This is a genomic window from Cyclobacterium sp. L-R (assembly GCF_056859355.1).
The window spans coordinates 1-57,671 of the sequence record NZ_JBSXOH010000033.1 but is presented as its reverse complement, the minus strand read 5'-3'; the positions used below and the strand labels follow the sequence as shown (position 1 = coordinate 57,671).

Annotated in this window: 43 protein-coding genes (1 of these 43 running past the window's edge); 9 read left to right on the top strand and 34 right to left on the bottom strand. The window is 38.4% G+C overall.

Translation table 11 applies throughout. From position 1 onward, the window contains the following. A protein-coding gene (locus tag AC13EX_RS02750; protein ID WP_482891448.1) for a mercuric reductase crosses the window boundary here: on the top strand, window positions 1-1,325 show its 3' portion. Its footprint begins 58 nt before the window's first position; the window shows 1,325 of its 1,383 coding nt (coding positions 59-1,383); its start codon lies beyond the left edge, outside the window; the stop codon is at window positions 1,323-1,325. A gap of 104 nt (window positions 1,326-1,429) precedes the next feature. On the opposite strand, the gene AC13EX_RS02745 is transcribed toward AC13EX_RS02750, so the two are convergent. The 8 genes from AC13EX_RS02745 to AC13EX_RS02710 form a co-directional block, all read right to left on the bottom strand. Next, window positions 1,430-1,828 carry a group III truncated hemoglobin gene (locus tag AC13EX_RS02745; RefSeq protein ID WP_482891447.1) on the bottom strand — a complete coding sequence of 133 codons (399 nt, stop codon included), beginning with the start codon at window positions 1,826-1,828 and terminating at the stop codon, window positions 1,430-1,432. A gap of 6 nt (window positions 1,829-1,834) precedes the next feature. Further along, entirely contained in the window at window positions 1,835-2,182 is a 348-nt protein-coding gene (locus tag AC13EX_RS02740) for a cupin domain-containing protein (protein ID WP_482891446.1), read from the bottom strand. Window positions 2,183-2,704: 522 nt separating this feature from the next. Further along, window positions 2,705-4,171: a glycine--tRNA ligase gene (locus AC13EX_RS02735; RefSeq protein WP_482891445.1), complete on the bottom strand. Its 1,467-nt coding sequence runs from the start codon at window positions 4,169-4,171 to the stop codon at window positions 2,705-2,707. 41 nt (window positions 4,172-4,212) lie between these two features. Then, complete coding sequence (locus tag AC13EX_RS02730) at window positions 4,213-7,050, bottom strand: PVC-type heme-binding CxxCH protein (protein ID WP_482891444.1); 2,838 nt, start codon at window positions 7,048-7,050, stop codon at window positions 4,213-4,215. 3 nt (window positions 7,051-7,053) lie between these two features. Further along, window positions 7,054-7,911: a sugar phosphate isomerase/epimerase family protein gene (locus AC13EX_RS02725; RefSeq protein WP_482891443.1), complete on the bottom strand. Its 858-nt coding sequence runs from the start codon at window positions 7,909-7,911 to the stop codon at window positions 7,054-7,056. A gap of 1 nt (window position 7,912) precedes the next feature. Continuing rightward, on the bottom strand, window positions 7,913-9,625 hold the full coding sequence (locus AC13EX_RS02720) for a PQQ-dependent sugar dehydrogenase (protein WP_482891442.1): 1,713 nt from the start codon (window positions 9,623-9,625) through the stop codon (window positions 7,913-7,915). Window positions 9,626-9,946: 321 nt separating this feature from the next. Next, window positions 9,947-11,527 (bottom strand): RagB/SusD family nutrient uptake outer membrane protein, encoded by a 1,581-nt coding sequence (locus AC13EX_RS02715; protein ID WP_482891441.1) that lies wholly within the window; start codon window positions 11,525-11,527, stop codon window positions 9,947-9,949. A gap of 18 nt (window positions 11,528-11,545) precedes the next feature. Continuing rightward, on the bottom strand, window positions 11,546-14,614 hold the full coding sequence (locus AC13EX_RS02710) for a SusC/RagA family TonB-linked outer membrane protein (RefSeq protein WP_482891440.1): 3,069 nt from the start codon (window positions 14,612-14,614) through the stop codon (window positions 11,546-11,548). A gap of 249 nt (window positions 14,615-14,863) precedes the next feature. Between AC13EX_RS02710 and AC13EX_RS02705 the strand changes: the two genes are divergently transcribed. Next, a complete protein-coding gene (locus tag AC13EX_RS02705) occupies window positions 14,864-17,284 on the top strand; it encodes a TonB-dependent receptor (protein ID WP_048641057.1) in 2,421 nt (806 codons plus the stop codon). A gap of 132 nt (window positions 17,285-17,416) precedes the next feature. On the opposite strand, the gene AC13EX_RS02700 is transcribed toward AC13EX_RS02705, so the two are convergent. Both AC13EX_RS02700 and AC13EX_RS02695 read right to left on the bottom strand, forming a co-directional pair. Beyond that, window positions 17,417-18,019, bottom strand: a complete 603-nt coding sequence (locus AC13EX_RS02700; protein WP_482891439.1) for a DNA-3-methyladenine glycosylase I — start codon at window positions 18,017-18,019, stop codon at window positions 17,417-17,419. Window positions 18,020-18,151: 132 nt separating this feature from the next. Next, window positions 18,152-18,820 (bottom strand): Tll0287-like domain-containing protein, encoded by a 669-nt coding sequence (locus AC13EX_RS02695; RefSeq protein ID WP_482891438.1) that lies wholly within the window; start codon window positions 18,818-18,820, stop codon window positions 18,152-18,154. A 633-nt stretch (window positions 18,821-19,453) separates the two neighbouring features. Between AC13EX_RS02695 and prfA the strand changes: the two genes are divergently transcribed. After that, the gene (gene prfA / locus AC13EX_RS02690) at window positions 19,454-20,530 is read left to right on the top strand and encodes a peptide chain release factor 1 (RefSeq protein WP_048641060.1); all 1,077 of its coding nucleotides are present in this window, start codon (window positions 19,454-19,456) and stop codon (window positions 20,528-20,530) included. A gap of 381 nt (window positions 20,531-20,911) precedes the next feature. On the opposite strand, the gene AC13EX_RS02685 is transcribed toward prfA, so the two are convergent. The 3 genes from AC13EX_RS02685 to mfd all read right to left on the bottom strand — a co-directional run bounded on the left by AC13EX_RS02685 (window position 20,912) and on the right by mfd (window position 28,765). Then, a complete protein-coding gene (locus tag AC13EX_RS02685) occupies window positions 20,912-23,722 on the bottom strand; it encodes a YCF48-related protein (protein WP_482891437.1) in 2,811 nt (936 codons plus the stop codon). A gap of 190 nt (window positions 23,723-23,912) precedes the next feature. Continuing rightward, window positions 23,913-25,157: a gliding motility lipoprotein GldJ gene (gldJ, locus tag AC13EX_RS02680; RefSeq protein ID WP_048641062.1), complete on the bottom strand. Its 1,245-nt coding sequence runs from the start codon at window positions 25,155-25,157 to the stop codon at window positions 23,913-23,915. Window positions 25,158-25,420: 263 nt separating this feature from the next. Further along, window positions 25,421-28,765 (bottom strand): transcription-repair coupling factor, encoded by a 3,345-nt coding sequence (gene mfd, locus AC13EX_RS02675; protein WP_482891436.1) that lies wholly within the window; start codon window positions 28,763-28,765, stop codon window positions 25,421-25,423. A 241-nt stretch (window positions 28,766-29,006) separates the two neighbouring features. Between mfd and AC13EX_RS02670 the strand changes: the two genes are divergently transcribed. From AC13EX_RS02670 to AC13EX_RS02655, 4 genes are all read left to right on the top strand, one after another. Further along, the gene (locus tag AC13EX_RS02670) at window positions 29,007-29,627 is read left to right on the top strand and encodes a cytochrome c oxidase subunit 3 (RefSeq protein WP_482891435.1); all 621 of its coding nucleotides are present in this window, start codon (window positions 29,007-29,009) and stop codon (window positions 29,625-29,627) included. A 260-nt stretch (window positions 29,628-29,887) separates the two neighbouring features. Next, window positions 29,888-30,877, top strand: a complete 990-nt coding sequence (gene hflK / locus AC13EX_RS02665; protein ID WP_048641066.1) for an FtsH protease activity modulator HflK — start codon at window positions 29,888-29,890, stop codon at window positions 30,875-30,877. Between the two features lie 37 nt (window positions 30,878-30,914). Beyond that, on the top strand, window positions 30,915-31,853 hold the full coding sequence (gene hflC / locus AC13EX_RS02660; protein ID WP_048641067.1) for a protease modulator HflC: 939 nt from the start codon (window positions 30,915-30,917) through the stop codon (window positions 31,851-31,853). Window positions 31,854-31,877: 24 nt separating this feature from the next. Continuing rightward, window positions 31,878-32,324 (top strand): SRPBCC family protein, encoded by a 447-nt coding sequence (locus AC13EX_RS02655; protein WP_482891434.1) that lies wholly within the window; start codon window positions 31,878-31,880, stop codon window positions 32,322-32,324. A 33-nt stretch (window positions 32,325-32,357) separates the two neighbouring features. On the opposite strand, the gene AC13EX_RS02650 is transcribed toward AC13EX_RS02655, so the two are convergent. Beyond that, window positions 32,358-32,828, bottom strand: a complete 471-nt coding sequence (locus AC13EX_RS02650) for a Fur family transcriptional regulator (RefSeq protein ID WP_048641069.1) — start codon at window positions 32,826-32,828, stop codon at window positions 32,358-32,360. 432 nt (window positions 32,829-33,260) lie between these two features. On the opposite strand from AC13EX_RS02650, the gene AC13EX_RS02645 reads away from it, so the two are divergent. Further along, the gene (locus AC13EX_RS02645) at window positions 33,261-34,520 is read left to right on the top strand and encodes a pepsin/retropepsin-like aspartic protease family protein (RefSeq protein WP_482891433.1); all 1,260 of its coding nucleotides are present in this window, start codon (window positions 33,261-33,263) and stop codon (window positions 34,518-34,520) included. A 141-nt stretch (window positions 34,521-34,661) separates the two neighbouring features. Then, entirely contained in the window at window positions 34,662-37,637 is a 2,976-nt protein-coding gene (locus tag AC13EX_RS02640) for an ATP-binding protein (RefSeq protein ID WP_482891432.1), read from the top strand. Between the two features lie 27 nt (window positions 37,638-37,664). Here the strand turns inward: AC13EX_RS02640 and nagB are convergent, their stop codons facing one another. The 20 genes from nagB to AC13EX_RS02540 all read right to left on the bottom strand — a co-directional run. Next, window positions 37,665-38,393 (bottom strand): glucosamine-6-phosphate deaminase, encoded by a 729-nt coding sequence (gene nagB, locus AC13EX_RS02635; RefSeq protein WP_482891431.1) that lies wholly within the window; start codon window positions 38,391-38,393, stop codon window positions 37,665-37,667. A 97-nt stretch (window positions 38,394-38,490) separates the two neighbouring features. Then, window positions 38,491-39,093, bottom strand: coding sequence for a trimeric intracellular cation channel family protein (locus tag AC13EX_RS02630; protein ID WP_048644378.1), 603 nt, complete (start codon window positions 39,091-39,093; stop codon window positions 38,491-38,493). A gap of 11 nt (window positions 39,094-39,104) precedes the next feature. After that, window positions 39,105-39,728 (bottom strand): class I SAM-dependent methyltransferase, encoded by a 624-nt coding sequence (locus AC13EX_RS02625; protein ID WP_482891430.1) that lies wholly within the window; start codon window positions 39,726-39,728, stop codon window positions 39,105-39,107. A gap of 62 nt (window positions 39,729-39,790) precedes the next feature. After that, window positions 39,791-40,927: a BamA/TamA family outer membrane protein gene (locus AC13EX_RS02620; RefSeq protein WP_482891429.1), complete on the bottom strand. Its 1,137-nt coding sequence runs from the start codon at window positions 40,925-40,927 to the stop codon at window positions 39,791-39,793. 199 nt (window positions 40,928-41,126) lie between these two features. Beyond that, window positions 41,127-43,529, bottom strand: coding sequence for a TonB-dependent receptor (locus AC13EX_RS02615; protein ID WP_482891428.1), 2,403 nt, complete (start codon window positions 43,527-43,529; stop codon window positions 41,127-41,129). Window positions 43,530-43,592: 63 nt separating this feature from the next. After that, window positions 43,593-44,303, bottom strand: a complete 711-nt coding sequence (locus tag AC13EX_RS02610) for a fatty acid desaturase (protein ID WP_048641074.1) — start codon at window positions 44,301-44,303, stop codon at window positions 43,593-43,595. A gap of 34 nt (window positions 44,304-44,337) precedes the next feature. Further along, window positions 44,338-45,183: a 4-hydroxy-3-methylbut-2-enyl diphosphate reductase gene (locus tag AC13EX_RS02605; RefSeq protein WP_339716004.1), complete on the bottom strand. Its 846-nt coding sequence runs from the start codon at window positions 45,181-45,183 to the stop codon at window positions 44,338-44,340. A 179-nt stretch (window positions 45,184-45,362) separates the two neighbouring features. Beyond that, window positions 45,363-46,208: a phytoene/squalene synthase family protein gene (locus AC13EX_RS02600; protein ID WP_048641076.1), complete on the bottom strand. Its 846-nt coding sequence runs from the start codon at window positions 46,206-46,208 to the stop codon at window positions 45,363-45,365. Window positions 46,209-46,233: 25 nt separating this feature from the next. Then, window positions 46,234-47,715 carry a phytoene desaturase family protein gene (locus AC13EX_RS02595; protein ID WP_339716010.1) on the bottom strand — a complete coding sequence of 494 codons (1,482 nt, stop codon included), beginning with the start codon at window positions 47,713-47,715 and terminating at the stop codon, window positions 46,234-46,236. A gap of 3 nt (window positions 47,716-47,718) precedes the next feature. Next, a complete protein-coding gene (locus tag AC13EX_RS02590) occupies window positions 47,719-48,231 on the bottom strand; it encodes an RNA polymerase sigma factor (RefSeq protein WP_048641078.1) in 513 nt (170 codons plus the stop codon). A gap of 225 nt (window positions 48,232-48,456) precedes the next feature. Continuing rightward, window positions 48,457-49,527 carry a dipeptidase gene (locus AC13EX_RS02585; protein ID WP_339716013.1) on the bottom strand — a complete coding sequence of 357 codons (1,071 nt, stop codon included), beginning with the start codon at window positions 49,525-49,527 and terminating at the stop codon, window positions 48,457-48,459. A 36-nt stretch (window positions 49,528-49,563) separates the two neighbouring features. After that, window positions 49,564-50,676: a D-TA family PLP-dependent enzyme gene (locus tag AC13EX_RS02580; RefSeq protein ID WP_482891427.1), complete on the bottom strand. Its 1,113-nt coding sequence runs from the start codon at window positions 50,674-50,676 to the stop codon at window positions 49,564-49,566. A gap of 7 nt (window positions 50,677-50,683) precedes the next feature. Beyond that, a complete protein-coding gene (locus AC13EX_RS02575; protein WP_482891426.1) occupies window positions 50,684-51,148 on the bottom strand; it encodes a RidA family protein in 465 nt (154 codons plus the stop codon). Window positions 51,149-51,169: 21 nt separating this feature from the next. Further along, a complete protein-coding gene (locus tag AC13EX_RS02570; protein ID WP_482891425.1) occupies window positions 51,170-52,489 on the bottom strand; it encodes a gluconate:H+ symporter in 1,320 nt (439 codons plus the stop codon). A 236-nt stretch (window positions 52,490-52,725) separates the two neighbouring features. Then, on the bottom strand, window positions 52,726-52,983 hold the full coding sequence (locus tag AC13EX_RS02565) for a hypothetical protein (RefSeq protein ID WP_482891424.1): 258 nt from the start codon (window positions 52,981-52,983) through the stop codon (window positions 52,726-52,728). Window positions 52,984-53,362: 379 nt separating this feature from the next. Continuing rightward, window positions 53,363-53,737 (bottom strand): hypothetical protein, encoded by a 375-nt coding sequence (locus tag AC13EX_RS02560; RefSeq protein WP_482891423.1) that lies wholly within the window; start codon window positions 53,735-53,737, stop codon window positions 53,363-53,365. A gap of 4 nt (window positions 53,738-53,741) precedes the next feature. Further along, window positions 53,742-54,929, bottom strand: coding sequence for an MFS transporter (locus tag AC13EX_RS02555; RefSeq protein ID WP_482891422.1), 1,188 nt, complete (start codon window positions 54,927-54,929; stop codon window positions 53,742-53,744). A gap of 46 nt (window positions 54,930-54,975) precedes the next feature. Continuing rightward, window positions 54,976-56,316 (bottom strand): sulfatase-like hydrolase/transferase, encoded by a 1,341-nt coding sequence (locus tag AC13EX_RS02550; protein WP_482891421.1) that lies wholly within the window; start codon window positions 56,314-56,316, stop codon window positions 54,976-54,978. A gap of 197 nt (window positions 56,317-56,513) precedes the next feature. After that, window positions 56,514-57,086: a DUF6515 family protein gene (locus tag AC13EX_RS02545; protein WP_482891420.1), complete on the bottom strand. Its 573-nt coding sequence runs from the start codon at window positions 57,084-57,086 to the stop codon at window positions 56,514-56,516. A 332-nt stretch (window positions 57,087-57,418) separates the two neighbouring features. Next, on the bottom strand, window positions 57,419-57,671 hold a 253-nt coding region (locus tag AC13EX_RS02540), incomplete at its 5' end, for a hypothetical protein (RefSeq protein WP_482891419.1).

Below are 57,671 nucleotides of genomic sequence, written 5' to 3'. Positions count from 1 at the left end.
AAAAAATAAACGCTATAGGCTTGTCGGTAGCGCTCATTGAAAAAAGGGTGGTTGGCGGCACATGTATAAATGACGGTTGTTCCCCTACCAAAACAATGGTGGCCTCCGCAAGAGTGGCCCATTTGGTGGGTAGAGCTGAAGATTTCGGTGTAAATGTAAATAGTTTCTCAATTGATCAAAAGGCAATCAAAGCCCGCAAAGACCATATTGTAATTACCTTTAGGGGAGGGGCTGAGAAAAGCCTTAAAAAAGCAGGAAACATAGACATCATCTTAGGCAAAGCAACTCTTCTTTCATCCAACAAAGTACGCATAGCACGTGAAGGGGCGGAGGTCCTTGAAATTTCAGGAGAAAAAATCTTTTTCAACACGGGATCTTCTCCTTTTGTCCCAGAGATTGATGGTTTGAAAGAAACCCCCTACCTGACCAGTACAAGCATTATGGAGCTTGAGGAAACCCCAGAACACCTGGTTATCCTTGGAGGCGGATATATTGGGCTTGAATTTGGGCAGATGTTCAATAGATTTGGCAGTAAGGTCAGCATTATTGACAAAGCCCCAAGGCTGGTACCCAAGGAAGACAAGGACGTTTGTGAGGAAGTTTCAAAGATCTTTGCTAAAGATGAAATTAACACCTATTTGGATACCTCGGTCACAAGAATAAATTTCGAAAACGATCAATTTAAAGTTTATCTGGAAAGTAAATCAGGACCAAAAACTATTGAAGGCAGTCATTTACTGGTAGCTACCGGAAGGAAACCCAATAGCGAGGGCTTAGGACTAGAGGATATCGGTGTTAAACTTACTGAAAAGGGTCACATTGCAGTGAATGAGACCTTTGAAACCAGCATTTCAAATATCTATGCCCTTGGAGATGTAGCCGGTTCACCACCATTTACCCATATGGCATATAATGATGCGCACATTGCCTTTAGAAGTATCTATGAAGGAGATAAAGAAATTTCTTCAAAGGACAGGCTACTTCCCTACTGTGTATTTATTGATCCTCAATTGGCAAGGATTGGACTTAATGAGCAAGAAGCCAAAGAAAAAGACATTCCATATAAGGTAGGTAAATTTTTCATGAAGCATGCCGGTAGAGCCCTGGAAACTGATGAAACCAATGGTTTTTTCAAGGTGCTTGTAGACCCTAAAAGCAAGCAAATCCTGGGTGCTACGATTTTAAGCCTGGATGGAGGCGAAGTCATGGCGGTGCTTCAAATGGCCATGGTGGGAAAGGTTACTTATGATCAAATACAAAACCTACCAATAGCGCATCCTACGCTGGCTGAAAGTTTAAATAATTTGATGATGCAAATTGAGTAAATTTGAATTTACAACTATAATGGTTTTAATGCCAGTTTCGGAAGCAAATTGATTAAAATACCAGATTGTGATAGTAGGTTTGTTCGCTATCTTGGAATCCACCCCTATTTGGCACCTACCGGCCTTCTGTTCCACATGGCCATAAACTGGAAATGGGCCATCCTTCTGGCGGATTCTTTGGCTTTATTTGCCAATTCCCCCTCATATAATTCATCTATAGTTTCAAACCAAAGTTGTAACCAAATCCCAAAATGTTTTTGCTCTACGGTATGATTTAGATTCTTGTCTACATTAATATGTTTGAGTGTAGGGTTTCCTTTAAACTTAGCAATGCCAAAAAGATTCGTTTCCCAGAAATCAGTAAGCTTTTCCAGGTGTTCCGGCCACCTTTCTTCCTCAATATGTCCATTGAAAATGGGGCCTAGCAGTTCGTTATTTCTGATTTTTGCATAGAATGCGTTTACCAGAACATTGATGTCTTTGCGGTTTTCAATTGATTTCATCAGGCTTTATTTATTTGATTCCTTAACTACATTTTCTACACGTTCTACCTGATCCGATTTTGAAAGACTCAAGCGAACCACACTGTCCTTTATGGCAGTAAGGTCATGTGGAATATTTCCTTCTAGGGCCAAAATACCTCCACTTTTAAAATTGTGATTTTCTCCTTCAGCCCCAAAGTCAATCTCTCCCTCCAAGACCTGAACCACTATCGGGAACTTGGTCTTATGCTCTTTCATTACCTGGCCTTCCTTCAGTAGAATGCGTATTTCTTTGGAGAATGGAGATTCCAAAATTACTTTGGTACTGATTTTATCTCCAAATTGTAAATCTTCATTAAATGATGCAACTTCCATATTGTCTGTATTTTTAATTTAAACTCAACTTATTTATCAATACTTTTTTAAGGTACTCAAACTCATCTAAATAATAAAGGATATTTTTATCTTTTATTATTATACAAGTATTACAAGATCCATTTAAAATTCGTTCATTTTTATGAATTTATCCCGAAATATGCAATAGCATTCTATTACGCGCTGAAATCGCTTTAAAATCAGCCACTTCGTTGCTGTATTCAATTTCACCATAGCGGTGCTATGCTGAAATCTCCAAACAGTCTGATTTTCTTTCGATTGCAACACTCATTACGAATCCTATTACATAATCCGGGTTTATTTTTTGCCGGCGGCTGGGCGGAGCCGAAGCCATAGGGTAACGTGTACATCATACCTACTCCTTCGGCTTCGCTCAGGAATCGGTTATATGTCTGGCGTTATGAAAACGGGTATTCAATTAAAACAGCCAATCCGATTGAAACAATTAATAAAAAAACCGGCTCATGGGCCGGTCTTTTTTATTCGCATGTATATTGAAATTTATATTTTCTCGAATACATTTCTAAAACTACATGCCGCAGCAAGCCTGCCATGCAAATCAGCAATTGGCACACGCTCTTGTTCAGTGGTATCTCTGTGACGGATGGTTACTGTATCGTCTTCCAAAGTCTGATGATCTACAGCTATACAGAATGGAGTACCTATCAAGTCCTGCCTTGTATAACGTTTACCTATTGACCCGGCTTCTTCGTAGATGATATTGAAATCATATTTCAATTGATCAAAAATCGCTTTGCCTTTATCAGGCAGGCCATCTTTCTTGGTCAATGGCAAAATGGCCGCTTTCACGGGAGCCAAGGCAGGATGCAAGGCCAAATAAGACCTGGACTTTCCTTCCACTTCTTGCGTCGTAAAGGCATTGCAAAGGGTCATCAAAAACAATCTATCTGCTCCAATAGAAGTTTCGACTACATATGGAATGTAATTCTGATTGATCTCTGGATCAAAGTACTGTTGTTTCTTTTTGCTGAACTCCTGATGCGCTTTCAGATCAAAGTCTGTTCGGGAGTGAATCCCTTCCACTTCTTTGAAACCAAAAGGAAATTGGTACTCTATATCCAAAGCAGCATTGGCATAATGTGCCAGCTTCTCATGGTCATGTCTTCTTAGTTTTTCTTCAGGTATACCCAAAGCCTTGTGCCAGCTCATTCGTGTATCTGCCCAATGCTTGTACCATTCCAATTCAGTACCAGGTCTAACAAAGAATTGCATCTCCATTTGCTCAAATTCCCGCATTCTGAAAATAAACTGTCTGGCAACAATTTCATTTCTGAAGGCCTTACCTATTTGTGCTATACCAAAAGGAATTTTCATTCTGGCTGTTTTCTGCACATTCAAGAAATTCACAAAAATCCCTTGAGCCGTTTCTGGTCTAAGGTAAATGGTATTAGAATCCTCTGATACAGAACCTACTTGAGTAGAAAACATAAGGTTAAACTGCCTTATTTCGGTCCAGTTTGTGGTTCCACTCACCGGGCATTTGATATCTTCCTCAATTAATAATTCGCGAAGAGCTGAAAAATCTTCTGCCTCCAACAAACGTCCCATGGTAGCCAAAAGACTATTGGCTTTCTCTTGGTTGCCTTCGTTTTCATAACCAGCAGCCTTTTCTTCTATCAATACATCCGCCCGATAGCGCTTTTTACTGTCTTTATTGTCCACCATTGGATCATTGAAACTATCCACATGGCCGGAAGCTTTCCAGGTAGTCGGATGCATAAATATAGACGCATCCAATCCAACGATATTGCCGTTTAGACGGGTCATGGATTCCCACCATAATCGCTTAAGGTTGTTCTTTAACTCTACTCCATAAGGCCCGTAATCATATACTGCCTGAAGCCCATCATAAATTTCAGATGAAGGGTAAACAAACCCATACTCTTTGGCATGGGCAATGATATCTTTTAGCAGACCACTTTCCTGCTTTTGTTCTGATTTTGCCATAGGCGCAAAATTAAGCAAAAACCTATACTCTACAAGGTTTTTCAGTTACTGGTATTGCTTTGTATCAGGAAAGCAGCAATATCTGCGATATCTTGCGCCTTAAGATCCATTTCCTTAGGCCCCGGCATCAGACTTATGGGTAGCTGTTTTCTGTTCAGCACTTCTTCTGCAGGTAAAACATGTCGTTTTCCTTGAAAATCCAGCACCGTAACCACCGGTCCTGCAGCTTGCAATAAACCTAAAAGTACCGCTCCATTTTTTAGTGCAATTAAATATGCTTCTGAACCAAAGCCTATGGCCGCATCCGGTTGAACGATGGCATTGACCAAGGTTGGGTAATCCATTTTTTGCCCGATTTGACTCAGGTCCGGCCCAATTTCATTTCCTGACCCCGCTATTTTATGACAAGAAGCGCAATTCTGAACAGCCTTCACTTGTCCTGCTACAGGGTCTTTGTCAAGAGATAGAATCTCATCTTCATCAATTGCTTTTTCGCTACCAAAATAATGCCTCAATAACTTAAGCACCGAGGGCCTTTTTTCATCCTTATTAACAGCTGAAAAATCTAAATTATAATTTTTAAATGCACCCTCTGCCCCCATTAAGGCCAAATGAAGTCTACCCGAAGGGTTTTCCGCCAATCGATTAAAAGCAAGCTGCTTTTTCTCTAAGTTGGTTAAGCTGTCTTTTAGTTGCGCTTTTAATGCCAGTAAATTGGGTTGGGCATCAGGTAAAACAATTGGAGCATCCCAATCTTGCAAAAAAGAGCTCCACTCATTGTACTTTCTGAATTGAAGCCACCATTGGGCTTTTTCCTGAAGAGCCCCTTCCTTTTCAGCGGCTTTCTTTACAGCCTCCACTGCTTCTTTTTCAAAGATAAAAGCCAAAGTTTCCAAAGCCAGGTCTCTTTCATCTGTGGTAAGTGCCTCATTTTCCAATCTGGCCTTTAAAGCAGGAATGGCTGCTTTGGGATGCCACTCCCATATTAAAGAGGCAATTTGAGGAGACCATTTTGCCGGATCTATTGCAGCGATATTGTCCCGGTAATAGGTTTCAGCATTGTCTTTCATTCCTATGCCCAATGCATTTCTGTACCAGGGATTTGTCCCATCGTATGCTTTGATTAACTCTTTATAGATTTCTGAAGTTTTCCCCCAATCTTCCTCCCTTAGCAATAAGGCCAGTTCCCTTCTAATCAATGGCGAACCATTCTTAGAAAGCTTCAAAGCTTCAACAAGCAAGCGCTCTGGGGCATTGGCTGACAAAGCCCTAGCTGTGGTCAAAACGATTTCCTGATTTGCGTCTTTTAGCAATGGCAAAATTGAATGGATTCCTTGCGCTCCCATACCTGCAAGCGTCCAAATCGCTCTGGCCCTAAAAAAGGGATTGTCCTCATTTTTAACCATACTTTCTAGCTCAGGCAAAACAGCAGCACCTTGTTCTCTCAACTTTTGCATGGCAAAGGCACGCACATGAACCGCCGGACTTTTTAGTGCAGTCAATTGACCTGCTGTGTTAGAGAAATCAATCTTTGGGAGAGAAAGCTTTTTGTCCTTTGGAACAATGCGGTAAATCTTACCTTCTCCCACGGTGTCTCTCATTTGATGGCCTCCGACAATTGGATCATACCAATCTGCGATGAACAATGAACCATCAGTACCTACTGTAACATCGCTTGGCCTGAACCATTTTCGGGTATCTTCCTCCACCTGGTGCCAGATATAGCCAGTATTGTCCTGATCAACTGAGGAAACAAAGGCTTGTCTATCTTGGAGGGGATAACCGGCACCTATTACTTCTGGAGCATAGCCAAATACAATATTTCTTCCGGCATCAGCACTTAATAAAAGCCCTCTGAATTGCTCCCCAAGCTCATCTCCCTCAATGCGAACCATTCCAGTAGGTGAACCTGCCCCATACACATCCCCAACAGGCAAAACCCCAGGATCATGTTGGTGCCAGTGGGCTTCGGCTATGGTTTGCCCAGGCCTTCTGTCTGCCTGCCATGTTCGATCTCCTTTTGCACTAAAATAACCGGCATCACTGCCCTCCATCAACCAGGTGGTCCTGCAAGAGGCAGTTTGATCATCATTGTCACTTTGCCACATATTGCCATAGGAGTCCACCGCAACTTCAAATGCATTTCTGAAATTGTGTGACACTACTTCCATACCGGTTCCATCAGGATTGATTTTGATTACCAAGCCACCATTGTAAATTTTTCCATCATCACTGATTTGTGCGGGAATATTTTCTGTACTGTAAGGAGTGTATTCATTGTAGACGCTGCCTGAGCGAAGCGTCCATCCATCTTTCCCTTCCACTTTATGTGGCCCTGCATTTCCTGTAATAAAGTACCACTTCCCATCCGGGCCAAGCTGTCCTGCATGTAAGCCATGGTCATGGTCTTTTCCCCCAAATCCTGTCAAAAAAACCTCTTTACTATCAGGAATATCATCACCATCTTCGTCTGTATAGATGATTATATTTGGTGAACAGGAAACCACTACCTGATTGCCCAGCACTGCAATCCCCAAAGGGCTTCTCAGCAAGGTATCCTGAACAAAAACCTTTGAAGCATCTGCTTTGCCATCGCCATTGGTATCCTCAAGGATCATTACGCGATCACCTTTATCCTGCACCTTATGACCATCAGCATTGCGGAAATCCCTGTAGTTAACACCTTCGGTAACCCATACCCTACCTTTGGCATCCACATCCATATTGGTGGGATTAAAAAATAGGGGACTTTCAGCCCATACACTTACCTCTAAGCCTTCTGGAACAAACAACAATGGTTGGGCTTCCTGTTGGTTGTCAGTATTGCAAGATAACAGTCCCAGGAATAAAACGCTGCAACAGATCGGCCACTTTACCATTTTTTAGGATTTCATGAGTTGTGAAACAAAATTTAGATTTTTTCTATAGGCTGGCAACACTTCCATACCCTTTGGAATGGCGCCCTCCATTATGCACCAACCTTTATAGCCAATTTTATCCAGACTCACTTTTACTTTTTCAAAATTCACCTTTCCTTGCCCAAGCAACTGACCATTTTCTTTAAAGTGAATTTCGCAGATATTTTCAGCTCCTAGGAGGGCTATTTCTTTAAAAATATCATAGCCCATTTCTGTTGCATTGGCCAGATCATAATAGACCTTTACATGGGTAGAGCCTACTGCTGCTAAAATTTCGAGGTGCTCTTCTGCTGATAACCATGATTCAATACCTAAAACCACATTGGCTTTTTCCGCCTTCGGGGCTACTTTCTTTAATCTACGGATTACTTCTTTTTTCCCTGAAGGATCATTTCTTAGGTCTCCAGCAGAGAAAAAGGCCAGCAAAACATTTTTGCATCCCAAGGCTTTGGCTACATCAATACTATCCGAAACCCAAACTTCAGTTTCAGGGGCAGATTTATAGGGCACTCGATTGAGCTCCCCTATTGCCAAGCCCGCAATTTTTACCTTGTTATTTTTAGCCGACTGAAGATAAGTTTGTTGCATCTCCTTTTGCCTGAGATGCATGTTATTAGACACATTACCCAAACTTACCTGAACACCATCAAGCCCTATTTCTCTCGCCAATTCAAATGCTGTAGGATCTGATGCTTTGCCAATGGACCAATCACAAGCGCCAATTCGAACTTTAGGTTTTCTGTCATCCATCCCCCAAAGTGGAGCCAAGGCAACCATGCTACTTAATGTCAGGATTGTTTTCCGTCGGCTAATCCTTTTCATCTTATTCTTTTATGCTGGCCATTTTATAAACTTTTCCATCCGCTTTGGTAAATAGGTACATTTCTCCACTGGCGTCTTTTCCAAATCTAAGGTCTACCCTTCTACTTCCAGCCAATTTTGCAAGAGGTATAGATACTCCTTCATATTCAACTGTCCATTCATAAATAGTTGCCTGTTTGCCTACTTCAAGATCCGCTATATTTACATAAAATAGTCGCCCTCTTGTTATGTCTCCAAAAAGATATTTACCATTCAAGCCTGGCACTTCTGTTCCTGTATATTCATATCCACCTGAAATGGCATTGCCTTCATCGTGATCATACATGGCCACCGGATAAGAAAACCCAAAGGATTTTTCATTTTCAGGCAAAGGGAAAACCATGTTGGAATCGTCTTCTGGTTTTAATTCGAAGGTTCCTTCTCTTACCGGCCAACCATAATCATCACCTGGTCGAAGCATATAAAGGGATTCTATTTGACCTTGACCAATATTGGAGACCAATATTTCACCACTCTTAGTCCAGGTAATTCTATGTGGATTTCTGAAACCGTGTGCATAGATCTCAGGCATCCAACCTTTGTCATTACCTACAAATGGATTGTCTTCAGGGATTCCATATTTTCCATTACTGCTATTATTACCTTTAGGATCAATGCGATAAACTGCTCCCCAAGGCTGAGTGGCCCCATAAGAAATCCAGGCATGTCCCCTTCCTTCCGATCCTCCATCACCTATTCCTATATAGAGTAAGTTATAATCTTTATCCCCTTTTTTTGCAAGTGGATTGAAAGTAATTTCTTGCATGCCATGGATAGCAGAGGCCATATCTATCCTAAACAGTTCTCTGTGTTTAGAAGTATTTAGCGGTACCCCTAGTGGATCATTGGTTTCCCACTCCGTAACCACCCACTGCATATCACTTTTAATACTGTCACCAAAGGCAAAATCAGCAGGGACTGTATGGGGTTTTTCTGTATGGCTGGTATAGAACAAACCATTCTCACCAAAATCTGGATGAAAGGCAAAACTACCAAAACCAGTGGCCAAGCCAGGTTGATTTATAAAGTCAGGCATTTCCTTAGCCATATCAAGGTATACCTTGGTTTTTGCTCCTTCCATAAGGTATAATTTACCACGTAAATCCAACATGTACATGTCTTTGGTTACCGGGTGGTAGTCCATTTTAGCTATACGGGTAAGGGGTTTCTTTTCTGCAGAAGCGGGAATCGTGCTGATCAATTCCAGATTGACGACCAAATCAGACATAGGGATTTTTTCAGGTATTGGGTTCCAAATGGAATCCAATACCGCTTCCTTATTCTCCGCGGGGGCTTCATGCTGGTGCATGTAGGCAATGATATTGTCCAATTCCTTTTCTTCTAAATGACTAAAAGAAGGCATATAGGTTTTGTACCTATCGAAAATTTTCTTGGCTCTTTCATCCCCCTTATCAATCATTTCCGTGGGGTTTTGAATAAAAGAGCGCATCCATCCTAGGGGTTGTTCTCTGGTAATCCCTCCCAACTGGGGGCCAATTCCGTTTTTATTAAAGGCGTGACAACTGCTACAATTTGCTTGGAACAATTTTTCTCCAACTTCTAAGCTGGCCTGATCCATAGGTATTATTTCCTCCAATGGTTTGTCTTTAGAGTTACATGACCAAACTAAGGCGGAAAGGAACAGGAGAAAAATTAGGTTTCTAAATGGGTTCATAGATTAAAGGTACTGTCAAATGCAATTCAATCAATTAAAATATGGAGCCAATCTACTTTATTATCGTTATATAAAAAAAGCCTTATTTACTAATGCGTAAAAAAATACGTTTAATTGGTGAATTGAGAAGATATAATCGTAGAGATACCGAATAGGCTAAAGGTTCATTTTATTATTCGTCCTTTCATAGAAATATGCAAATCTAAACAGATTCCTTTCAAAGGACCCTCAATTAAATCGGTAATTATCTATTTGAGATGCAACAATAAACAAAAAAGGGGCTTGTTTTTCAACAGCCCCTTTTTTGTTATTGATGGATAATTACCATCCTTTGTTTTGTTCGATACCAGATGAGCTTACCACACGAGTTGGTATTGGCCAAACGCCCATGGTGCTCGCATCAAAATTTCTGGCAGGCCAGATTTCACCTATGGTATAAGGAGAATCTGGATTAGCTCTATCGCTATGAAGGCGACCGTGAAGAGGTTGGCTATAGGCTGCCTCAGCATCTCCCCATCTCACCAAGTCAAAGTGTCTATTGGCAAATTCACCTGCCAATTCTACCCTACGCTCATGTTTCAAATCTTCCATAGTCGCATTGGTTTTAGGAGCTAAACCAGCCCTTTCCCGTATGCGGTTCAATGGCTCATCTCCATTTTGCCCTTGCATAATCAAAGCTTCAGCCTTCAGCAATAAAAGCTCAGAATACCTTAATAAAGGAACATTCAGAATGGTTGTTGGATCATTCCCATTGGAATTGATATAAGTACCTATGGGATTTTCAAACTGGTATTCATACAGGTATTTGTTGAATTGCAATCCTGAAAGAGAGTTTTCCGATTGGTATTTTCTTTCCTCTCCGAAAAATTTGAAATCATCACCAAATTTTAAGATTGTAACCTCTCTTCTGAAGTCACCCTCTTCAAATTCTTCATACAATTCATTAGTAGGCATGTAATAGCCCCATCCATTGTATTTTCCCCAGCCTTTATTTTCAAGAGAAACACCTGGCAGCTTACTTCCACCATTCACACCAGACACTACAGTCCAGATATATTCCGGCCCCCAGTTGTTTAGGTGACTATGTAACATTCTGAAATCTTCGGATGGAGTATTGGTGGTATAAATACCCCTATTGGAGCCAGAATTGGTAACTGCATCCACATAGGTTACTACTTCAGCATACCTTGAAGCATCATATTCTGCCCAGTATAAATTTGTCTTCGCAATATAGGCTAGTGCAGCATCCTTGTGTGCGCGTCCCATATCTTCGGGACTATAGGTTGTAAACAAAGGCAATAAGTCTGCGGCCTTCTTGAGGTCTTCTACGATCTGCGCATAGTTTTCTTCTACGCTAGCAGGTCGAGAATAACTTCCTGGCTCATCAAACATGTTCTCTTCTGTAATTATTGGAATACCTCCACTTACATCATCCCCATAAGTATGGGCCAACCAGAAATAATGGAAAGCACGCATAAAATAAGCTTCTCCAAGAATTCGGTTTTTCAGGTCGGTTGCCAGATCCATGTCCGGAACATTTAGAATAATGTCATTGGCTCGACGGATAATTTTGTAACTCTGCGGATACATCCAATAAGCGTAGCCTTCATCACCAGTCATGTTGAAGTTTTTGATATTGTCGGCAGTAGAATTAATCCTACCTGTCACCATATCGTCTGAAGCATTGATATACCAGAAAAACCCTCTGGAAAACATGTCTTCATCTTTCATGTAAAAGTAAAGGCTATTGGCCGCGGTTATTGCATCCTGTTCGTTCTGGAAGAAGTTTTCGTAAGAAGTACTTCCGAGTGGCTCAAGATTAGTAAACTCATCTGAGCAGCCTGTCATCACCCCTAAACTAAGGACGATCAATATCGATATCTTATATAATGTATTTTTCATTTTTTTCACAGTTAGGTATTAAAGCGTAAGAGAAAGTCCTGCTGTAAAAGTTTTAGGCAGAGGATAACGACCCACATCCATTCCTTTACCACCAACTTCCGGGTCCATACCAGAATATTTAGTGATTGTAAATAAATTTTCAGTAGAAATATAAACCCTAAGGCTACTATTTTCCCCTACATTTTTTAGAATTTGCTGAGGAAATGTATACCCTACTGTAAGGTTTTTCAATCTCATATAAGATGCCTCTTCTAAATACCAGCTTGAAGCTGTACCAAAGTTTCTATTGTCATCTTTAGTTGATATTCTCGGAATATCAGTATCGGTATTTTCAGTAGTCCAGGCATCTAAAACTCTATTGTCTAAGTTATAACCAGACTGAGAAGCGTTCAAGGCAGTGTATTTGTAGCCGTTAAATACTTTTACACCTGCAACCCCCTGCAAAATCATGCTTAAATCGAAACCTTTGTAATCAACGCTTAAATTGAATCCATAGGTAAAGTCAGGAAGGTAACTTTCCATAAACACCTTGTCCTCATCAGTGATTTTACCATCATTGTTTACATCAGTAAATTTGAAATCTCCCGGCTTTGCATTGGGTTGTATCAGCGTTCCATCCTTAACATGAGCGTCAATCTCACTTTGTGATTGGAAAATTCCTTCATAAGGAACTAAGAAAGTAGAATACAAAGATTGACCTACTTCAGACCTATAAGGATAAAGCGTACTTCTGACTTCATCGCTATGTGCTATGAAATTTATATTGCTCTTATTGTATCCATCAAGGTTCATTAACTCATTATTGATAATACTAAAATTACCTCTTGCGCCAATGTTGAACTCTCCGGCCTGGGTAAAGTAGCCCGCAGAAAACTCAAGACCTGTATTTCGCACTTCTCCACCATTCACATCTGCAGCGGTAGTTCCCTGGTGCAAATCTTCCAATCCTGGTAGTATCATCCCTTTGGTCGTTTTCACAAAATAATCCAAAGTCAGGTCAATTTTATTATCAAATAAACCAGCATCCAGTCCGATATTGGTAGATTCCGAAATTTCCCATTTAAGGTCTGGATTGGATTGTCTGTTGGCATAAACCGCCCTATAATCAAGGGAAGCTTCTTGTCCAAGAATAACCGTTTGCGTACCTAAAGGAACATCAAAAGAATAATAGCCTACAGAGTTAATGTTTCCAATTTGGCCCCAGGAAGCTCTCAACTTCAATATATTTACAGCTTCGTTATTGAAGAAATCTTCTCCTGAAATTTTCCATGCGCCAGAAACAGCAGGGAATACGCTTGATTGATTCTGGATTGCCAGACGAGAAGTCTCATCACGTCTTACACTACCTGCTATAAAGTATTTGTCATCGTAATTGTACATAACCCTACCGATAGCTGAAGTCAATGCATCCTCATAAACACCAGTAGTAGGGGTCATGAATTCTTCAGCATTGCTCATGTATTGATTAAAAGGTTCCTCACTGCTGAATCCTCTACCTTCTTGAAAATAAGATTCACTTTTGGTAAACTGCGAGGAGTAGACAGCCGTTACATTTAGATCATGTAAACCAAACCTTCTTTGAAAAGACACCTGGTTGTCCCATATCCACCTTTGGGTATTTGAACTGCCTTGGTAAAGATAATTTTGCAGATTAGTTCTTCCTAGTTCTGGAATCCTAGGGCTAAACTGCTTGTTATTGGACATATTGATATTGTAGCTAAAGGTACTTCTGAAAGACAGACCGGGAATAATCTCATAATTTAAATACGTATTGGAATTTAAATTAGTGGTCGGGTTATTGGTAGTAGGCCTCAAAAGAAGTCCCATTGGGTTGTACACATCACCATAAGTACCTGCAAATTGAGACAGTTCGTAAGGTACTACACCATGGAAAACTCCATTTTCATCATAAACAGGGGCTGCGGAAGGCATGTACAAAGCACTTATTATACTGCCTGAATAAGAACTACTGGAATTGGTGCCTACTGAAGTCGATCTGGTAAAATAAATGTTTTCACCTATGGTCACCTTATCAGACAAGTGAAAATCTGTTTTCAGTCTAAATGCATAGCGCTCAAATCCAGTCCCTTGCAAGAGTCCTTCTTTATTCAAATAGCCAAAAGAACCCATATAATTGGCTGATTCACTGGCACCGCTGACGTTCACATTGGCACTGTAAACTGCCGCTGTTCTAAAAATTTCTTCCATCCAATTGGTTCGAGTAGTTTGTCCCCATGGATTTTGACTTCCATCATGAGCTGCCTGACGGGCCGCACCAGCATTGTCTGCAGCCAAATTATACACATCGGCTTGTTGCTTTGCATTTAGTGGAGTAGGTAAATTACTTGCTTTCTGCGTACCGGAATACACATCAAAAGTAACTACAGGTTTCCCAAATGCACCTTCTTTGGTTTTGATAACGATTACCCCAGAAGCAGCCTGAGCACCATAAATGGCAGCAGCAGAAGCATCCTTCAGGATGGAAACAGATTCTATATCGTTAGGATTAATAGGAGGACCATAATATGGCATTCCATCCACAACGGTTAAGGGTCTTTCATCAGAAAGAGACCCTATTCCACGAATAACGACCAAACCTTCTTGTGAAGGGTCGCCACCTTGCTGTAATACTGTGACACCAGCCACACTACCTTGTAAGAAATCATTCAGATTCGTAACAGGCCTACTATTGATCTTGTCCAGACCAGCTACAGAAGATACTGAGGAGGTTAGGTTTTCTCTTCTAGAAGTACCGTAACCAATCATCACTACTTCGTCCATGTTAAAGACAGATTCCTCCAGGTATACATTAAGCTCAGTATTTCCATTGTAAGGTAAGGTTTGGGACTGCATTCCTATAAAAGAAACAGTAACAGTTCCTGAACTTTCGCTTAAACTAAGCGAAAATTTACCGTCAATATCGGTAATGGTTCCTTGGTTGGTATTGCCTGCGGGGACAATGGACGCCCCTGGTACGGGCTCCTGATTAGGGTTGCTATAAACCGTTCCTTTTACAACGGTCTGGGCTTGAGCACTAAAAATGGCCAGGCACCATAGCGCGGTTAATAAATAATAGATTTTTTTCATAGGGTTATTTTTACTGATTAATAAAGAAATGCAATATTAAGTAAAAGTATGGGCTGTGAATAATTATAGAATTATTAAAATGTTATTTCCTTAGCAAAGTTGGAAGTTAATCACAAATTTAAAACCTCTCTACGAGTACCTTAATCCTTGACTAGATCAAAAATTCTTTGGACATTCATATAAAAAAGCAAACTTCCTTCAAGGCGATTTTTTATATTTGCCCCTATTTTATTTACCAAAATTTCCTCCATGAAATACATCAGCCTACTATTATTGTTTTTTTTAGCTTCCCAGCCACTTTACCCCCAATCGTCCACCTTTGGGGAAATTCACGGAAAAGTCGTTGACAAGGAAGGTAAGGCCGCTCTAGGTTTTGCTACAATCAGTGTTTTTTCTTTAGAATCAGAGGACAAGAAGTTAATCAATGGTGGAATTACCTCAGAAGATGGTTCCTTTTCGATTGATCTTCCTCAAGGAAAATTCAATGTTTTGGTGGAATTCATGGGCTATGAAGCTTTAGAAATAAATGACATTGTCATCAATAGGGAAAACCGTAAGCTTGACCTTGGATCAGTAGGATTATCTGCAGATACAGAAAGCTTGGATGAAGTGGTTGTCCAAGGTGAAAAGACTCTGATGGAGTTGTCCTTGGACAAACGAATATTTAATGTTGGAAAAGACCTATCTAACGCAGGACGATCGGCGAATGATATTCTGATGAACCTACCTTCTATATCTGTGGATCCTGAAGGAGGAGTAAGATTGAGAGGATCTAGTAATGTACGAATCCTTGTTGATGGAAAACCTTCAGGGCTTGTAAGTTTTAAGGGAAGTAGTGGACTCCAACAACTTCCTGCAAGCATGATCGAGTCAGTGGAAGTCATTACCAATCCATCTGCACGCTATGAAGCCGAAGGAATGGCTGGAGTAATCAATATTGTATTGAAAAAAGACAATAATCAAGGTTTCAATGCCTCCTTTGAAGGAACTGTTGGGAACCCCGATAACTTTGGACTTGCGGCTAATCTCAATTACAGACAAAAGAACATCAACTGGTTTATCAATTACGGAGTAGCTTATAGAAGCCCCCCAAGAGAGGGTACCATAAGCCAGGAAGTGGATAATGGAGACACTACATTTTACTCTCACCAAACTACCTCCGGTACCGTCAGTGGACTTAATAACAATATCCGCGCAGGCTTGGATTACTATTTCAACGAAAACAGCATACTGACAGGGTCCTATTTATGGAGGAGGAGTGACTCAAGAAGACTTACTAATATAAGGTACAATGATTATAATTATAAAGGAGGTCCTTTACAAAGCTATACCCTACGTACCCAAGATGAAGATGAGAAAGAGCCAAATTCAGAATTTAACCTGACTTACAAAAGAAGTTTTGAGCAAAGTGGTCATGTATTGACTGGTTCAGTTACCTATCTAGACTATTGGGAAAATTCTGACCAAGTTTACACACAGGATGGCTACACTCCTGCCGGAGCCCCTATTTCCGGAGCCTCCTTTTACCAAACTTCTCTAAATGATGAATTTGACAGACAGTGGCTATTCCAACTAGATTATACCAAACCAATTGGTAAAGAAGGGAATTTCGAATCTGGATTCAGGAGTAGTTTTCGAAACATGGAAAATGATTTTATTGTAAGCCAAAGACAAGAATCTGGAGAATTTGAAGCACTTCCGGGATTGGATGACATTTTTCTTTACGATGAAAACATCCATGCGGCATATGCCATTTTGGGTAACAAGCACGAGAAGTTTACCTACCAAGGAGGACTACGCGCAGAGTACACGGATGTTACTACCACATTGGTAACTTCAAATGAAATCAACCCTAGAGATTATGCCAACCTTTTTCCTTCCGCCCACTTTACCTATAACCTAAGCCAAGATGACGCTTTTCAGGTAAGTTACAGTCGTAGGATTAGAAGGCCTGTTTATAATGATCTCAGCCCTTTCATGACGTTCTCAGATGCCAGAAACTTCTTTAGCGGTAATCCTGACCTTAACCCGGAATATACCGATGCATTTGAACTTGGGCATATTAAATACATGGATAAGGGCTCCATATTTTCAACCGTTTACTATAGGGATACCAAAGATAAAATCGAAAGAATCAGAAGTGTAGATGAAGAAGGAAACTCAACTACTATACCTGAAAATCTAATCGGAGAACAATCCATGGGCTTTGAATTCACAACTGATTATATCCCTGTGGAATGGTGGAAATTAGACGCCAATTTCAACTTTTTCTATGCGAAGATAGATGGCAGCAATGTCTTGGATACCTACACTGCAGAAACCTATTCTTGGTTTACCAGACTTACTAGCCGATTTACTTTTGCTAATGGATTAGACATTCAGGTTAGGGGGAATTATGAAGGCCGAAGAAAGGTGGCTCAAGGAGTTCAAAAAGCCATTTCTTACATGGACATTTCTGCAAGTAAAGACATAATGAAGGGTAGAGGTACATTGATTCTCAATGTTCTTGATGTCTTTAACTCCAGGAGAAACAGGTACATATTTGAAGGGCCAGGCTTTACTACCATAGGTGATGTCTTCCCTAGGAAAAGGCAAATCAACCTGACATTAAATTATAGAATCAAACAGTCCAAATCCCAAAGCAAATCAACCTTAATGGGTTCCGAATAAAGGGTATTACCAAAGGGCAATTCACTAAGTTATTGCCCTTTGGTAAAATTTCATAGAAGATTAATTACTAAAATCTCAAGCAAGCTACACTTCCTGACGCTATACTCAATGGTACTGAGTCAGGAAAAAAATTCATTTGGCCATTCGTTTCACTTCCTGATGCCGATAGCATTGCACCAAATGGTCATTGATAATTCCCGTGGCTTGCATATGGGCATAAATAGTTGTGCTTCCTAAAAATTTAAACCCATACCTTTTAAGTTCCTTGGCTATTTTATTAGACAGTTCAGTAGTGGAGGGAACTTCCTCCATATTATTCCATGCATTTTGCACCGGTTTACCATCTACAAAATCCAACATAAACCCTGTAAAAGTTCCATATTTAGATTGAACCTCCATAAACCTTCTGGCATTGTTTACAGCTGCTTCAATTTTCAATCTATTCCTGACAATACTTGGATCTTTGGTCAATTCAGTAATTTTATCTTCGGAAAATTTCGCCACTTTTTGATAATCAAAACTTTCAAAGGCTTTAGCATATCCAGCCCGTTTTTTCAGAATAGTCGCCCAACTCAGCCCTGCCTGGGCACTTTCCAAAATCAGAAACTCAAAATGGGTTCGGTCACTGTATACAGGCACCCCCCATTCCTCATCATGATACCTTATATAATCTTCAAATCCAAGACACCAAGGGCAACGGAATTTTTGAGTTTGGTCATGTTTATAATCGTTCATAACACTTCAGGTTTTTTTATAGGCTACAATACTTAATGGATAAAATATTAAATCAACCTGATTTATCAATTCAATAAATCAGATTGCTCCCAAAAAACAATGTGGCCTCCGACTCATTTACCTAAACCATCATTAAATGTCTTTCACTACTTCTTTTTTCGGCATTTCAATACTCCACATCCCTCTTAAATCACCAACTTTAAAATCAATAGCTTTGTCCTCGGGATACAAACTATTGATTTTTTCTAGTGTTGATTCATTGATTTCTTTCCCTGATTCACCATGACAGTTTAGACAAAGCCCATTAGGAATAGTGATGGCTTTGGTATATAATAAAGTTTGCCCATCGTCCAATTTCTGGATATTGGCATGATTGTCAACATTATTATTGACATTATACGCATAAGCATCGAGCAATTCTAATTCCTTTTCATTGGGACTATTTTGTGGATTCCGGTTCTTGACAGATACCCTTCTAATATTGACCTTGTATTTATCGGCTACTTTTTTTGTAATCTTCAAGGCTTCTGTATTGCAAAAACCAACAGCCTCTTCTGCTCCATTTTCTTCAATTGCTTTTTGTAAAACCCCCATAAGTTCCTTTTGAGCGGCCATACTTATCTCATCACCCCATTCCATGGCATGCTCTGTAATTTCAGCTTCTCCCAATTTTTTAACTTCATTGGCTTTATTAACCTCTTCCACGAGATCCCTATCAATTTTCTTTCCGTCATTACAACTTCCAAAACCAATAGCCAATAAGAGACCGAACGAAAACAATCTGTATTTTACTTTCATCATCAATCCAATTTTGTTTTACTATTAAATATAAGGACTATTCCATTAAAAAGATTCAAAAAAACCAAAAACGAACAGCCACTGATGCAAAAGAATAGAGCAGCAGACATAAATAATTTATTTTAGGTTATTCACAATAGTGATCCTATAAAAAACTTGGTTCTTTTCTGATTCAGAAGGGTGGAAAATGAGATTCTAAATTTATATAAAGTAGTCCCAATTTGCACTTAATTTAACCCGGATTATGTAACAGGATTTCTCCGCCCTGACAAGGTCAGGGGTGATGCCTGTCCCGTGTTTACGGGAAGTGTTGCAATCGCAAGAAAATCAGGCTGTTTGGAGATTTTAGCATAGCACCGCTATGGTTAAATCTCCAAACAGCAACGAAGTGGCTGATTTTGAAGCGATTTCAGCATGTAATAGATTGTCTATTGCATATTTCGGGTTTAAGCACAAGGAGTAAAGAAATAAAGGAAACTGCCCCTCATCAGCTTTCAAACAGAACAACTTACCTCTTAAAAAGAAACACTCCTATCAATCTAAAAGGTCTTTTTCAAGAGTCAAGCGTATAAAATAATTCTGTGTCGGGTATTCATCAACAATATTGCTTAATTTTGCCCCTCAAATAGAACAACCATGCTGGACAAACTGGAAGCAATTAAAGATAGATTTGAGGAGGTTTCACAACTAATCATCCAACCGGATGTAATGAGTGACATGGGAAACTACACCAAACTATCAAAGGAATACAAGGATCTGGAAAAAGTCGTTGCGGCCTACGATAGCTATCGCCTCACGCTTGATAATATTGAAAGCACTAAGTCAATATTAGAAAAAGAAAAAGATCCAGAGTTCCGAGAAATGGCCAAGATGGAATGGGAGGAATTGAAAAACCAGAAGGATGAGATGGAGGAAGATCTCCGGAAGATGTTAATTCCGAAAGACCCGAACGACTCTAAGGATTGTATTCTTGAAATCCGTAGTGGAACAGGTGGAGATGAGGCAGCCATCTTTGCGGGTGACCTTTTTAGGATGTACGAAAGGTTTTGTGAAAAACAAAACTGGAATCTTACTGTACTTGACTTGACGTTTGGAACCTCTGGAGGTTATAAAGAAATCATTAGCTCTGTTTCTGGAGCAGATGTATATGGCATGTTAAAATATGAGTCAGGTGTTCATCGTGTGCAGCGGGTTCCGGCCACAGAAACACAGGGAAGGGTACACACCTCCGCCGCAACGGTTGCCGTTTTGCCTGAAATGGAGGACGTGGACGTAGAAATAGACATGAACGAAGTAAGAAAAGACACCTATTGCTCCTCAGGACCAGGGGGACAATCTGTCAACACCACTTACTCCGCAGTTAGGTTAACCCACGAGCCTTCGGGAATAGTTGTTACCTGCCAAGATCAAAAATCACAAATAAAAAACTTTGAAAAGGCACTTAAGGTATTAAGATCAAGGATATATGAAATAGAATTGGCCAAGCACAATGAGGCAGTAGGTGCCCAAAGAAGGTCAATGGTGGGTAGTGGAGACCGTTCGGATAAGATAAGGACTTACAATTATCCTCAAAGTAGGGTTACCGATCATAGGATTAACAAAACAGTATATAACCTTCCAGAAGTCATGGAAGGCAGTATAGAAGACTTCATTAGTGCCCTTCGTTTTGCGGAAAATGCAGAGAAAATGAAAGGTGGAGGAATGGAAGATTAATCCGAAAATAGCCAATACAAACGATTGTATAATTTCATCTAATAAATTAAGGATAGGAGAATGAGAATCAATTCTCCTCCTATTTTACTTAACTTAGAAGCATAGCCTTCAACCCTTATAGGAAAAGGCAAATTTTAACCCGGATTTTGTAATAGGATTTCTCCGTCCTGACAATAGTCAGGGGTGAAGCCTGTCCGGTGTTTACGGGAAGTGTTGCAATCGCAAGAAAATCAGGCTGTTTGGAGATTTCAGCACGTAATAGATTGTCTATTGCATATTTAGGGTTTAAGCAGATTGCTATTTTTTTCACTTCAACTAAGCACGCAAATTCACTACTAATGAAGGTATAAGACAAGCATTTTTCAAGTCCTATACCTCCACTTAAAGCACCAATATTTTCCGTTTAAACTCCCTGGTTCTTGTTCTAATAATTAACACGTGAAGTCCTTTAGGTAAGTTATTGATAAAATACACAAATTGACCTTCGTTGGTTGGCACCTCTTTGATTTTTAGGCCCATCGCATTATAAACCCCTATATAATTTACCCCTGCTATACCTTTTATAGCAACATGTATATCTCCTCCAAATGAAGGGCTAGGAAATATTTCTATATTTTCATCTTCCGCCTCTTCGGCTACTGAGGTAATAAGGTTAACGTTTACAGAAAGCACCCGACTAGGCCCTTGATTACAAGCGTTTATAGGCGTCACTTCAACTACATGGTCACCAGGAGTAGTCCAATCTACACGAATTGAAGGTGTACCCTGTCCACTAATGATTTCACCACCACTACCAATTGACCATTGATAATTGATATCCTGTTCACCTGTTATTTCATAATCAGCCTCCTGAAATCCTACCCTTACATTGCCCGATATTACTGAAGGTTGATCCGGTATGGTAATTACCCGGATGTCTTTCTGAGTTGTTGGACCTTGACCACAAGGGTTAATACTAGATACAGTAAGCCTTTGCTCATTTAAATTCGTCCATTCAATGGTTATGACAGATGTTCCTTGGCCTTCTCTAACCACACCTCCTGTAGCTTCCCAAAAGTACTCTGTACCTGGAATGGAATCTACCATGTATTCTTCCAAGGTATTCACACATACCACACCTTCACCTTGGATGGTGGTTGTTTGTTTTGGTTCTTCCGAAACGATTACTTCCAAGGCGGTAGTTTCTCCATTCCCACAACTATTCTTACCTCTCACCATTACTGCATTCCTACCGGGAGTATCCCATCTAACCACAACTCTGGAACTACCTTGCCCTTGAATAACACTCCCCCCATCTACGCGCCAATCATACTCTTCACCATCTAATCCTAAGTCCTGAATTGAATAAATCTGTTGACTGAGACAAATATTATCTTCACCAAAAATAGTTGGAATCACATCAGGAACCTGACAGGTATATTGATAAAAAATTCCATTTTCTCCTACCACATACCCAACATTCAAATCCCCAAAGCTAATACCCGTAAAATTCTGAAAGGTGCCTGTTTCTAATTTCTCCCAAGAATCTCCCCCATCAAAAGTTCGGATAATCAATCCATTTTCACCTGTGATAAAACCTACGGACTCATCAAGAAAGGCTATATCAGATAAAGGCGTATTAAACCCTGTTTGTAAAGGCTCCCAATTGAGTCCTTTGTCCCTTGTTTTGAATACAGCACTGGAAGTACTTACTGCAATTGCTGTCACCTCATCTAATATTGCTATAGCTTTTAAATCAGCATTGCTTCCGATATTTACCTTTTCCCAATCAAAACCTCCATTAGAAGAAATTAAGACCAACCCCTTTTCACCAATTATAACTCCATCATTTTCATTGAAAAAAAACACGTCTTTTAAGTTGTAATTAGCCATACCTGAACTCACTGTCTGCCAATTTACCCCCTGATTTTCAGTAATTGTAATTAACCCTTGATCCCCAACCGCAATCCCTTTATTGAAATCAAAAAAGTAAAGTCCATTTACATTTTTATTCGTACCTGGATTTAAGGTAGTCCAGTTAGCGCCCGAATTTCTAGTCGAAATGATATTCCCATTATCCCCAGAGATAAATCCTATATTAGCGGAATTAAAAAACAAAGAATTAAATGGTAAGGAAATAGGCCGAGACCTATCGGTAAATCTATTTCCCCCATCGGAAGTTAATAAAATCAAACCATCATCTCCAACAACATACCCCTTCATATCTGTTGTAAAGGCTACCCCTCTAAAATCACTAGCGGTGCCAGATAATCTTATGGACCAGCTCGACCCCGTATTATTGGAAGATATCACAACACCGCTAGAAGCTACTCCCAATACATTGTTTGTGTTTGGCCTTATTGATAGGCTCTCTATGTCTTGATCTGAACGAGGATTTACTTCTATAAAAGTAAGCCCTGCATTGGTCGTTCTTAATATTGTTCCTCCATCTCCACTAATCACTCCTATAAGAGGGTAGGAAGGATTAAAAACCACATCTGTTAGATCAGTATCAATACCACTATTAATAAATTGCCAGTTTAGGGCACCATCTTCTGTCTTAATAATGGCCCCCTGATCACCTACAGCATAACCAATAGTATCATTAATAAAATACAGTGAATTCAAAGAAACATCGAATCCTGAATCATACTTTTCCCAGGACTCGCCAGTATTTAAAGTTTTGAAAATTTCGGCATTTGAGCTAACTGCATAACCAAGCTCTGGGTCTACAAAAAATAATTTATTGATAATGGCTTCTGTAGGTAGGTTGGAAACAGTCCATGATTGTCCCGCATTAACTGACCGAAGGACAAGACCATTTTCCCCACTAATCATCAGTCTATTCTCGTCGACATGTAATACTTTATTCAGCTTCAAATCGGCTGGATAGCTGGGGGAGGTCCAACTTATCCCACCATTTATAGTTTTAAAAATTTGACCATTTTCGCTTAACAATATACCATTTTGCTCATCAAAAAATGAGAGATCCATCACATCTAGTCGCATTGGGAGTTTCAGCTCAACCCAGCTAAGCCCCCCATCTATGGACTTGAGCAGAATGTTTTCTCCACCTATGAAGCCAACATTTGTGTTTACCCATTTTATTGATTTGTAATCATTACCCCAATCTCCAACCCTTCTCCAACTTTGTGCAAATCCAATCTGGATAAGCAATAGGCCAAAAAAACATAAAAGTAAACCCCGCTTCATATAAATGCCTAAGTTTAAATAAATTATCCTTACAAAAATAATATATAATTCAGTATATAACAGGAAAAAGAAATTTAATACGCCCGCACCATCTGAAAGGCTTTTTTCATACTACAAAATTGAAATAATAGGACATAAAAAAAAGGGTGCATCCACCCTTTCTTCTTAATCCATAAATTCTTTAACCTAATCATCTATCTTTTCCACCCACTGCAATCATGGCACATCTGAAACCAATGTGATTAGAAGCTGAGTCTTGGTGCATAAATCTCCTGGTCCCAGGTGCCAACCAATAAGCTACATCTCTCCAAGAACCACCTTTATAAACTCTGTAATTGTCATCAATCAAAGTAGTTTGATAAGTGTCTTGCTCATCATTGGTTCCATCTTTTCTAATAGGGTTAAGGTCATCAAAATCCTGAAATGAAAGTGGTCGATAAACATCTTGAACCCATTCGTTCATGTTACCTGCCATATTGTATAGTCCAAAATCATTTGGAGGAAAATCATAAACATTGGTAGGGATAATTTCTCCATCATTGGATACACTACCTGATAATCCAGCATAATCACCTCTTCCTCTTTTGAAGTTGGCGAGAAAATCTCCTTGTCTTGATTTTCTTTTTATGTTGTATGGATTTCTTGGTCCTCTACCATCCCAAGGATAGATTCGCCCATTTTCCTGATTTTCATCCATATACTGGGTTCCAATCATTCCTTTAGCAGCAAATTCCCATTCAGCTTCATTAGGAAGCCTGTAATTAGGAAAAACAACGCCTCGCTCTATTAGCTGATCTAAGGTAAGTGGATCGGATTGTTCTTCGTCATCCTTTTTCTTCTTACCTCCAAAATTTTTCTCCCTCTCCAACTCATTTACGTATAGGGTTCTCCAATGACTATAAGCATTGGCCTGAGTCCAACTAACACCTGCTACTGGATAAAAATTAAATCCAGGGTACCTAAAGTAATAAGTAGAATAAACATCATTGTAAGACATGGCATTGGCCCATACCTTTTCGTTTGGCTCAAGTTTCTGGAGCGAATCAGTACTGACACTGTCAGCAATATTGAAAAGAAACTCTTTATAATCCACATTGGTAACCTCCGTTTCATCCATGTAAAAAGAAGCGATGGTAACTGTTCGTTCTACATTGTCACGAAAACCCATGACATCTTGTTCCTGAGATCCCAAGACTGCCCTTCCTCCTTGGATAAAAACAAGCCTCGGCCCTATCACTTCTCTAGGAAGCCTAAAGACCTGAAATGCTGAATCTTCTTCATCAAAACTATATTTTGCTCCTGTTGATGCACTTATGCCTCCGGGATTGCTGGCAGTTCTTCTGGAAGTTTGATTTCCACAAGAAGACACCAAAAGCCCCAGTAATGCCACTGCAGCAAAAAAACTAAATTGAAAATTTTTATTCTCAAATTTCATGCGACAAGTTTTATGTTTTGCCTTATTAAAACGCTAATATATGACCAATAATATATTATACCAATATTCTCTTTCTTTCAAAACACCAGACAAAAACCATTTTTTATCCAATTCTTGTGAAATACTACAAAAATAATTGTACCACCTATATAATTCCCCACACGAAAAAATATCTGATTTGTGAAAAAAGGCACCAAACAAAACTAATATTTTTACGCTAAGGTCCTCTTTATTAAACAAATCCCATTTTAAAACCACCCTCTCTATTTTACAAATAACATATCAGAAAGCCAATTTTTAGCCTTTTGAATATTATCGACCCCTTTGATTATAAGAATTAAACGATCTTTGGTTTCTTTTATTTTACAATTTCTGTTCTTCGATTGAATAAACTTAATAATATTCATAAAGATTGGAGAGCTAAAATAAGCATCTTTATCCGAAGAAACGAAGTAACACTTCATTTGTTCATTTTTCAGGGCAAGTTTTTCAAACCCAAGTTTCTCAGCCATCCATCTTAACTCTACCGTCTCAAATAAAGCCTGTACTCTTTCCGGAATGGTACCAAATCTGTCCTTTATCTCCTCTCTAAATTCATTAAGCGCCTTTTCTTCTTTTATATCATCCAATTTAGAATACAAACTTAACCGCTCAGAAATATTACTCACATAACTCTCTGGGATAAGTAACTCCATATCTGTCTCAATCACACAGTCCTGCACCAATGGAGCAACAGTTTGTTTTAGGTCATTTTCAAATAGTGCGGCAAATTCTGTCTGCTTGAGCTCCTGAACCGCATCATCAAGAATTTTGTGATACATTTCAAATCCCAAATCAGAAATAAACCCACTTTGTTCAGCTCCTAAAAGGTTTCCTGCTCCACGGATATCCAAATCTCTCATTGCCACTTTAAATCCATCTCCAAGATCAGAAAATTCTTCCATCGCCTGAAGCCTTTTTCTGGTTTCTACGGTTAACGTTGAAGTGGGCGGAGTGAGCAGGTAACAGAAAGCTTTTTTGTTGCTTCTCCCTACTCTACCTCTCATCTGGTGCAAGTCACTCATACCAAACATGTGTGCCCTATTGATGATAATCGTATTGGCATTTGGTATATCCAGCCCTGACTCAATAATATTAGTAGAGACCAATACATCGTAAGCTCCATCGATAAAGTCCACCATGATTTTTTCCAACTTTTTTCCGTCCATCTGCCCATGAGCTCCTACCACCTTGGCATCTGGCACCAACTTCAATATCAAATTGGCAATTGAGTCAATTTCCATAACTCGGTTATGGACAAAAAAGACCTGACCACCACGGCGAAGTTCATTGGATATCGCATCTCTAATGATTTCTTCTCTAAAGGTATATATTTCTGTAGTCACAGGCTGTCGGTTTGGCGGTGGAGTAGCGATTACCGACAAGTCTCTAGCCCCCATTAATGAAAAATGAAGGGTTCGGGGAATAGGAGTAGCTGTCAATGTAAGCACGTCTACATTTACCCTAAGTTGCTTCAATTGATCCTTCACCTTTACCCCAAACTTCTGTTCCTCATCAATGACCAATAAGCCAAGATCTTTAAACTTCATTGCCTTGTTCACTATCTTATGGGTCCCGATAAGAATGTCTATTTCTCCATTGCCTACTTTTTCAACGATCTCTTTTACTTCTTTGGCGGTTCTAAACCGGTTAATAAAATCTATGGAAACGGGAAAATTCTCCAGACGTTCTTTAAATGTCTGGTAATGCTGCATGGCTAAAATTGTAGTCGGCACCAATACTGCTACTTGCTTCCTGTCATTTACGGCCTTGAATACTGCTCTTACGGCTACCTCGGTTTTACCAAACCCAACATCCCCACAAACTAGCCTATCCATAGGGTAAGGCTTCTCCATGTCATCTTTTACATCCGATGTGGCCGAAGCTTGATCAGGAGTATCTTCGTATATAAAAGAACTTTCCAGTTCTACTTGTAATACACTATCTGTAGAAAATTGATGTCCCGAAGCTGTCTTTCGTTGAGAATAAAGTTTAATTAAATCCTTTGCAATATCCTTGACTTTATTTTTAACCCGTTTCTTTTTGTTCTCCCACTCCTGAGTACCCAATTTGGACATTATAGGCATGGTACCTTCCTGACTGCTATACTTAGAGATTTTATGTAAAGAGTGAATATTGACATAAAGCAGGTCATCATCTCTAAAGACTAAACGGATGGCTTCTTGCATTTTCCCTGTGACCTCTACCTTTTCCAAACCTGCAAACCGCCCTATTCCATAGTCAACATGGACAATATAATCTCCAGGATGAAGATTTTTTATTTCTTTTAGTGTAAGTGCCTTAGACTTGGAAGTGGTTTTTGTGGACTTGTATCTGTAGAACCTTTCGAAAATTTGATGGTCCGTATAGCAAGCCAACTTCAATGAGTCATCCACAAAACCTTCCTTAAGATTAATTGGTAATGTCTGAACCTTCAAAGTGGGATCCAACTCATGAAAAATATTAACCAGACGACCTATTTGCTTCTCACTTTCCGAACAAATAATATTGGTAATCCCTTTGGCTCTGTTTTCATTAAGGTTTTGGACTAAGAGGTCAAATTGTTTGTTGAAAGATGGCTGAGGATGTCCCTGAAATTGGAATTCTGGCACGTCTTTCCATTCAAAGACATGTCCAAAAGCCAGTAAGGTAAAAGATGACAATTGGGCCTCAAACGCACTCGTATCCAAAAACAGCTTCTCTGGTGGCATAAGTAAAGCACCACTTTCTCCTATCTTATCGTAATACTGACAAGCTTTTTCAAATAGCCCCTGTATTACATTTGTAGAGTTTTTATAATTTTTAATCCAAAAACAGGTTCCTTCAGGAAAAAAGTCCATAATTGGCTGCCGACTTTCCTGTTCCATCTTCGTTTGGATATTCGGCAGAATACTAATCTCCTCAACACTGCCAGTGGACAACTGTGTTTCTGGATCAAAGGTCCTTATGCTGTCTATTTCTTTACCGAAAAGTTCCAGACGAAAAGGCATATCATTGGCATAAGAGTAAATGTCAATGATTCCACCTCTAACGGCAAATTGCCCTGCCTCGTATACAAAATCAGATTTCTCAAAGCCGTAGGTACTTAATAGCTCCTCTATAAATGAAAGGTCCACTTTCTCACCTACCTTAACAGCAAAGGTGTTTTCTTTTAAGCTCTTTTTATTAATAACCTTTTCATAAATGGCCTCAGGAGAAGTGATAAGTACCTTTCCCTCAGACATTGAGCCCGACAGCTTGTTGAGAATCTCTGCCCGCATCAATACATTGGCATTCTCAACTTCATCATAATGATATGGCCTTTTATAACTAGCTGGAAAAAGATAGGCGGCTTCTCCAGTAAAGGTTTGCCAATCACTCGCTAAATAGGCTGCCTCTTCGCTATCATTGCCTAACACAACATGAAAGCCACCTCTTACTTTCGATATAGCATGAACGATTAGCATGTCCATACTCCCTGAAAGCCCTTTAACATTCATTCTTGAATGCTCACCAGAACCAATGCTTAATCCAAGATTTCTTACAAATGGATCATCTGTATAAAGTGATAAAAACGACTGCTTGTCCAACTACTATTCTAATTTAGTGTAGAACCCTAGATAGGCTGATTCTTTTCTTTGCTAGGCTTTCGCCTGCGCTCTGAAAAACCAAACTCGGGTTGAAAATAAGTGTTTGCAATTTATTAAATAACATTGAAAACCCTCAGAGGAATTAGGATATATAAACCAATATTGTGCCATAAGAAGTAATAATGTTCAATTTTTCACAGCCAAAAACAACATTATTAGCCTTTCAATTGTTACTTACTAGATGAATGTGCAAAAAGTAAGACAAAGACAGCATTGGTTTAAAAAAATTGAACAAATGCACCCCTACCAAACCCTAATTTATTTGGCAATGTTTAGTAGTGGTCTTGTCTTTTTTTTCTTAACCACCGCATTTGTCTTTTCCCAATCAGCAAACAGCACTTTCGCTCAAAATACAATCCCTAAATCGTTTATAGTAAGCAGCTTAATATTATTTGGGAGTGCTTTCATTTCAGAAAAAATTCTACCTGCATATTTATCTCATAATTTAAAGAAAACAAAATCCACTCTTCTTCTAACTTTAATTCTTGGACTGTCCTTTGCGTTTTTGCAATTTTTAGGATGGAATGAACTAGCAAAATCTGGGGTGGATTTTTCAGGCCTACCCTCTGGAAGTTTTTTATATTTATTAAGCGGCATTCATTTGGTTCACCTCCTGGGAGCAATGATATACGCCATAGTACTCTTGTTACTAATTCACAAAAGCCAAAAGGACGAGGTAAAAGCATTGGTATTACTAACGAATCCTTATCAACGGATGAAGCTTGAATTATTCATCGTTTACTGGAAATTCATGGACATAGTATGGTTGATCTTGTTTGGTCTTTTTCTTTGGGTGATATGAGCATGTAATGTATCCCTGCCCAAATTAATCCTCAAGCAAAAACCAAGAAACAGAACAACTTACACTAGGTAGAATCAATTCAAAATCAGAGGTTTTCTTTCTATTACACTTATTTAACATCCTGCATTTGTACTGTGCTTACACACCATTATTGCCTTATTCCGAATAAATTTCCATATTGATAATATAAGGGAGAAAATGAAAACTGTTACCAAAGGTATTTCTATCAATTAATTGTAAATTGCAAAAAATGTAATCTTATGTCAGAAAATCAATTTGAAATTAATATCGATCCGGACTGGATAAAAAAATACTTATCCAAAATCATTATCGGATTGGTAGTCATTGTCATGGTATTTTCAGCCGTTAAAACAGTAGGCCCAGAGGAGGAAGGAGTTATCATTCAACTTGGAGAGTACAACCGTACGGTTTCTCCTGGATTGAGTTTCATCATACCTTTTGTAGAAACCATGTATAAAATACCGGTTCAAAGGCAGTTAAAGCAGGAATTTGGTTTCCGCTCTACCTCCACTTCTACAAGTGGACAATCTCAATATGCAAAGTCTGGCTATGTGGACGAAAGCATGATGCTGACTGGCGACTTGAACTTGACAGATGTGGAATGGGTAGTACAGTATAGAATTGTCGATTCCTACAAATACCTGTTTAAGGTAAGAAATGCTGAAAAAACGTTAAACGACATGTCGGAGTCTGCCATGAGAAAAGTGGTGGGAGACAGAACTGTTAATGAGGTATTGACAGTGGGTAGACAAGAAATAGCTACAAGTGTAGAATTGTTGCTTCAGGAGATGTGTGACGAGTATGAAAATGGAATCCGAGTAGACCAGGTAGTATTGCAAGATGTAAATCCTCCAGAACCGGTAAAACCAAGTTTCAATGCAGTCAACGAAGCACAGCAAGAAAGAGAAACACTAATAAATCAGGCTGAAGCTGACTATAACCGAATTATTCCAAGAGCGCGGGGAGAAGCTGAAGAAACCATACAGCTTGCAGAGGCTTATGCTCTCAACAGGGTAAATGGTGCAAGAGGAGAAGCAGAAAGATTCACCTCCATATTTGAGGCTTATATAAAATCACCTGAAGTTACCAAACAACGAATTTATCTGGAAACACTTGAGAAAGTCTTACCAAAAATTGGAAATAAAATCATCACTGATGAACGGGGAAGCAACGTCCTGCCATTGTTGAACATCAATAAGCCAAATGTTTCAACAACTCCCAACCCTTAAGTTTAAGTACGGACATTAATATTAACCTCATCAAAGCATGAAAAAAAGTAATCTATTTTACATCATACTGATAGTTATAGGAGCTATACTATCTGCTCAAAGTATATTTATACTTGACGAAACCCAGCAAGCCATAGTAACCCAATTTGGGAAACCGATTGGTGAACCAAGGACGAGTCCAGGAGTTAATTTTGTAGTACCGTTTATTCAAAAAGTGCAGTTTTTTGACAAACGTTATCTTGAATGGGATGGAGACAAAAACCAGGTCCCAACAAAAGATAAAAAATATATTTTCGTAGATACCTATGCAAGATGGGAGATCACCAATCCGCTTCAATTCTTCATCCGACTGAGAGATGAGAGATCTGCTCAGTCACGGCTAGACGACATCCTTGATGGAGAGACTAGAAATGCAATCGCCAACCACAACCTACTTGACATTGTCCGGTCTACCAACAGAGAACCTGAAATAACCGAGGAATTTATGGAGGAGCTTGAAATACTTGAAGAAATAGAAGTAGGAAGAGACAAAATAGAAGATATTATCTTACAAAAAGCCAATGAAAGAACTTCTGATCTTGGAGTGAGAATACTTGATTTCCGTTTTAAAAGAATGAACTATGTGGATGAAGTACGGGACAGAGTTTATGACAGGATGATAAGTGAGAGAAATAGAATTGCAGACCAGTTCAGATCTGAAGGACAAGGTGGTGCTAGAAAGATACTTGGTGACAAGGAACGTGATTTGGCACAGATTCAATCAGAAGCCACGAGACAGGCAGAAGAAATACGTGGTAGGGCCGATGCTGAAGCTACAGAGATCTATGCCTCAGCCTATAATAGAAACAGACAATCCATAGATTTATATAAATTCCTTCGTTCTATGGAAGCACTTGAAAACTCTCTAGATGGAAACACCAATTTGGTAATATCCTCTGACAGTGACCTTTTCAAGTACTTGAAAAAAATGCAATAATCCAATTGCAAATCTAAAGGAAACATGAAGTTTAGGTTAACGACCAATGTAAATCAAAACTATTTAAAAGTCAAAAGTGGGTTTAATGCTGATTTATTCAAGGCATTGAACCCGCCTTTCCCTCCTGTCAAATTACTGCGTTTTGATGGCTCTTCAAAAGGAGATCTTGTAAGTCTAGAACTGAATTTTATATTTTTTAAGCAGGTGTGGACAAGTGAGATTACTGCCGACCATTTGGATAGGAATGAATACTTTTTCGTCGATGAAGGGCTTAAACTACCCTTTTTCCTAAAAAAATGGCATCACAAGCATCGAATTATCTCAGATGGAAATGATCAGGCTAAAATAATAGACGAAATCAGTTTTTCCAGCCCAATACGCCTACTTGACTATTTATTGTATCCATTGCTATATCTTCAATTCTCAATGAGAAAGCCTATATATAAAAAGGTTTTTTCCAAGGAGAATTAAAACAGCAACTCTATAAAAGATATTGAACTGAGTTTAATGCACTTCTAAATTTTCACAATCACGGATTTGACAATCTCCGTAAAGTACAAGTGAATGGCTGGTGATATGTGAAGAAAACACATTGCCCATTTCTTCCTTAATCAAATTAATTCTTTGATCTGAAAATTCTAAAATTTTTCTGCATTGGTTGCACACATAGTGATCATGGTGCTTATAGGTAAGCGCTTGTTCATACAAGGCGACTTTGTCCTTAAACTGATGTTTTACGGCCAAACCACACTCTACTAAAAGGTCAAGTGTATTGTAAATAGTAGCCCTGCTTATTGAATAACCGTTGTTTCTCATTCTTAGAAACAAACCTTCTACATCTATATGCTCATCTTGAGGTAAAGAATACAATTCATCTATTACAGAAAATCTTTCTGGGGTTTTACGGCTTCCTTGCCTTACCAGGTAATTTTCAAATATCTTTTTTGCTTTCTCTATTATCGACTTATCGGCCATGATTTTTAATTGTAAAGAATAAAGATGAGCTATTTTTTAGATTTTTCAAACCCTAAAACTTTCCAATAAGCCGTTCTACACTTATTTTCAACGGTTCTAAATAGGCTTTCTGTTCGTTTAAACTCCAGGAGCACCACAAAGAAGCACTAAAAGGTCTACTATTTATGTGGAAACGGCCTTTTTATAATCTATACTACAAAATGTAAACCTCTTCCTTCTTTCAGAGTTATACTAAATATACATTTCCTATTTAAGGTTTTCTCATTGATTTGTTGGCAGTAAATAAAATATGATAGAAAGCGCTCATTTTTAATATTTTCCATTGCTTTATCAGAAAACGACTTTGCCATTTCGTCGTGGCTGTTAACTAAGGAGACAAATATTTCTAACTACTGAAATTTATTTTCTATATTAAAGAAACAATTAAGAATCATGTATTTTAAGACAAAGTGGCAATTTTTCCTTTTGGCTTTGATTCTACTGGTTTTTTCAGTAGAGGGTCAAGTGCCTGGTTTTTATTTGAAAAGAGACCAAAAGAAAGTAGTTCTACCCTTTATTGATTCTAATAGTCTAATACTACTTCCTGTCTCCATCAATGGTGGACCTCCTGTTAATTTTCTATTTGATACCGGAGTAAAATCCAATATATTTTTCAGCAAATCCATAGCCGATGAATTGGAAATGGTTTACACCCGAAAGCTTAATTTGGTGGGTGCAGATGGCAAAACGGTCCTAAGTGCATCTGTATCTCCAAACAATCATTTTGACCTGGGCCCAATTGAAGGGATATTTCAAGCCATACTTGTTTTGGATGAAGATTTTCTTGAATTGGAAAAGGTGATAGGAGTACCTGTGTATGGGGTAATAGGACATGAATTCTTCAAAAACAACCCTATCAAAGTTGATTATGACAATGGACTCATCACCTTCTACAATCGTAAATCCCTCAAATGGAAACCTTTTTGGTTTAGAGAAATCCCCATTGAGTTACAAGGAAACAAGCCCTATATTAATACCACTATAAAGCAGATAGACGGCCCTGATTTGGAGGCCAAATTGCTCATCGACACAGGTGCCAACCACGGGTTATTACTCAATCAAGAAACCAGTGATGAGATTAAATTACCAGAGGTAAATATTGAGAGCAGTTTAGGAAGGTCCCTAGGGGGAGACTTAGAAGGACATGTTGCAAGAGTGAAAAAGTTAAGCATAGAAGGCTTGAATTTTCGAAATGTAATCACCTCCTATCCAGAAAAGAACGAGTATTCAGAAGTATTGATTAATACTGGAAGAATGGGTAGCTTAGGTTCAGAACTACTTAATCACATGAAACTCATTATAGATTACCCTCGCGAAAGAATTTTGTATAAAAAAGGGGCAAAATTTAAAACTCCTTTCAAGTATGACATGAGCGGACTGACAGTTAGAGTGGTCTCTCTGGAAGAAAAAAGATATTATGTTCATCAGGTAAGGGAAGACTCTCCGGGTTTCCGTCATGGAGTAAGGAGCATGGATGAAATTATATCCATAAATAAGATTCCAGCAATGTTTTGGGAACTTTCCGACATTACAGAATTACTCAGATCGGAAGTAGGCAAAGTAATATCCTTGGAGCTTCTTCGAATGGATCCTGAAGACAAAGAAAAAACGAACATTCATAAAGTGACTTTTCTATTAGAGAAACTATTGTAGCTAAATACAAAATATAAGTAAAATAATGAATTTAGCATAGTAAATATTGACTCTGATACTTTTTTTGTATTAACATCAGATTTTTTTTTTAAATTTATTGAATTCTTTATATAGTTTTTGGTTTTGCTCCCCAACCACCAGATGATTGAAAATATTTTCAAAACACTTTTACTAACTTTTAATAAGTCTAACAACGGCGCCTTTGAAATTCTTTATCAATCTTATAATTTTTTATCCTGGAATAAACAAAGGATTAGGCAATTAGACAATGAAGAAATAAATGCCTTATTCCCGACCCTTCAAGGCTCCCTTTTTCAAACAATAATTGAACATTTTGAAAAAGGAAAAAAACTAGAACTCCCTCTCGCTTTTGATCATCAATCCTTCTTGTGGTTAAAATTTGAAGGTTGTCTTCTGCCACAAGAAAACAACAGTGTGCTTGTCAATACCATGATCAGTCAAAACCAGTCCAGTATTGCCTACTCGTGGTTGATCAATTCAAAAGACCAATCCATCCTTACCGAAGCAAAATCCAGCGTCAATTACTTTCCTTCAAACCTTAGAGAGCTTCATAGTTATTTAAAGGATAGAATTGCTCATTTTCCAGAAATATCAATCGAAAAATTGATCAATGAAAACCTTGAATTAAGATTCAAATCACTGACTTTAAAGAGCAGAAACCTTTCTCCAGATTATAAACTGTTTGAATTAGAGGAATATCAGGACAGGGAATCTCTTTATTTTACGGACCTAAAGGTTTCTGCTTTAAACAATAAAAAGGACCATGAGGTTATTTATTTTAAGTACTTAAGAAACAGTCAAGAAATATTATGGTCAGGCCCTTTAAGCGATCTATTGGGCTATGAAGATGGTAATTTAAGAAGTTTCGAATTCAAAAATTGGCTTAAATTAATTCATCCTGATGATCAAAAATCACTGGAGGATTTCATTTCAAAAGAGCAATATGAAAATAGTGAATCCTCTTTTACCTATAGAGTTAAAAATAAAAAAGGCCATTTTCAGTACCTTACAAATAAGGTCAGAAATTTTCATAATCCCAACACGAATGAGGAGGGGCTCACAGGAACATTAATCAATGCGCTCCATCATCAAAATGAAGGAAGACCGTTAAATGGTCATGATAGAGAGGCACATAACCTTTCTGAAAATAATTTTATTCAAAAAATCTTGACAGAGATTTCAGCTATTTCCACTTTTTTTAAAGGGAAAAGCCTATTTGAAGAGATCAACCACCTAATATTTAGAAAATTAGGCTTCTGCTATAGCATTATAGGCAATCTAAATTCCAATAATAATGAAATGGAAATATTGTCCATTTGTGGTTTGGGAGAAAAACTTAATGACAAGGACAAAAAATGGCAGAACTTCCTAAATGAAATACTCCTCCCTTTGGATCCAAATAATAATTTCTTGTTGGTTAATCATAATGAAACATTTGAGACCACTTCATTACTAACAGAGTTGTCCCTTTGTTCACTGCTTAGATTGTCATTATTCGACACTGAGATGAATAAAATTGGTGTACTTTGTTTACTTCATGACCAACCCCTCAAGAATAAAGCCTATTATGACGAGCTGTTTAATATTCTAAGGGACTGGATAAGCAAAGAGCTTCACAGGTTTAGATTTGAGAATGTGCTTCAGGAGACCAATTTCATGCATGATGCTATTCTCAACGGTACAGCCTATGCCATCTTCGCCGTAAATCATCAGTTTGAGCTCATTTTAATCAATAACAAAACCCTTCCTGTCTTCAATGTGAAAAGTAAGGAGGAACTGATGAATACCATGCTAATTAAAGGGAATGTCCAGGCAACTTTACTTGAGGTCATTTCTGATTTTTTAAAAACAAATTCAAAAACTGCTTACTATCATTTACCCATAAGTAAAGACAATTACAAAGAGCTAAAGATCTCATTTACCAAAATCCAATATGGGAATGACAACAAGGAGTCTTATGTTCTTTTTGTAGATGATATTACGGACAGAACGCTTTCTGAAAAAAAATTAATCGAATCAGAACAGTTATTTAGGAGTATAGCCGAAAACTTTCCCCGTGGTTCAGTAGATGTATTGGACAAATCATTTAACTATTTGTTTACGGATGGGGAGGAATATCAATTGTCAGGAACAGACCCAAAATCATTGATTGGCACCAATCTACTAAGTAAGCTTACAGGAGAAAATCTGCAAATCACAAGGCTTAGCCTTAAAAAAGTTCTAAAAGGACAAAGGGTAAGTTACGAAACAGAGTCAAATCAAAAGAAATTTCTTCAAAGTGGTGTACCACTGATGAACAATTCAAAGGAGGTTGACAGGATACTTCTGGTAAAGCAAAACATCAGCGAAGCTAAAAAGCTGGAATCAGATAAAGAAAAGTTAATAAAAGACCTGAAATCACACAATGAAGAGTTATTAAGATTTGCCTATATCGTTTCTCATAATCTCCGAGCGCCTATTGTAAACATAGCCTTGCTTATAGACCTATACAACGAGAATAACCCAGCAGACCCTGGCAATAAAGAGGTTTGGGAGAACCTTAAAATCTCCACCAACTTACTTGACACTACCCTACAAGACCTTATTGAGGTTGTTTCTATAAAAAAGCAGAAAATCCCTAAAGTAGAGCAAATTGACTTTAAGCTATTGCTCAATAATGTAGAAAAAAGCCTTTTCAATCAACTGAAAGAATCAGGAATTAAAATAATAAAGGATTTTTCGAAATTAGATGAGATAAATTATGTGTATGCTCATCTGGAAAGCTTTTTCATGAATTTCATGACCAATTCAGTCAAATACAAGCATCCGGATCGTAGTCCTGTAGTTAAAATAAATACTTATACGGAAAAAAATTATTGTGTGATCAGGTTTGAAGACAATGGTATTGGTCTAGACCTATCAAGGTATGGAGACCGTATTTTTGGACTATACCAAAGGTTCCACAACCATGTTGAGGGCAAAGGTCTAGGTTTGTATCTAATTCGCGAACAAATCAGGGCCCATGATGGCAAAATTGAAATAGAAAGTGAAGTAGGAAAAGGAACCGTATTCAAAGTTTACCTGAGAAATCTAATCATACACCCTTCCCAGAACTAATTCGCGGTTCCTACTCCTGAATAATATCTATGCCTTGAGCAAAGCCGCAGCTTCCTCATCAAGAAATAAAGTAACATCTTGATGCTTTTGAAGAATGGAAGCAGGCATAGATTCTGTCACAGGCCCATTTACCATGTCTCGAATTGCTGCTGCTTTTTTACTTCCATAGGCAATCAGTATCACTCTTTTTACATCCATAATGGTATGAATCCCCATGGTTACCGCTTTTTTGGGCACACTTGCTGCACTCTCGAAAAAACGCGCATTTCCATCTATGGTTTCTTGAAGCAATTCAGTGATATGTGTTCTTGTATCAAAGGAAGTTCCTGGCTCATTAAACCCTATATGCCCATTGGTACCTATTCCTAACAGTTGCAAATCAATCCCTCCTGCTTTGGCAATTTTAGCTTCATAGGTTTCACAAACTTCCTTAAGATCTCCTGTCCCATCAGGCACATTGGTCTGGCTTAAGGGAATGTTAAGCCCATTGAACAAGGAGATATTCATAAAATACCTATAACTCTGAGTATGGGTCCCCTCTAGGCCTACATATTCATCCAGATTAAAAGTAACCACACCTGAGTAGTCAGTTCCATTTTTCTGGTGATCTACCATCATATTGTTATAAGTTTCCAGAGGAGAGCTACCAGTAGCCAATCCCAAGACAACTTTTGGGTTTGCTTTAACAGCGTCAATAAGCGTTTGAGCAACGGCATGGTGTAAACTTTCCTCGTCTTGAAAAATCTGTATTTGCATAATTCAATAATAATTAAATTTCAATAATAAATGAGATACTCAGATAACGATTAAATGACCATCAATGGTAAAAGGAAATAAAAGCCAAAATTAAGTATTATTTGAGAATGGGTAAATTGAGTTTGAATTTAACTGCTACTAAGCGGATGATTATTATCAGCATTATGGATACCAAAAGATTGGTATTTCTTACAACACCAAAAGAATCTAGGGTAAGGTACAATACAGCCCCTGCCAAACAAGCTGAAGCATAAACTTCTTTCCTAAAGAGAATGGGTATTTCATTGGTCAAAGTATCTCTAATTACACCACCCATCACCGCACTAAACATGCCCATAATGGCCGCTACTTCTGGTCTAAAGCCTAAATTCAAACATTTTTCTACCCCTAAAATTGTAAAAAATGCTATCCCCAATGTATCGAATAAAAACAAAGTCTTGCGAAGCTTGGCCATGTGGGAGAAAAACACAAAGGTTGTTATCAAACCAGCAAAAATGGCATACAGGAAAGTAACATTCTCAATCCATACCAAGGGATAAGCCCCTATCAAAATATCTCTTAAACTACCTCCACCTATGGCGGTAATAAAGCCCATAAACCCTACGCCAAATAAATCCTGGTCTTTATTTTGAATAGCTAAGGCACCAGAAATAGCAAAAAAGTAGGTCCCCACCAACTCCAATGCATATTGCATATCTATTATTTCCATTGTCAATTACCCCCTTTTTGAAATACGAATACCCCCATGGCTCTTTTATTATGTACTACTACTGATTTTGCCGGTTCCAATAGTGACAACTGGTGTTCTTGTATGACTTTCTTGATTAAGGATTCGGTCAAAATAAACCTTTCTGTTCCATCAGGAAGTTTTTGCATTGAATGTGATGTTTTGTCCACTAAATCGAAGGCTCCTCCTGCGTCTGTACACATTCGCAACCAACAGACACCTCCATCTTTCAAAACCCTCATATGCTCTTTAAATAGCGTGAGAAAATGATCCTCACTATTAGCAAAATGTAATACAGCGCTACTTAAAACCACATCAAATGCTTCTGTATGAAATGGTATATCTTCCAATTCAGCTACCTGAAAACGAAGCGGGTCAAAATGAGGATCCAATGTTCTGCCAGATATTCTTGCCATACTAATGGCTGAAGGATTACTATCTACTCCTACAATTCTATAACCCTTTTGAATGAAATAATGGGTATTCCTTCCTTCTCCACAGCCAGCATCTAAAATCATCATCTCCTTAGAGAATCTACCCTTTAATAATTGATCAAGTAAGTAAAGGTCTATATTGCCCAGCAATTTATTTAATTCATTAACCTCCATATTTCATCTCTTTAAAGATTCTGTGAGAATATCCGCTTAGAATGAGCCATCTCTTGGCTGCATCAAATAACTTCATTTAAACCAAAATAAAAAGCAGATTGATCTCCAAAAGCCAAATCTATCCTAAGATTCAATCCCTCGGAATTTAGTTTGTACCTAAATCCTAAACCTCCAGCATACCTAAAGTCTCGAAGGTGAAATCCTGACAAATTTTTTGCAACTTGACCACTGCTTCCAAACAATACCATATTTAATTTCTTATATACAGGAAACCTCCATTCTGCTTGATAAACCATGGCATGTTTATCCCTATACCTGCCCTCAAAATATCCCCGCATCCGGTCACTTCCTCCTACCATTGAAAGGTGGTGAAAGGGTGCTGCACCTCGTATAAAACTAAACCAAGCCTGCCCCGCAATCACCTGATTGGCACCGATTTTCTGGTACTTTCTAAAATCAAACACCCACTGAGTAAAATTAAAATCACTTCCAAAAACAGAATGAAATTCCATCCAGGATAATTGATTATACATGCCTTTAGACGGTTGAAAAATATTGTCTCTGGTATCAATATTTAATGACAGCCCTAATCCTGATAAATTCTGGCCATTACTTCCAGTAACACCTTCTGTCTCAAGCAGTCCATCCTCTACTTTTTCGTAAATATTATCAGCTCTAAACTCATACCTAGGCCCCAAGTAGACTCCTCTGGCAATTTTTGTATGGTAAAGTAGATGGTAATACAAATATCTGGTAGAATATTCTTCCTGATCGGTAACTTCATTTCCTATGCCAGAAAACACAAATGGATAATCAGCCAGCTCCAGTCTTGAATTTAAAAATGAATTATTCTGGTCCATCCAAAGATCTACCTCAGCAGTTAAAATCAATTGGTTTTTCAGCGTGTAAAGAAAAGTAATCGGTAGAGAAGATGGTCGGTTTTTGGTTTGTGAGGAATTTTTGTCTAGCCTGAAAATTTTCATTGCACGCCCACCTACCCCAAGACTTGTTTCAGGTGCATAGGTAATGGCCGGAATAAAGGTCCAGGTATCTGTACTCACTCGCTCAACCAGATTATCAGCAAAGCCAAATAACTTATCAACCAGTGCTACTGGAGCTGAAATGGTATCGCCTTTCTGAGCAAACAAAAACTGACTATGCAGCAACAGAACCAGAAAAAAAGCGCTTGTCTTCTTCATTAGGCCCCAAAGGTACCATTAAAAGTATCTTAGCCGAAATAAGAAGAAGGTGATTTTTATCCTAAACGCCAATACATGGATAGTATTGGGATTTAAGCAAGTGGAAAAATCATACTTTTAATATCTACAGTTCATTTAGATTTGAAAAAACTATTCCATCATCCCTAAAACCTGAATGGATACTCATTTCAAATATTGATTAAAATTCCACAATTACACCAATAGTAGGCAATACCGTCCCTGCAGGGTTAGCAACCTCCCTTATTAAATAACGACTAGGATCCTCCGGATCTACAAGCAAACCTCCCTGGTCATTACGCTGAGGAATTAAATTAGCTTGTTGTTCTGCTTGGAAATTATAGGCATTCTGTATATCAAAGTACCAGTTAAGGTTCCATTTGTTATAATAGTATTTCTTGTCCACCCTAAGGTCTAATTGATGAAAACTTTTAAGTCGTTCGCCATTGATCCTTGTGTAATCTAATCGCCCTCTATTGAACACATCCCAATTTTGGCGCAAAGCTGAGGACTCAATGTCATAAGGGGTGTAAGGTGTACCTCCTAAGAATCTCCATCTAGCACCAACTTCCCAATCTTTTTTAAATCTTTTACCGGCAGTTAGACTAACAATAAATCGGTTGTCCCAAGAGGAAGGCAGGTATCCTGTAGAAGGATTGGTAAATTCACTTCTAACGAAGGTTAGCGCCGCTATTCCATAAAATCCATTGAAAAGCCGTTGTTGAGCTAGAAGTTCCAGTCCGTAAGCTCTACCTTTTGCATCTGAGCTTACGGCCTCATTCCCTATCACTCCGAAATCTGCTCCAAGATTGGCTAAGGCAATTCCATTTCTAATAGAGCTAGGGTAGTTTGCATAATTTTTATAGAACACCTCAGCAGATATTTTCCTATTCTTTGCGGGAAACTGCCATTCAAAGCCTGTGATATAATGGGTGCTCCTCATGAACTTAACGTCATTTTCTTGATTCACATAGACCCCTTCATTGTTTTGAAAGCCCATCACAGTATACGGTGGCTTCTGGTAATAAATACCTGCATTCGTATTCCAAAACAAATTGTCCTTCAATTGGTAACTTGTAGAAAACCTTGGACTAAGTTGATTCAAGGGGTTCTTAGCCGTTTTACCAAAATCACTCCCATCCATTCGGAGCCCCATATTGACTACAAGACGGTCATCAAAATATTTTTTATTCCCCATGACAAATCCGCCATAACTATGAAAAAGCGAAATAGAAGACACATCACGAGGTAGACCATCATCATCAGTAAATTGAGTATCGTAGTTCTCTATTAGGTAGCGACTGAATTCATAATTAACCCCATATTGAAGGGTAAATCCATCTGAAAAAATACTGTTTTCTGCCCTAAACTTATTTTCACTCTCCTGAGACAAATAATTGTATTGCAGATTGTCTTCGTTGGATTCATCATTTCCTGCATATTTATAGGACCTGTTGTTCAGCATATTTCTACTCAGAATAAATGTCCAAAACCCATTGTCCCTGAATCGCTTTAGTTTAACTCCTGTGGCATAATTCCATTGTGTGGAAATGGGCAAGTTATCAAGTAAGTACAACCTATCTTCCCTTTCTTCTTCTGTCTCATCATCTGGCACATCAAAATTAAGCGCAAATTGATCTATAGCCCCAACACCTAGAACCGTAAGTTCGGTCTTGTCATTGATTCTTGTTTTTGTTTTAAAAGTAAAGTCATTAAAAGTGGGCAAGAAAGGCAAACCTATCAATCGGAACAATGCTTGAAGGTATGATCTTCTCGCTGAAAAAATATAGGTTGTTTTTTCACCTATTGGGCCTTCATTCGACAAGGTAATTTCACTGGCTCCTAATGTAACCTGAGTGAGCATCTTGTCCCTTCTCCCATCTTTCAATTGGAATTCAAAAAAAGAACTCAAGGCATTCATCCTGTTGGCTGGAAACCCTCCACTCAGAACTTCAACATTTTTTATCAAGTTAACATTTAATATCCCGACTGGTCCACCTGATGAACCTTGGGTAGCAAAGTGGTTAATTACCGGAACCTCTATTTCATCTATGAAAAATTTATTTTCATTCGGGGCACCTCCCCGTATAATAATGTCATTTCTAAAACTAGCTGAACTTGCTACTCCAGGCAGGGATTGAATTACCCTACTGATATCTCTATTTCCTCCCGGGTACCTTTCTATTTCATTGGCATTAAGCTGCCTGGCAGAAACAGGCGTTTCTTCCGTTCTACTAAAGGTAGCATCCACAACAACTTCTTGTAAGTTTGAAGCATCCTCTTCTAGTTCAAAATCCAATTGTACAGCACTTGCTTTAGTTACTTGTACTTCAAAAACCGTCTTCGGTTTAAACCCAACAAATGAAGCCTTCAAATTGTACAGACCGGGCTCCAATCCGGTGATAATATAATTCCCATCTAAATCTGAGACAGCACCAATTTCCAATCCCTGTACAACGATATTTGCAAAGGGTATGGGATCATTATTGATAGGGTTAATGATTTTTCCCTGAATTGTCCCCTCTTGGGCATACAAGGCAAGGCAAGATAAAAATAACAAAAATGACAAAGAATATTTTTTCATAACCAATGGTAGTGTCTCGATTTGTAAACCTGTATTTCCAGTTTCAGAATATTTACTGAACAATTAGTTAGATAGTTGTTTTGTTTTCCAAAGCCTCCACCATGGTGTATTTGGAAATTCATGATGTTCAAAGTGGTAGCCAAAAAAGTAACATGTAATGAATGCCCAAAAATGATTTTTCTTTAAAGTACCTGAATGATGTCTGTTACTGTGCTTTCCTTTATGAGGTAAATATGTACCAAAATAAAACAATTGCAAAGTTGATAATATCGCCGGTAACATCCAAAAAAGCACCAAATTCGATATAGGGAAAACTAATTTTAGCAGATTAAAGGTTATTGCCATTAAAAGAAACTGCCAAAAGCTTAAATAAGACAATAAAAAACTCAGGTACCAAGGAATAAACTTGCCTGAACTGTGGTAATCCGGGTCATCTGCTGTTGCCACATGCATGTGATGTTTGTGGTGGTTTGGAAACAACTTCCAATAGAAATTAAAAGAAAACAACATGGCAGCAAACCCACCAATAAAATGATTTAACCTCTTATTTCTAGTAACTACACCATGCATGGCATCATGAGCGGTAATAAAAAGACCAGTATATAGGTGCATCTGTACAAATAATCCTAAATACAAAAGTGGGTTGGAATAATCTACTTGAAGATTTAGTAAAAAAATCAATGAAATAAACCACAAAAGAATAATCGAAAAAGCGATAATAAGACCTTTCGGATCTATAGATGTAGACAATTGTCTTTTTAAGGAAATTTTCATGAACACAATTAAAAATCAAAGAAACAAAAAACTATCAAAACGACTTAATCGTCTCCTCTACCTTTTGCATCAACCACATTGGAGTGGAAGTGGCCCCACAAATTCCCACGCTTTGACCTGCTTCAAACCAATTCGGGTCTACTTCTTCTGGACAAGACACGAAATAGGTTTGAGGATTTTTTTCTTTACATACGTTGAATAGAACCTTACCATTTGAAGATTTGGTACCACTTACAAATACAATATGATCATACTGAGCAGCAAATACCCTTAATTCTTTATCACGATTGGAAACCTGACGACAAATGGTATCATTTGTATTGATCGTGATTCCGCTATCTGTAAGCACTTTATTGATTTCATAAAACTTGTCAGTGCTTTTGGTGGTCTGACTGTATAAGGTAATGTTTTTAGGCAGGTTGGGCAGATCCAGTTCTTCTATATCCTGAAATACTACTGCCTTGTTCTTCGTTTGTCCCAGCAGGCCAATTACCTCTGCATGCCCATGTTTCCCATAGATATAGATGTTTTCTTTTTTATCGTATGAATTCTTTATTCTATTTTGAAGTTTCAGCACAACTGGGCAGCTGGCATCTACCAAAGTAAGGTTATTTTTAATAGCCAGTTCATAGGTGGCAGGTGGCTCCCCATGGGCCCTGATCAAAACTTTTTCGCCCTTCAATTTTTGAAGTGCTTCATGATCAATAATTATTAAACCTTTCTTTGTTAACCTTTTGACTTCTTCATCATTGTGTACTATATCTCCAAGACAATAAAGGTGGCCTTCTTCTTCCAAGATTTCCTCAGCCATTTCTATGGCATAAACTACTCCAAAGCAAAAACCTGAATATTGATCAATATGTACATCCAATTTTAACATGTCTTATAAACCAACTAATTGAACAAATGTTTTTTTTACAAGGCTCTTTTTCTAATTCAGGTTAGGCAAAATATTGTCTATACAGGTAAACAAAGTCTGCTAACGAAACAGTTCCTATCAAAAGCTTAAAAACCCACTCTTTTTGACCGAATTCTTAAATAAAACTTAAGTAAAAGTCCTTAATTCCAACCTACTTTGAAGCCAAAATAAGTACTAATTAAAAGGGCAAACTTTCTTGTATTCGGTATCCTGATTCTCCTTTGAGTTATTATTTCAGGAGGCAGTGATTTGATCTTATAAAACAACTTCAAATAATAGAGATAAGCAATTTTAACACCTAGCTTAGCTCCTTTAGGCAATTGATTTATGCCTATCAGTGCTTCATCAAAATCTTGTTTAATGTCCATTTCTATTTCCGATTTTGTCTTGCTGTCAAAACTTTTAAAATCAACTCCTGGAAAATACACCCTGCCTCTATCCTCATAATCACTCTTCAAATCCCTCAGGAAATTTACCTTTTGAAAAGCTGATCCCAATTTGCAGGCAGCGTACTTTAGGTGTTCATAGCTTTTCTTGTCCCCTTCACAAAATACCCTCAAGCACATTAACCCAACTACCTCCGCTGACCCGTATATGTATTCTTTGTATTTAGAGTCATTATAAGTAGCAAAATCAAGGTCCATTGCCATGCTGTTTAGAAAGGCATCTATGAGCTCTCTTTCTATATGGTATTTGTTTACAATTAACTGAAAGGCATGCAAAACGGGGTTCATACTTATACCTTCGTTGATAGCCTTATAGGTGTCTTCCCTAAAGTTATCCAACAAACTTTTTTTGTCCTTATCATGAAAAGTATCTACGATTTCATCAGCATAGCGAACAAATCCATAAATACCATAAATTGGCATGTGTAATTTTTTACACAGGGTTCTGATTCCTAGCGTAAATGAGGTGCTGTAACGTTGTGTAATTAACTTACTACACTCTAGGGCAGTATCATCAAAAAGTTGCTTAGCGTCCTTCATGTCATTCTCAATAAGTGAAAATTAATTAACCTCGTAATTGCTTTGAAATTTCTTTTGCTACTACCTCTCCAGAAATTAAAGAAGGAGGAACTCCAGGCCCAGGAACAGTCAACTGACCTGTATAATATAGGTTAGTTAATTTTTTATTCCTAAGAGATGGCTTTAAAATTGCCGTTTGCTTCAAAGTATTTGCCAATCCATAGGCATTTCCTTTAAAAGCATGATAATCTTTCTTGAAATCACTGTGCGCATAGGACCGATTATAAATGATATGAGTTCTAATATCCTGACCTGTATGCTTTTCCAACCTGTCCATAATCAATCCAAAATATTTTCGCCTAGTGGCTTCATTGTCCTCCAAATCTGGCGCTAAAGGAATTAATAAAAACAAATTCTCCATTCCTTCCGGTGCTACACTAGGGTCTGTAACGGAAGGTACAGAAACGTAGAACAAAGGTTTTTCAGGCCATCTTGGATTACTGTAAATGGCATCTGCATGAGGCTCTAGTGGTTCATCAAAAAACAAGTTGTGGTGAAGAAGGTTTTTTAAACGTTTATTTACTCCCAAATAAAACAAAAGAGAAGAAGGAGCTAAAACCCGTTTGTCCCAGTATTTATCACTATAATTACTGTATTTTGGATCAAGTAAATGCTTATCGACATGGTGATAATCAGCACTTGCCACCAACACGTCAAATTGCAATTCTTCACCATTGGCAAGTTGAACCGACTTTGCCTTGCCTTCAGCTGCGGTAATTTTCACTACCTCAGCATTGTTTCTAAGTACCACACCTTGCTCCTCGGCAAGAGAAACCATGCCTTCAATAATTTTATGCATTCCTCCTTTGGGATACCAAGTACCCAATGCGATATCTGCATAGTTCATCAAACTATATAGAGCAGGAATATTTTGGGCAGTTTCTCCTAGAAATAAAACCGGAAACTCCATTAAACGAATGATTTTATCATTCTTAAAGTATTTCCGAATATGACTGGACATGGACTGAAATATATCCATTCTTAAAACATCTCTAAACAACTTTAGATCTGCAAATTCCATCAATGACAAACTGGGACGATGTACCAAATCATAAATCCCTCTTTGGTATTTAAAAGCCGCTTGTTCCAAAAACTCATCTAGTTTTTCAGACACACCAGGCTCCAAATTTTCAAGTGCCAACTTGAATTCATCCAAATTAGCAGGAATATTCATTATGTCATTTTCGCCGAAAAACACCGCGTAGGAGGGATCAAGGCGAATCAGCTCATAGTAATCAGATGTTTTTTTACCAAAATTCCCAAAATACCTGTCAAAAACATCCGGCATCCAGTACCAGCTAGGCCCCATATCAAAGGTAAAACCATTTGAAGTAAACTTTCTTGCCCTTCCTCCAAAAACCTCATTTTTCTCCAAAATGGTCACCTTAAATCCTTCTGCTGCAAGATGTGTGGCAGAGGAAAGCCCCGAAAACCCTGACCCTATTACAATTACTTCTTTTGATCCCATTTATTAGTTGATGGTGGTATAAACCTTAAGATCGTCTTTTAAAATTTTCCTTGCAATATGTATTCTGTTTTTTACGGTTCCTATGGGTATATTTAGTTTAATCGCTATTTCATGATACTTAAAACCTCTGTAATGCATCAAAAATGGAGACTTATAAACCTCATCCAATTTATCAATGGCTTTGGTAATGTCTTTCATTGTAAAATCTCCAAACACCCCATTCTCAATTACAGCTGATCCGGAATTAAGGAAATGAAGGTTTTCAGTAGTATCTACAAAGGTCCCTCTCCTAATCATCCTTTGGTAATTGGTTATAAAAGTATTCTTCATTATGGTATACAACCAAGCTTTCAAATTGGTACCATCAGTAAACTTATCCTTGTTGGTAAAGGCTTTCACCATCGTATCCTGTAACAAATCATTTGCATCATCCATATCTCTGGTAAGTTTCAATGCAAATGGCTTTAAGGATGTACTGAGCTTTGTGAGCGAATAACTAAATTCTAAAGTTGTCATGGATCCTGTTTTTTTGTTTAATCAAACATAGTCATTGTTAAACACTATAGCAAATATTTTGTCTAATTTATTTTTTATTTTGTTAAACAAAATAGTTGATAAATGAAAAATTAAACAAAAAAAATCCCCCTAAAGACATCTAAAGGGGGATTTTACCAAGAATTTCGCTTAAACAAGCTTAAGAATTTTTGTTTAATATTTACATATAATATTAAACAAAATAATTTATGACCAAGCTTCATTTAGAAATCTAAGCCAGTTTTTATGCATCACTTTCTCAATATCAGCTTCAGAATAACCTCTTTTTTGCAACATTCCAGGAATCCTCCTTAAATCTGCAATTGTTTCGAGGTCATAAGGACTTTGCTCTCTTCCATAGGCCCCATCCAAGTCTGTACCGATTCCGATATGATTGGCGTTTCCTGCTATTTGGCAGATATGATCCATATGGTCTATGACTTTTTCCAAGTCACAATCCATCTCTTTAGGTAAAGAGGTACCTCTTATCCAATTAGGAACCATCATCCAAGCATCCAATGCGCCACCAATCACCGCACCCCTATCTACCAAGGCCTTGATCATCTCGTCACTAAACTGCCTATTATGATCTACCAACGCCCTGCAATTATTATGGCTAGCCCAAACTGAGCCATTGAAGTGGTCCAAGGCTTCCCAAAAACACACATCACACAAATGAGTAGCGTCTAAGATTATATTAAGCCTTTCCATCTCCTTTAATAAGGCACGGCCATTTTTACCCAATGGACCAGAAGCATCCGTACCTTGAGCATATCTACCAGGTCCATAATGCGCCGGACCTAAAGCCCTTAAACCCTTTTCATAGGATTTTTCAAGATAACTCAGATCCACTATTGAATCAGCTCCTTCAAGTGACAGAATATAACCAATAGGTTTTTTATCATTTGGCTCTCCATTCATCCAAAGAGCCACGTGATCGTTCAAAGCTTTTTTATCTCTGATTTGAACCATTTCACCTTTGGCCTCCATGGCTTCATACCAGGCAAGCTGCCCTTGAGTTTGAGCCCAGGCTTGCTCAGGACTGTTCCAACCAGGAAGCGGATTATCAGGAGCCACGTATCGCGCTATCTGAGTTGCTACTACCAATCCTATTTCACCTTTTCTTAAGGTAGGCAAAGAAACCGTAGCATTCCCCCGATCGGTTTTATCGGTCATCCCTTTTTCCCTAGCATTTATCTCCTCTACAGGTTGCGTAAGGTCCCTGTTCCATTCAAGCGCATTCATGCTTAAATCTAAATGGGCATCTATTGTAAACATCTTTGTGGTTGATTTAAATGAATTAAATTATTGTCCTCAAAAAGTAATCCTCCTGTCCCTCGCTACAGCACGCCAGGTATCAATTTGATCTCCTTTTTGAATTACTAGCGCCTCTTGATAAGAAGCAACTGTTGGGCAAATATGAATTGGAACACCATACAAAACATCACCTATTTTATAGGCATGCCCTTCTCCTGCCTCCAAGACCAAATGCTCTTCACTATGGCTCACAGGTACTAAATTGGGTGCATTTAAAAATTTCACCCGTTCAGCTAGTGGATTTTCAGAAGCAATGGCTTTATAGCCTAGATCAACGCAAACATATGAGGAAGTAGGCAAAGATATCACCCTACACAATACCAATGCTGCATATAAAAAAGACTGCTCTGGAAGTCCACTTGCATAACCCTCATCCCAATAAATAAACGTACCAGGAGCACAAGTAATGTGTTCCCTTTTGGAATGAAAAGGGAAGGTAGTCGTTCCTCCAGCTATAATATCAAGTGTCAACTTGTGTTTATTTTCTAACTCTTCCCTCATCTGAGAAATAGGCGCAAAACCTTCGTCACAAGCTATTTCTCTGAGCTTTAGATCAGGATTTCTTAAATGCCCATCATAAAGATGAAACCCAGTAATTTGCAAGCTTTCCAATTGATAGATTTGTTCAAATAAATCTACAGCCGCCTTTCCCGGAACTACTCCTGTTCGGTTCGTTCCTGCATTTAAATCGATATATACCCCTATTTTATTATTGCTAGCCAATGCTTTTTCATTCAAAGCTTCGGCTGCATCAATATGATCTAATAGACAATGGAATTTTACATCTGGATAATCTGAAACCAAAGCCAAAAACCGATCTACTTTAGGCCCTACAGGCTGATAGGCCAGAAGAATATCTTTTACACCTATAGATGCAAGTAATTCAATTTCCGCAATGGTTGCTCCCTTGAAGGCCTTAATTCCGGCATCCATCATTAATTTACAAGCCTCAGCGGATTTGTTGGTCTTTATATGTGGCCTCAATCGGTCAGGTGTCCCTACCTCTTTGATGACTTTTTGAATATTTTCTTTTGCCCTGTCTAAATACACCAGCAGTGCCGGACTATCTATTTTTTCAGGATGGTTCAATTGATACCATTTGTCATTCATAAAATTCTTATTGATTTATTTCAAATGTTGCTTCTATTTCCACTGATATGTTACCAGGTAAAGAACCAAATCCGACAGCACTTCTTGAGCCCAAGCCATTTTCTTCTCCCCATACCTCTGCAAACAATTCACTACAACCATTGATAACAAATGGATGTTCTTCAAAATCCAAAGCACAATTCACCATGCCTAAGACCTTCACCACTCTTTTAATTTTATTTAAACTCCCTAATTGGGTCTGTAGGGTGGACAACATCGTTAATCCAACTTGTCTGGCAGCCGCTTTACCCTCTTCTTTGTCAAGGTCAATTCCAATTTTCCCTCTTATCATGTCTCCATTTTCCAAAACAGGACCATGACCTGAAAGAAACAATAAATTACCAGTGATTACAATAGGACGATAAACACCTCCTGGAGGTGGTGCAGGTGGCAACACTAATCCTAACTCTTTAATTTTTGCTTCAGCTGACATATTTCTATTTTTTAGTTTGAGTTAAATAAATAAATCCAGAATTAAAACCCCTATAAGCCCCAAAATAGACAAAACGGTTTCAAGTAAAGTCCATGAGAGAAAGGTTTGTTTTATACTTAAGTTAAAATATTCTTTTACGAGCCAAAATCCTCCATCATTTACATGGGAAAAAATCAAACTTCCACTTCCTATAGCCAAAACCATTAGGTTAGGATCTCCAATACCTGAGGCAACCAAAGGAGCGATTATTCCGGCAGCAGTAAGTGCCGCAACCGTAGCAGAACCAACTGAAATCCGAATTACTGCAGCTATTAACCAGCCTAAAAGAAGCGGGTTAATTGCCAATTTCTGCAAGGAGGCTCCTATTTCTCCGCTAACACCACTGTCAACCAAGACTTCTTTGAATGCACCTGCGCCTGCAATTATTAGTAAAATAAGCGCTATTTCTTTCACTGCCGAAGCATACCTATTCATGATATCAGCAATACGTATACCTCTCATTATCCCAAGACTAATTGTCGCCCAAATAAGGGAAATCAACATGACAAAATTAGGATCACCCAAGAAGGTGATAAAACCATAGCCAGGGCTATCTTCATTCATTCTCAATCCTACCAAGGACAAAACAATCAATAAAAAAACTGGAAGAAGTGCGGTAAAAAGGCTATTAACGAGACCAGGAAGTTCACTTTCGGCTTTAGGTTTCACATTAAACACTTCCAAGGGAGTGATTTTCATGCGACGCAAGTAAGGTAGCCTACCTAATAAAGGCCCACCTAAAATAATTATAGGCACACCTATGATAAAACCATAAATAAGTGTAGTCCCTATATTAGCGCCAAACTGAGCGACTAACGCTACCGGAGCAGGGTGAGGAGGAAGCAGACCATGGGTGATTGACAAAGCAGCAAGCATTGGAATCCCAAGAAGCATCACAGGAATTTTGTACTGATAGGCAACTGCAAAGACCAATGGCACCAACAATACAAACCCAACATTGAAAAACAAAGGAATGCCTACGATAAAAGCAGTAAGCGCAATGGCCCAGTTGACATATTTTTCACCGAAACCATTCATAAGAAATTGAGCGATTCGCTGGGCAGCCCCACTATCCGCTACAATCTTCCCCAGCATTGCCCCAAGGACAATTACTATCACCAATGCTCCCATCAGGTTCCCTATACCTGATTGAATAGATCCGGAAATATCAGTTAATGGTATCCCCAGCAATAATCCCGCGAGAATAGAAGTGATCAAAAAGGCAATAAATGGTTCAACCTTGATCCAAACAATCAATGCGACCAAGAGTACGATACTTGTGGCAACAATTATAAAAGTCATAGTGGTTTTTAAACGAAGCCAAAAATTACAGCATATTCAGCGAAATGCCTATTTCACTATGAGAAACTTCTATAATTTGTTTAATCTTTTATCCACTTTTTAACTTTGGGCACGCCTGTGGAATGAAGGTATAAAATACACACATGCAGGAGAAAGGACTAATTTTAAGGAATTCACTTCCGCTATAATTCACTTCCGCTATAGTGAATAAAGTATGTTCCGCATATTTCTTTACTTTAATACCCCCCTTTTTCATCCCATGCAGGGTGCAATAGAAAGGTTATTTCCCCTGCCCTTTGAGGCTTAGGAAAGACAGTAAAAGCATCAACTTTAGACATTTTTCGCTTAAGCCTTATAACTGAGGTACTCACCGTTTCTCCATCAAAGTCTACCTGAACCACCCTGTAATACACCAGTTTCTGATGATAGGAAAGTGAATCAAAAAAGGAATAATTTGTAGGATTCAATCCACTCCCTTTAGAATAAATTTCCACGATTTTGGTAAAAGCTTTAGTAGGGTTAAATGACCTCCAGACGTTGTATTTATTATTGTCTTTTTCTGTTGCTGTTTGCCAATTAATCAAATTCCCTGCACTCGTTTCTATAACATAGTAATCCAACCAAGTAACCGGCAGTCTTCAAATTACCTCCACACTCACTGAACCGCTGTCACAGTTTGAACCCGGATTATGTAATAAAATTTCTCCGTCCTGACAATAGTCAGGGGTGAAGCCTGTCCCGTGTTTACGGGAAATGTTGCAATCGCAAGAAAATCAGGCTGTTTGAAGATTTTAGCATAGCACCGCTATGGTGAAATTGATAACAGCAACGAAGTGGCTGATTTTAAAGCGATTTCAGCAGGTAATAGAATGTCTATTGCATATTTCGGGTTGAAGCATTCCCTACTTCAAAAATATTATAGGTGATGGTATAAATTCCTGGAGGAGCTTCTGGATCTATGTCTCTATATCGATCTGATCTTAACACCACATAATCATCGGTAAAAGGAACTACGGTACTATCTATAACATTAGAGACCGAGGCCTGCTGTTCTATTAATTTATCATTTGCCAGCACCTTAACAATAGAAGTATATCCAGCAAAAGCAGGCTCAGTAGCATCCGGGACAACATTAAATGAATTTCGAAAAAAGAAAATTTCCACATCAGCACGATTTATAGTAAGAACACTTAACAATTTCGTAACTTCTCTAAGCACCTTTAGCTCTTCCTCAAACCTAATCAACAATAAACTAAAAACTTAAAGAAACACTACTTTTTAATCTTCTCAAGGAAAGTAGCCCCAATATTGGACCTGCTGCCAAAATGGTATAGATGGCATTTGAATCAGTCAACTCCATTAGGAAAGTGATCAATTGAATACTTATTATGGAAATTGAAAACCCAAGGCTATTTACGATAGTAAGTGCTGTACCTTTAATTTCTGCTGAAGCATTTTGCGCTACGAGTGTGGATAATAAAGGAGAATCTGCAATGACAACCAAACCCCAAAAAAGCAAGAAGCCAACAAATACTACCCCAGATTCACTGTAAAACACTAATGGAGACAGAACACAACAAACGCTTGAAAGGAGCAAGCATACAATGGCAACCTTTTTAGTACCTGCTGCCTGACCTAGATAGCCACTTAGTACGCAGGCCAACCCACCCAATCCAATGATAAGAAATGACAATAGAGGGACATTGAAAAGAACTTTAGAATGTTCTAAGCTGTATTTGCTCAGCATATAGGGCACAAAGGCCCAAAAAGCGTACAACTCCCACATATGCCCAAAATAGCCAAATGATACAGACCGAAATGACCGGTTTTGAAAGATATTTAAGAAAGCCGAAAGTTCTATTTTTTGGCTTGATTTTCGAAAAGGCCCATCAGGCACCATGATCACCATCATTAGACCACCTACTACGCTTAGTAAAGAAGTAGCAATCAAAACAAATTTCCATGGATAGTCCCCAGTCATTTCTTTAAGTAAATGAGGAAATGCTGTACCAATAACCAACGCACCTACTAAGAAACCAAGGGGCTTACCGAGCCCTTTCTCATAGTAGTCTGTGGCTATTTTCATCCCTACAGGGTAAATACCTGCCAGAAAAAACCCAGTAAAAAAACGCAGTGAAAGTAAACTCATTAAGCTATTGGCTTCCCAGATAACCCCTAAATTGAGAAGAGAAGCGAGTAGAGCAGAGATCAAAAACACCATAGACGGAGAAAACCGGTCCGCAATAGTTAATATAGCAAAAACCAATGTTCCAATTATAAATCCAAATTGCACTGCCGAAGTCAGGTGCCCCAGAGCACTGTCCTCAAGACCAAAGTCGGTGACTAAATCATTGATTACTCCATTCCCTGCAAACCAAAGTGAGGTACAACAGAACTGAGAAATTACAATTACTGGAAGAATTAATTTCGAATGTTTCACTAATCGTGATTGTTTTAAAAGAAGAAGTTACCAGTCTAAAATTAGCCTATCCAGCGACCATAATCACACCTTCTCTAACTTCTTTTTCCCAAGCCTCAAGTTTTTCCAATAATAAACTAACCATATCAGACCTATCTGAACTCATGTCATTCCTCTCATTTATGTCATTTGCCAAATTATAAAGCTCGAGGTTTTTACCATTTTTATTTTCCGTACATATTAATTTCCAATACCCACTTCTGATAAAACTTTTTTTGCCATATGCAAAAAACACATCCCGTTCTGGCAAGTTAGTTTGATGCAACAAATTGTCCTTTATACTTTGACCATCAATAATTTCAGTAGGTTTCTGATCAATAAAATCCAAGAAGGTCGGCAGCAAATCCATGCTGAGAACAACCTGATCATTCACATTTCCTCCTTTGATGGCATCTGGATAACTGAAAATGGCAGGAACACGGCTACCTCCTTCGTAAGCACTGGCTTTAAAGCCTTTTAAACCACCATTATTTCCAAAATGATTTGCCCCATTGTCTGAAACGAAAACTAAAATTGTGTTTTCATACTGTCCAATCTCTTTAAGGGACTCGATTATTCTTCCCACACCCTCATCCATGACTTCAACCATTTCTTTATAAATGGATGCTATACTGTCCTCCATTACAGCTTGAGTTCCTGCTATACCAACTTCCCTTAAAACCTTGTCTATGCGCCTTTGATATGGAGAGTGTGGCGCTTCATGCGGGACATAAAGAAAAAAGGGATTACCTGTCTTTTCAGGATCATTCTCTTGTATGTATTTTACCCCGTAATCTGTGATCAAATCAGTAGAATACCCTTCTTCATTTTCAATTTCCCCGCCTTTCCACCAATCCAAGTAACCTTCCTGATCAATATGTCCATGGTAATCAACATTCCCACTTACGAAACCTACAAACTCGTCAAATCCCTGCAAAGTAGGATTGAATGCTTTGTCATAGCCCAAATGCCATTTTCCAAACATGCCTGTACTGTACCCATGTTTCTTTAGTTCTTCAGCCATAGTGATTTCACTAAGACTTAAACCAACATCCCTATGACTTTTAGCTGTAACAACTCCCTCAACTCCAGTACGCTGCTGGTATTTTCCAGTCATTAAAGCCGCTCGAGTAGGACTACATACCGCCCCGTTGGAATGGAAATCCGTAAATTTAACTCCTTGGGATGCCAGAAAATCCAGATTTGGTGTCTGTATCATCTCATTTCCATAACATGAGAGATCTCCATAACCTAAATCATCGGCCATTATCAGCACTATGTTTGGTCTTAGTTTGGTGGATGTTTTTTTATCAGCACAGGAAAATATCAAGAGTGTTGTCAGTAATACAAGTAGTATATTCCTCATCATTCATCATTGTGTTAATCGTGTACATAGAAAAAAAGAGGAGCCTCCTTATCATTGCAGCCCCTCCTTTATTCTAAAGGTAAACAGCAGTAGCCTTCAGCTACCCTATTCAAATCTAATCGTTTATTGAAAATAAGCAATAGCCAATGGAAATAAAACAAGACATTGAATTAACTCATATACTAGCCTTATTATTTAATTTACTGCTCTATAAACCCAACAACCTCATAGGCCCTTTCACCATTCAATTGAATTTTTTCATAAACCACATTTGAAAATTCATAATAGGAATAGCCATCAATTTCAACCCGCTCTGCATCATGCGGAAGTTCATAAATAACAGTTCCTAGCTCAGGCTCTACTACTTCATAAGCATTGCCTACATTGATGTAAAATATACCGTTATACCAGAAATAGTCCCTGTTTAAATGTCTTAACCTGACATAACCTACCGGCAATGTTTTTATTCTAAATCCTATTTTAGGTGTGATCACTATGTACCTACCACCTGAATATGTATAGAAGCGATTACCTGAGTAATAGTAGTTTATTCCTCTATGAACGATCGTTGTTCTATTTGGCAATATCCTAATGCTCACCACTTTCTTTACAGGTTTTCTGTAGACTACTCTTTTGCTCGGAACCCTTCGGTTATCTTTCTTAATGACAAGGACTTTCTTATTTTTTCTTGAGCTTTGTGCATCCACATTTTGACCATTTACAAAAAATAATAGAAAGGCCAAAACGCAGCTTATTTTAACAAAATTTTTCATAATCAATGGGTTTTTAATACAATGATTTGACAAATAATCTGTCATATGGTTTAATCTGATAAAAACCCCTTTATTGACCTCGAGAGAGAAATTAACCCAAAAAAAGTCCTCTAATGCTCATTAGAGGACTTTTTAATTTTTGTTAAATTTTTATCTTAAATGGTAAAGGCATTTTAAACCCAAAATATGCAATAGACAATCTATTACGTGCTGAAATCGCTTTAAAATCAGCCACCATAGCGGTGCTATACTAAAATCTCCAATCAGCCTGATGTCTTGTCCTGAAAATGGTTGACACTTTTGTTTTTCAAATATAGTAAGTGTTTTAATTTCTAAGAAGTTTCATTTAACTTACAGTACCACGATAAAGCGGAGGCAAGCTCTGCTGAGGAGCAACTTGCCAAGGAATAGTCGTTTGGTCCGATAGCGTTGCTATTTTCAGACCGGGCCTTGACAGGTTCGGTCTTCTTTTTCCAATTATATTTCTTTCCAATAACGCGTTCGGTATCATGCCTTGTAAAACCTTCGTCATGTACTTGGTTAGGTGTTAGATTTCCTAAACTCTCGTGTGGTCTCATATCATTA

Coding starts and splice junctions, on each gene's coding strand:
- AC13EX_RS02745 (WP_482891447.1), bottom strand. CDS start 1,828: ATGAAATCAATTGAAAACCGCAAAGACATCAATGTTCTGGTAAACGCA.
- AC13EX_RS02740 (WP_482891446.1), bottom strand. CDS start 2,182: ATGGAAGTTGCATCATTTAATGAAGATTTACAATTTGGAGATAAAATC.
- AC13EX_RS02735 (WP_482891445.1), bottom strand. CDS start 4,171: ATGGCAAAATCAGAACAAAAGCAGGAAAGTGGTCTGCTAAAAGATATC.
- AC13EX_RS02730 (WP_482891444.1), bottom strand. CDS start 7,050: ATGGTAAAGTGGCCGATCTGTTGCAGCGTTTTATTCCTGGGACTGTTA.
- AC13EX_RS02725 (WP_482891443.1), bottom strand. CDS start 7,911: ATGAAAAGGATTAGCCGACGGAAAACAATCCTGACATTAAGTAGCATG.
- AC13EX_RS02720 (WP_482891442.1), bottom strand. CDS start 9,625: ATGAACCCATTTAGAAACCTAATTTTTCTCCTGTTCCTTTCCGCCTTA.
- AC13EX_RS02715 (WP_482891441.1), bottom strand. CDS start 11,527: ATGAAAAATACATTATATAAGATATCGATATTGATCGTCCTTAGTTTA.
- AC13EX_RS02710 (WP_482891440.1), bottom strand. CDS start 14,614: ATGAAAAAAATCTATTATTTATTAACCGCGCTATGGTGCCTGGCCATT.
- AC13EX_RS02705 (WP_048641057.1), top strand. CDS start 14,864: ATGAAATACATCAGCCTACTATTATTGTTTTTTTTAGCTTCCCAGCCA.
- AC13EX_RS02700 (WP_482891439.1), bottom strand. CDS start 18,019: ATGAACGATTATAAACATGACCAAACTCAAAAATTCCGTTGCCCTTGG.
- AC13EX_RS02695 (WP_482891438.1), bottom strand. CDS start 18,820: ATGATGAAAGTAAAATACAGATTGTTTTCGTTCGGTCTCTTATTGGCT.
- prfA (WP_048641060.1), top strand. CDS start 19,454: ATGCTGGACAAACTGGAAGCAATTAAAGATAGATTTGAGGAGGTTTCA.
- AC13EX_RS02685 (WP_482891437.1), bottom strand. CDS start 23,722: ATGAAGCGGGGTTTACTTTTATGTTTTTTTGGCCTATTGCTTATCCAG.
- gldJ (WP_048641062.1), bottom strand. CDS start 25,157: ATGAAATTTGAGAATAAAAATTTTCAATTTAGTTTTTTTGCTGCAGTG.
- AC13EX_RS02670 (WP_482891435.1), top strand. CDS start 29,007: ATGAATGTGCAAAAAGTAAGACAAAGACAGCATTGGTTTAAAAAAATT.
- hflK (WP_048641066.1), top strand. CDS start 29,888: ATGTCAGAAAATCAATTTGAAATTAATATCGATCCGGACTGGATAAAA.
- hflC (WP_048641067.1), top strand. CDS start 30,915: ATGAAAAAAAGTAATCTATTTTACATCATACTGATAGTTATAGGAGCT.
- AC13EX_RS02655 (WP_482891434.1), top strand. CDS start 31,878: ATGAAGTTTAGGTTAACGACCAATGTAAATCAAAACTATTTAAAAGTC.
- AC13EX_RS02650 (WP_048641069.1), bottom strand. CDS start 32,828: ATGGCCGATAAGTCGATAATAGAGAAAGCAAAAAAGATATTTGAAAAT.
- AC13EX_RS02645 (WP_482891433.1), top strand. CDS start 33,261: ATGTATTTTAAGACAAAGTGGCAATTTTTCCTTTTGGCTTTGATTCTA.
- AC13EX_RS02640 (WP_482891432.1), top strand. CDS start 34,662: ATGATTGAAAATATTTTCAAAACACTTTTACTAACTTTTAATAAGTCT.
- nagB (WP_482891431.1), bottom strand. CDS start 38,393: ATGCAAATACAGATTTTTCAAGACGAGGAAAGTTTACACCATGCCGTT.
- AC13EX_RS02625 (WP_482891430.1), bottom strand. CDS start 39,728: ATGGAGGTTAATGAATTAAATAAATTGCTGGGCAATATAGACCTTTAC.
- AC13EX_RS02620 (WP_482891429.1), bottom strand. CDS start 40,927: ATGAAGAAGACAAGCGCTTTTTTTCTGGTTCTGTTGCTGCATAGTCAG.
- AC13EX_RS02615 (WP_482891428.1), bottom strand. CDS start 43,529: ATGAAAAAATATTCTTTGTCATTTTTGTTATTTTTATCTTGCCTTGCC.
- AC13EX_RS02610 (WP_048641074.1), bottom strand. CDS start 44,303: ATGAAAATTTCCTTAAAAAGACAATTGTCTACATCTATAGATCCGAAA.
- AC13EX_RS02605 (WP_339716004.1), bottom strand. CDS start 45,183: ATGTTAAAATTGGATGTACATATTGATCAATATTCAGGTTTTTGCTTT.
- AC13EX_RS02600 (WP_048641076.1), bottom strand. CDS start 46,208: ATGAAGGACGCTAAGCAACTTTTTGATGATACTGCCCTAGAGTGTAGT.
- AC13EX_RS02595 (WP_339716010.1), bottom strand. CDS start 47,715: ATGGGATCAAAAGAAGTAATTGTAATAGGGTCAGGGTTTTCGGGGCTT.
- AC13EX_RS02590 (WP_048641078.1), bottom strand. CDS start 48,231: ATGACAACTTTAGAATTTAGTTATTCGCTCACAAAGCTCAGTACATCC.
- AC13EX_RS02585 (WP_339716013.1), bottom strand. CDS start 49,527: ATGTTTACAATAGATGCCCATTTAGATTTAAGCATGAATGCGCTTGAA.
- AC13EX_RS02580 (WP_482891427.1), bottom strand. CDS start 50,676: ATGAATGACAAATGGTATCAATTGAACCATCCTGAAAAAATAGATAGT.
- AC13EX_RS02575 (WP_482891426.1), bottom strand. CDS start 51,148: ATGTCAGCTGAAGCAAAAATTAAAGAGTTAGGATTAGTGTTGCCACCT.
- AC13EX_RS02570 (WP_482891425.1), bottom strand. CDS start 52,489: ATGACTTTTATAATTGTTGCCACAAGTATCGTACTCTTGGTCGCATTG.
- AC13EX_RS02550 (WP_482891421.1), bottom strand. CDS start 56,316: ATGATGAGGAATATACTACTTGTATTACTGACAACACTCTTGATATTT.
- AC13EX_RS02545 (WP_482891420.1), bottom strand. CDS start 57,086: ATGAAAAATTTTGTTAAAATAAGCTGCGTTTTGGCCTTTCTATTATTT.